A 56,592-nucleotide genomic window follows, 5' to 3' on the forward strand; every position below is an offset into this window, starting at 1 on the left:
GAGGCCTTGCACCTGGCTCGGCGACGTCACACCGGTCAGCACCTGCAGGCCGCCGGAGACGCGCTGGACATGGTCGGTCAGCAGCGCCTCGCCGCTACCCCGGCGGACGCCGGCGCCCAGCGACAGCAGTCCCCGATCCGGGTCGAGCGGCGCGCCGGCCTCGTCGCGATACCGCAGGGCGACATCGCCTCCGGCCGGGTCGAGGTCCGCCAGCACCGGCTCCACCGGCCAAGCGCCGGCCAGGACCACGGACGTCGTGGTAACCCCCGGCGAGCCCTTCGCCGAGGCGATGACGTACAAGCCCATCTACTTGTCTCCCAGTGACGAGCCGCTCTTCAGCAGCGCGACCGCGATCCGGTTGTTGCCTGAGGCATCGGTAATGGCTTTGACGTCGGAGCGGTCGACCAGCATCGTCGCGGTCTGCGCGTCGGCGGTGTCCTTGCCCAGGCCACTGCCCTCGTCGGCGGATTGCGGCGAGTCCAGGACGACGGCATCGCCCAGCTCGGCAGGCGGGGTGTTGCCCTGGCCGATCCTGATCAGCTGGACCTCGTCGCCGGGCAGCAGTCCGGTGGCCGGCACCCGGCCGTCGAGCAGTACGACGCCGACCGCGGCCTTGTCGTCCGCGATCGGGGAGGACTTGGTGGTCTGCAGGCCGTCGAGCAACTGGCCCTTGACCAGGTTGACCTTGGCGTACCGGCCGAGGATCTTGTCGACGTCGTCGGCCGGGATCAGGTTCAGGTTGTCACCGGACACCCGGGTCTGGGCCAGGTCCTCCTTGGTGATCTTCGACCCGACGCTGACGTCGCGCGCCACCTGCACCACCGCGACCCGCTCGTCCATCCGGACCGCGAGGACACCGGCGATCAGCGCGCCGCCGACGATCAGCAGAGCCGCGAGCGCGGCGAGGGTCGGCCGGCGCCGTTTCGACGCGGTCGGCAGTCTTCCGCCCGGAGTACGGTTCGAGGCTCGGTTGGCACGCTGGCGCTGCCGGTCGACCATCTCGGTGCCGGTGGTGGACATCTGCCCTACTTCCTTCTGGATCCTTCACGGGCCGTTCCGGCACCTGATTCGGCGCTTAGCCCTCGTCTGGCAGCCTCTGACCTTACCGTCTGTCCGGGGTCATCTCGCACCAGACCCGGAGTCCGGAAACGGGCACCCTCAGCACCCTTGATCTTACTCTCCGTCATCGGCTTCCGGGGTCACCCAGACGGGGTCATCCAGACGGTGGACCCGCGCGATGGTCGAATGGCCGGTATGGCGGATCGCGTGGACGAACGCATCGCGGCGGGCCGTTCCGCCCGCGCGGAGCTGCAGCCGCTGAGCGAGACGATCCACCGGCTGCAGCGCCGGATGGACGGCCTGTACGCCGAGACCAGGCACTGGGACAAGAAGGTTGCCCACGGCTACGATCAGTTGGACCGGCTGGAGCGGCGGACCGGATCCTGGCTCGGATCGCTGTTCGGCCGCGGCCAGGAACAGCAACTCGACGCCCTCCGTGCGGAGCTCTACGAGGCCGAGGACCGGTACGACGACGCCCGCCGCCGGTTCGAGGAGACCCGCACCGAACTGGACGACGCACGAGACCGGCACGACGACCTGCAGTTGGTCGCCGACGACTACGCGGCCGCGCTGGACGACAAGGAGTCCGGCCTGCTCACGGCCGGGGACGACACCGCCGACCGCCTGCGGGTGATCGCCACCGAGCTCGAGGACCTCGCCGTACGGCTGCGCGAGACCGACGACCTGCTCACCAGCGTCGGCTGGTCGGATCGCGCCCTGGACACCCTCGAGTTCCTGGTGGGCCGGGCGATGCCGGCCGCCGCCGGCGACCTGGCGGGCGGCGGCATCCTGGCCGGCAAGGCGAAGTTCGACGAGTTGCAGGCCGTCGACAGCGCCGCGGCGTACGCCGACCGCTGCCTGTCCAAGCTGAGCGACGAGCTCCGGACGTACGGCGAACGCCGGCCACTGCGATCCGGGCAGCCGCTGGATGCCGGCGCCCGGCTGCTCGACGTCTGGCTGGACCGCCCTGGTCACGACGTGAGGGCGTTCGTCCTCGTACTGCAGACGCGCAAGCAGATCCCCCGCACCCGGGACATGGTCCGCCAGGTGGCTGACGACCTCGCCGTCCGCCGTACCGAGATCCTCGTCGAGACCGAGGCGCTCACCGCCGAACGGACCGCCCTGCTGTCCGGCTGAACCCGCGCCCCCTGCACAGTCCTAGACTGCGGAGGTTCGAGAGGCCGATGAGGGAGCCCTGACAGTGCTGCTGTTCCTGACCGCCGTAGACGCCCGGACCGGTGTGGCCCGGGATCTCACCATCGACGCCGAGGACGACACCACCATCGGCGACCTGGCAGGAGCCCTGGCGGGTAACTACGCCCTGCCTGCGCCTGACAACGGCGACGCAGCCGTCCGGTTGCTGCGGAGCGCTCCCAGCATCACCGGCGAATCGAGCCCTGGGGCACCAGGGTTGTTCCTGCGCGGCGTACGGCTGCCGGACAACACCGTCCTGAAGTCGTCCGCGGTGCGCCACGGCGCGGTGATCGGCGTCGGTGGACCGGTCGCCGACCCCAGCGTCGAGCCGGCCGGCGCGGTCGATCTGCGCTGCACCGGCGGCGCAGGATCCGGGCTCGTCCACCGCCTCAGCGTCGGCTCGTACCAGCTCGGCCTCGAGCATTCGGCACTTCCGCTGGTCCCGGACTCTCCCGAGGTCGCCGTCTACCTCGACGTCGACGTGTACGGCGAGGTCCGGATCAGGCCTGCGGCGACCGACTTCGGCACTATCCCCGCACCGGAACGGCGGGTCCCCCTGGACGGACCGATCATCGTCGGCGACCAGCTCCCCGAGCCGCCCAAGCGGCGCTGGTGGCAGCGCAAGAAGCAGTCGATGGAGAGCCTCAGCACATCGCGGGACACGATCAGCCCGGAGGATCCGCTGCCGTACCTGCGCCTCGACCGCGAGCCGGTGACCGCCGAGGTCGTCTGGGAGCCCGGGATGGTGCTCGGCATCGGCCGGCAGTACTTCGAGCTCACCACGGTCACCGCACCGGACGCGTCCCTGGTGCCGTCGAGCGATGGCGCCACGATGGACTACAACCGGCCGCCGCGGCTGCTGCCCAAGGTCCGCAAGACGGAGTTCTCCCTGCCCGGGGTGCCGCACCGGCCCGACAAGATGCCGATCCCGATCCTGGTGGTCTTCGCCCCACTGCTGATGAGTGGTGCGTCGTACCTGTTCACGCATTCGCCGTACACGCTGCTGTTCGCGGCGATGTCGCCGCTGATGATGATCGCGAACTTCACCAGCTCCCGGCGGATGCAGAAGACGCAGTACATCCGTCAGCTGGCCGAGTACCACGACCGCCTGCGCAAGGTGGAGCAGGACGCGTTCGACAGCCTGGTCGAGGAGCGCGGTGCCCGGCGCCGCGACTGCCCCGACCCGGCATCGCTGCTGCTGTTCGCGAACGGGCCGCGGGCCAGGCTCTGGGAGCGCCGGCCGCAGGACCCCGACTGGCTGGTGGTGCGGATCGGTACGGCGGACGTACCGAGCGCTGTGACCGTCAAGGATCCGTCCCGGATGCAGCACGAGGGACCGATGCACTGGACGGCTCCCGACGTACCGGCCGTCGTGCCGCTGGCCAAGACCGGTGTGGTCGGCATCGCCGGATCGCCCGAGATGCGGCGGGCGGTGGCGCGATCGATCGTGATCCAGCTGGCCACCATGCACAGCCCGGCGAACCTGCGGATGGCGGTGATCACCACGCCGGGCCAGCGCGAGAACTGGACCTGGTCGCCGTGGCTGCCGCACCTGCGCCGCCGCGACAGCACGCTCGGGCTCGCGTCGGTGGCGACCGACGTCGAGACGGCGGGACGCCGGGTGAACGAACTGCTGGCCGAGATCGAGCAGCGCAAGGCCCTGGAGGAGCAGCAGATCCCGTACAGCGACCAGATCGTCGTCGTTCTGGACGGGGCGAACGAGTTGCGCCGCAACGGCGGCGTCGTCACCTTGCTGCGGCAAGGACCCCGCTACGGAATCTTCCTGATCTGTCTCGACGAGGACCAGCGCCAGCTCCCCGAGGAGTGCCGTGCCCTGGTGATCGGCACGACGGACGAGGTCAGCCTGGCCACCACCCAGGAGGCCACTCTGGAGGGCATCCAGCCCGACCTGGTGCCGATCAGCTGGTGCGACCGGCTGGCCCGCGCGCTGGCACCGGTCCGCGACGCCACGGCCGACGGAGCCGCATCGTCGTTGCCGGATTCGTCCCGGTTGCTGGACGTCCTGCGGCTGAACGACCCGACCGGTGACGACATCATCGGCCGCTGGTCGACCGGTGGCCGGACCACCCGTGCCGTGATCGGCGAGGGCATCGAAGGGACCTTCAGCCTCGACATCCGCACCGACGGTCCGCACGGCCTGGTCGCCGGTACCACCGGTTCCGGTAAGTCCGAGCTGCTCCAGACCATCATCGCTTCGCTTGCCGTCGGCAACCGTCCGGACGAGTTCACCTTCGTCCTGGTGGACTACAAGGGTGGTGCGGCGTTCAAGGACTGCAAGCTGCTGCCGCACACCGTCGGTATGGTCACCGACCTCGACGGACACCTGACGACGCGCGCGCTGGAGTCGCTCGGCGCCGAGCTGCGCCGCCGGGAGCATCAGCTCGCGGACGCCGACGCCAAGGACATCGACGACTACCTGGCCGCCAAGGAACCCGGCGACGCCCCGATGCCCCGGCTGCTGCTCGTCATCGACGAGTTCGCGGCCATGGTGTCGGAACTGCCCGACTTCGTCGACGGCCTGGTCGACATCGCCCGCCGGGGCCGATCGCTCGGCGTACACCTGATCCTGGCCACGCAGCGTCCGTCCGGCGTCGTCTCGGCCGAGATCAAGTCGAACACGAACCTGCGGATCGCGCTGCGGGTGACCGACCAGCAGGACTCGTCCGACGTCCTCGACGCGTCCGACGCGGCGCACATCTCCAAGTCGACGCCGGGCCGCGCACTGGTCCGCCTCGGCCACTCGTCCCTGATCCCGTTCCAGTCCGCCCGCGTCGGCGGCCGCCCCCGCGGCGAACAGGTCCGCAGCGACGTCAACGTCCAGGCGTTCGACGTCATGTCGGCCGCCCGGGGCCAGGCGATGGTCGTCGTCGACGACGAGGACGACATGAGTACGCCGACCGACCTGACCTCGCTGGTCCGCGCGATCGACAGTGCGACGAGCAAGCTGGCCATCCCGCCGATCCCGTCGCCCTGGCTGCCGGCTCTGGGCGAGGAGATCACGCTGGACGACCTCGAACTGCCGAAGCGGGTCGAGCGTGAGGTGCCGCCACTGCCGATCGGACTCGCCGACATCCCGCACCAGCAGAGCCAGCGCACCGAGACATGGGACCTGCCGAAGGCGGGTCATCTGGTCATCGCGGGCGCCAACCGGATGGGGCGTTCGACGGCGCTGCGCTGCATCGCCGGTGCGGTCGGCCGGTTCTGCGACCCCCGCGACGTCCACCTGTTCGGCATCGACGCCGGCAACGGCGCGCTGCTGCCGATGCTGTCCCTGCCGCACACCGGAGCCGTTGTCCAGCGCAACCAGGTCGACCGGATGTACCGGCTGCTCGGTCTGCTGAACGCGGAAGTCACGCGACGGCAACAATTGCTCGCCCAGCAAGGGTTCGCGGACATCAACGAGCAACGCAACGCCGTGGAACCCACCGATCGGCTGCCCTACCTGGTCGTGCTGCTCGACCGGCTGGAGGGATATGTGGCCGCCTTCGAGTCCCTGGACGGCGGCGTGCTCATCGACCAGGTCACCTCGCTGCTGCAAGAAGGCGCAGGCGTCGGCATCCGGGTAGTGGTCTCGTCGGACCGCAGCGGCGTGATGGGCCGGGTCTCCACTCTGGTCGAGGACCGGATCATGCTCCGGATGCCGGATTCGGCCGACTTCGCCGTGATCGGCATGCGGAGCAAGGACGTACCCACCTCGATGCCGCCCGGTCGCGGCTTCCGCGCGGCGGAGCGCCCGCGGGAAGTGCAGCTCGCGCTGCTGGCCGAGGACCCGACGGGTGTCGCCCAGGTCGCGGCACTGCAGCAGATCGGCCGCACGGCCACCGACGAGGCCGGTCAGCTGACCGCGGCGGAGCGGCCGATGCGGGTGGACGAACTGCCGCTCAGCATCAGCGTCACGGCTGCGCTCGAGCTGGCCGGGGACGAGCCGCTCGGGCAGAGCCAGGTGGCGGTCGGCGTCGGCGGCGACACGCTGGGGCTGCTGCGCTACGACCCGGCCCTCGACGGACCGGGCTTCATCGTGGCCGGACCGCCGCGGTCCGGGAAGAGCTCGGCGCTGACGTTCATGGTGAAGGAGGCGACCCAGCGCGATTGGCGGGTGATCTTGATCACCCCGCGAATCTCACCGCTGCGGTCGCCCCGGATCAAGCGGGGCGTCAACGCCCGCTTCACGGCCGACACCGATCCGGCCGAGATCGACAAGCTGCTGAAGTCAGTCTCGTCGCGCCACCTGGTGGTCCTGGACGACTTCGACGTACTGGGGCCCGATCACCCGATCTCGGACGTCGTCAACCAGCACTACGCCCGGCTGCGTGACACCGGCAACGCCGTGGTGGTCGCCTGCGGTCTCGACGAGGTCAGTGGCTTCTACCGCGGTCTGACCTCGGAGGTCCGCAAGGGCCGCACGGGGTTGCTGCTGGCACCGCGCTCGTCGAGCGACGGCGACGTCATCAGCGTCCGGCTGCCCCGGTCGGCGACGGCCGCCATGCCCGCCGGCCGAGGCGTCTTCGCCCGTCCCGGCGGCTGGGCCTGGACCCAGGTGCCCTTCGAGGGGTAGATCGATCCCCTGCACCCGGGCCCGGATCCTGCAAGGATCCTGGCCCGGACATGGATCGGTCCCGCTGCCTTGACAGGCAACGGGACCGACAGTCGCGCGACGTCAGCGCGGGGAGGTGACCTTCGGCAACTGCCGGTGCTGGCCCTCTTCCTTGGCGCCGATCTTGAAGTGCTCCTGCTGGAAGGCAACGTCGTTGCCCGCGGCAGCGAACGCCTGGCACATCTTCACCAGGCTCGACTTGAAGTCGACCCACGCGGTGTTGAAGTCCGTGGCGCCCTTCGAGGTCCACTCCTCGTTGGCCCGCGAGAGCGCGGTGTCCACGTCGCCGATGATCTGGTCGGACGAGTTCATGCTCGAGACCAGCTTGTCGTACAGGTTCTCGAGATCCTCGATGTTTGCCTTAGCCATGTCCCAACCTCCAAGTTTCCCGGTCCCCGCCCTGGAGACCTGCGGCCGATGAGCAGCACATTAGGACGACAGCGGGTCACTGGGGCACTCGGGGCCACCCAGGGCCGGATTGGCCCCCTCGGCCAACTATTCTGATCGGCGCTGGTCACCCTGGGAGGCGCGGAAATGGCAGACAAAGAGAACAACTACTACAAAGACACGCTGCACACGTGCTATGTGACGACGATTCCGAATGCTCGCGACGCCGTACACCACGGCACCGGCCAGCCCGGTGACTCGATCTCCTCGGCGATCTCCAGCGGCGGCTGGAAGTGTGCCAAGGCCACGGACTTCGTCACCGACTTCAGCGCGAAGGCCAAGCAGATCATGCCGGCCTTCGACGACGCCGTGACGGCGGCCAAGTCCGCTCACGACAGGGAGCCGGACGAAGTACCCGCCAAGGACCCGCACGGGCTCGCCTGGCCCCGCACGTGGTCGATGCGCCACAAGATGATCTAGCTAGACGCACTCGTCCCGGCTCATGGTCGGGGCACGCACGGTGGACATCGCCACCGCAATCTTGCCTTGACGGAGTCGGGAGGGCTTGGAACATGTCGGAATCGGTCGAGATCGACAGCAAGAAACTGAAGGTGGCCTACGACGGCCTGGACACGCTGGTCAGCAGCGTAAAGGGCCAGGCGAAGTCGGCCGGCGACAACACGCCGATCTCGCTGCCCAGTCTGGAGGGCAGCACGTTCACCGGGCTGATGTCCTGGCTCGAGGACCAGAAACCGGAGCTGAAGACCCGCCTGGACCTGGCCACGCTGCTCGACACCAAGGGCACCGGGCACGTGACCTACTCGGTCGACAAGGACACGCTCGACAACACCAAGACGATGCTGGGCAACGCGCTCGCCGACCGCGGCAAGGAGCTGCGCCCGGGCGACGATGCGAAGTTCATCAAGGCGTACAACGAGATCCTGGCGACGTACACGACCGATGGCAAGGTCATGTCGCCGATGTTCCAGAAGCTCGGCCCCGAGGGCACCCTGACGGTGCTGTCGAACGTCGGCCAGGCCAGCGTGCCGCCGATGTCGGAGGACGTCGAGGCCAAGAAGCGCCTGATAGACCTGTACCGCCAGGGCCTCGGCGCCGCCTCGAAGGAGCCCGGCTTCCCGCACGAGTCCTTCGCCGACGGCCTGGTCAAGGCCGCCACCAAGGACCCCGAGGACTACGTCGGCCGCGGTACGACCGGCTACGGCCTGACCTCGGCGCTCAGCGTCCTGATGTACGGCGCACACTTCAGCGACGACTTCTCCACGGACCTGGCCACCGGCCTGGACAAGTACGAGCGCATCGACCACAAGGGCCAGGACGGGCTGTGGAGCAACCGGCCCGACGCGATGGGCACCGACTTCCTGTGGGACCAGATGGTCCCCTACGAGGCCGGCGACGTCACCAACGACCCGATGATCTCGATGAACTCGATGCTGTCCAACGCTCCGAACGCGGCGCTCGACTTCTACAAGGACGACGAGCGGCAGAAGTACTACATCAAGGACCGGACCTGGCAGGGCGACGGCTACCAGAGCCTGAGCCACGTGCTCGACGTCGCCACCACCGACCCCGACATCGTCAAAGGCCCGCACGCCAAGGATGCCGCCGAACTGGCCGGCGCCACGGTCAACCTGCTGAGCGAGCGGCGCGGCAGCGTCGAGGACATGCGGACGTTCATCGACGACATGCGCGGCGACTCGGCCAAGAACTTCGCCCACATCCTGGGCACCTACATGGTCGGTGCGGACCAGGCGGTGAACGGCGGCACCTACGACTACAAGGACGGGGTCGACCCCAGCCAGAGCACCAGCGTCACGATGGATGCGTTCGGCAACGTCGTCAACATCCCGCTGTTCGACAAGGACGCGCTCGCCAAGTTCGGTGTCGCCGCGATGAGCACCGAGGACGGCATGCTCGAGCTGCGCAACGCGACGAACCGGTACGAATCACAGAAGCTGAGCGGCCTGGCCAACCTGGTCACCCACCCGAAGGACGGTGTCGACGGTGAGATGGCCCTGCAGAAGGGCATCAGCGAGAACGCTCACCTCGAGGGCCTGTTCCTGAAGGCCAACGGCGACGTCGCCATTGCCGAGGGCAAGGACAGGGACGAGGAGGTCGGCAAATGGATCGATCTCGGTGAGCAGGTCGTCGACCTGGTTCCCGTCCCCGGTGTCGACAAGATGGTCGACGGTACGGCGAAGGACGTCGTCAACATGGCCATCGACGAGGGCAAGTCGTCCGGCGTCGACTCGCTCAAGGAGAAGCTCGCACACTACGAGAAGGACGCGACGAAGAAGTCGAACGGCGACGTCGACTCCGCGGTGGAGCAGCAGCAGTACAACACCGCCGCCGCGCTCTACGAGAACGGCCTGGCCAGCCATCCCGAGAAGCTCGAGAACTCGCCGCTGTTCAAGGACGGGCACATGCTGAGCTACACCGAGTACAAGCAACTCAGCGAAGGCGAGCAGACCACGGTGCGCTCGAACCTGTACGGTGGGTTGAATGGAGTCGGCAACCACTGGGATCCGAACGAGTACAAAGAGGACCTCAAGAGTGATTTCCACGACTACTTCGAGTAGGGCGGTCGCGCTCGCGCTGGTGATCGTCAGCGGTCTCGCACTGCTGACGGGATGCAAGGACGACGACACGTCGTCGACGCCGGCGCCGATCGCGGGAATCGTGGAGGGATCGGACCTGCCCGGCTCGCCGAAGCAGGAGTCGCTGGACGAGGACGGCATACCGATCAACGGGTGCCACCTCGACGGCTCGATGAGCCTTCAGGAACGAGCGGATCACAAGCAGTTCGTCAAGTACACCCTTGGCGACACCGTGGTGAGCTCGTATCTCTACACCTACACCAACACCCGGAAGCTGAAGCAGGATTGGGATTTCCTGGTCAACGGCCAGAAGCGGTGCGTCGGCGGGGGCGAGAAGGAGCCCGACGGCTCGTACAGCCTGCTGCCCGACCTGCCCGCCAACACGACCGGGTACGACGCCATCCACCGCAGCGACAACCAGGTCGTGCACGCGCAGCGCGCCTGGGCCCGCAAGGGCGACGGAACTGTGGTCTCCGTCATGGTCACCCGCACGGTCGACAAGGCCGGAGCCGAGCAGAGCCCGAGCCTGCCGGTCGACGCCAAGGCGCTCACGGTGAAGGCCGCCGCCGAATAGTCACGCGCACCACCTGGAGGGCCCGGCAGCACACGCTGCCGGGTCCTTCACTTGTCTGATCAGCTACGAGGACTTCTCGAAGCTGGAGTTGGAGAAGCGGAAGGCCGCGGTGACAATCCTGATGTCGTCCGAACGGGGCGTCGGCCAGTACTTCAACCGGACCGAGTACGAGGGCTACGCCCGCGATGAGTTCGAGCCGTACGTCACAAAGAAAAAATGAATTCTCGCCGTATTTCTGAGCGCGCGTGGGCGCTGGCAGCGGCTGTGATGGTCCTCGCCGGCGCGTCGGCCTGCGACGACAAGCAGGACCCACCGGAGAGGGTGACTCCACCGGCCGGTGTGCTGCAGCCGTCGGACCTGATGGGCAGTCCGGCGCCGAAGGTGCTGGGGCAGGACGAGACGCTCAGCTACGCCTGTGGCTCGACGCCCGAGTCCGATCTCGACGACAACTCCGAGAGCCGCTACATCGTCGAGTACAAGCTCGACGATCAGACCGTCGTCCGGTCCTCCAAGTACACCTACGCCGTGGCCGAGGACCGCGACGAGGACATCGCCGGCCTGCGCAGCGGGATCTCCGGTTGCGTTGCGGCCCACCTCGGAGACGGCACGAAAGACTCCGAGAAGTTCACCGCCGTCCCCGGCCTGCCCGGCACGGCCGCCGGGTACGACGTCTACCGCGCCGACCCCGACGGCGGGTATCGCATCGGCGAACGCATCTGGGCGTCCCAGGGCGCCGAGGGCATCGTCTCCGTCACCGTGCTGTACCAAGGTGACCAGAAGATCGACAAGCTCCCTGCGGATGCCAAGCAGCTCGCCCTGGAGGTCGCCGCTCGCCAGTGAGGCCGGGCCGGTCTTTCTGTATGCTTTCTCGATGGAACTCGCGTTGAAGGCGGCCGTCGGCCAGTGATTCGTGCGTCGCGACGTGTGGTGCTGCCCGCCCTCATCATGGCCGGCGCGACGGTGTTGACCGCTTGTGGGAACGACCAGCCACCGACGCTGGGACCGCCCGCGCCGGTGGCTGGTCTGGTGAAGTCCGGTGATCTGCCAGGCTCGCCGCAGCAGGAGCCGTTGGGCGACGACGGCGTACCGCCGAACGGGTGCACGCTCGGCGGCGCGATGAGTCTGCAGGAGCACGCGGATCAGACGCAGTTCGTCCAGTACGCCCTGGCCGGCGGGACTGTGGTGAAGTCGTTCCTCTACACCTACCGGGACGCGGCGCTGCTGGCCAAGGACTGGAATCTCCTTGTCGCCGGCAACAAGAGCTGCGTCGGCCGGATGACCGGTCCCCCGAACGGCGGCTACGGCCTGCTGGAGGACCTCCCGGCGACCGTGACGGGCTACGAGACGTTTCTCCGCACCAAGACCCAGGTGGCCCACTCCGAGCGCGCCTGGTCCCGCCGAGGCACCGACAGCATCGTCTCCGTCCTCGTCACCCACACCACCACCGACGTCGACGCCGACCCAGTGGCAACCCTCCCGGCCGACGCCCAAGCCCTCACCCAGAAGACCGCCGCCGAATAACAGCAAAGACCCGGCTCGGAGCTACCGAGCCGGGTCCTGTTGCCTGGATCAACGAGCGACGGCCTGAACCTCCAGCACGCCGATGTTGGTCGTGTTGCTCTGCGGAGCCGGCTGCTGCGGGATCGCACCCATCGGGTTGCCGTTGTACGACCAGGTCGCGCCCCACGTGGTGGTGGCAGTGACCGGCGTGGTGCCGCCGAGCGGGCTGGCCTTGGTGAACTGGATGGTGCACGGATTGGCGGCGCCCGCGGCGTACGGCGTACCCATGCCGTTGCAGGTGGTCGATCCCGCACCCGGTGCGGAAACTGTCAGCGTGGACAGCGTGGCGTCGACGTGGGCGGTCTGCGCGCCGGTCACCGAGTTCGCGGTGGCGTCGACGTACAGGTTGTCGACCCGGTCCTTCACCCAGACCCAGGTGTCCATGTTGACCAGCGTGGACCCGTCGCCGGTGCGCTTGGGGTTCCAGTCGAGAACCGGCTCGGGGATGGTCAGTTCGCGCGACGCGACGTCCCGCAGCAGCTGCGGCGGGACCGGCGGGGTCGGCGGATTCTGTCCGGCCGGGACGTACACCGACTTGTGGTTGGCGAACCACTCGTCGGCGAACTTGAAGAACGAGTCCAGATCGTCGCCGAACGTCTCCGACGAGCAGACGCCGCCGTACCAGTGGCCCTTGTCGTCGTCCTTGTACTGCTCGTACCCGGGGTACGGTTCGAACGCCCCGTCCAGGTCACCACCGGTGTGATGCCAGTCGGCGTTGGCCTTCCCGCTGCTGACCCACTCGTAGTACTCCTTGCCGGTCATCCCGGGCTCCATGTAGCACGGCGCGGGCACCGACACGGTCCGCGACGCGCTGTGCCCATCACTGCCGCCCCGCACCCCCGTTCCGGTCACGGTGATGACGATGGTGCCGCCGCTCGTCGTGGGGGTCGTGCCGGGCGGCGGGTCGAAGGCGAGGGCGGGTCCGGCCGACGTCAGCAGCAGGCCGACGCCAAGTCCGGTGGTCACCAGAGCGGTGCGCAGTTTCAGCATCGAGCTTCCTTCAGGGCGTAGTTGGTCACTCGCCAGACCCCTGTCGAGCGCGACAGGGTGGCCTGGATGGTCAGGGTGGGATTCCGTCGAATGCTCGCGTCGACGTACTTCGTGCCGTTCGCGCGATACGTGATCAGTTTGGACTGGTCGAGGCAGCCGTTGACCGCGGCAACTTCCCCGCCGGCCTGCGCCTTGGAGACCCGGACGGTCATCGTGCCGCCCGAGCGTTCCTTGCGCCCCAGTTGCGGTTTCAGCACCGCGTCGAGGTACTTGACCACCACGGGCTCCGCGAACCGCGACATCGGCTGCGGCGACTTCGCACCCGCCGCCAGGGCACCGAAAGCCATATGCAGTTGCTGGAAGGTGACGACGGCCGCAGAGGCGGCGGCAGGCAGTGCCGAGGGTCGCCGCAGATCCACCGTCAGGTTCCCGTACTTCGCGGCCGCGCGCGTCGGCTGCGTCGTCGGGGCCGGGCTCGCGCTCGTGGTCGCGGACGGCGTGCCCGGCGTCGCCGACGTAGGAGCCGACGAGTCCGTGACCGTCGGCAGGCCACCGGTGTCGTCGCCGCCACAGGCTGCCGGGAGTACCGCGAGCGGGGCCAGCAGTAGTACGGCCAGACGCGAGCGGGACACAGATACCTCCGTCGATAGGCACAGAGCCGGGAACACGTTACCCGCTCAACGGTTCACCACGACGTCGGGGTTCAGAGGCCGAACACCGTCAGCGGTTGGGGACCTGGACCTCTACCACTCGGATGTTCGTGGTGCCGGGGGCTGGGTCGAGTTGTTCGGGGGTGTCGCCCTGGGGGCCGCCGGGGTTGGAGGACCAGGTGGTGTGCCAGTTGGTCTTCGCGGTCACGGGGCTGGTGCCACCGCCGGCGCTGGCCTTGTGGAAGGTGATGGCGCACTGGCCGGTGGCGCCGGGGGCATACGGTACGCCGGCGTCCGGGCAGGTGACGGTGTCCGCGTTCGGGGCCGAGACGGTCATGCCGGTCAGGTCCGCGTCCACACGGGCCGAGATCCGGCCGACCATCGAGTTGACCGAGGCCTCGACGTAGTAGTTCGTGGTGCGGTCCGTGAGCCAGACCCAGGTGTCGAGGTTGACGAGGGCCGCGGCATCGCCGTTGTGCTTCGGGTTCCAGTCCAGGCGGGGCGCCGGGACGGTCAGGGCGTCGAAGGCAACGTTGCGCAGGATCTCCGGCGGCACCGGCGGGATCGGAGGCGTGCCACCGGCCGGCACGTAGACGCCCCGGTGCTCGGCGAACCAGGCGTCGGAGTACTTGAAGAACCCGTCCAGGTCGTCACCGAAGGACGCCGACGAGCACATGCCGCCGTACCAGTGTCCCTTGTCGTCGTCCTTGTACTGCTCGTATCCCGGGTACGGATCGATCGTGTCACCGTTGGGTCCGCGGCCCATGGTGCCGCCGCCCTTGACCCATTCGTAGTACTCCTTGCCGGTCAGGCTCTGGATGTACATGCACGGGACCGGCGTCGACACCGTCTGGGTCCCGCCCTGTCCGCCCGAACCGCCACGGACACCGGTGCCGGTGACGGTGATGCTGATGGTGTTGCCGCCGGCACCCGGTGTCGGCGTCGTGCGGTCGGCAAAGGCGGGCTGTGCTGCTGTCACCACGCCCGCCACTCCGAGTGCGGTCAGGATCGCCAGTCGTCGGATCAACATGGTTCCGCCTTGAGGTTGTACTCGGTCACCTTCCAGACACCGGCGATGTTGCCGAGGATGACGCTCGCGCTGAGCTTGGGATCCTTCTTGGCCCCAGGTCCCATGTACGTCGTCCCGTTGGCCCGGACCAGCACCGACTTCGACTGGTCGTAGCACGTGTCCAATGCTGCGGCGGCAGCGCTCGTCCTGACCACCTTGGTGGTGACAGTGATCGCACCACCGGTGCGCACCTTCTGCTTCTTCTGGCTCTGCAGGAGGCTCCGGATGTCCTGCAGAGCAGCAGCCGCGCCCCACGTCGCCAGGGTCGGATCCTCGACGTTCGTCGCCTGGGTCTTGTGCGAGGCACGCTCGAAGGCGTCGTACGCCTGCAGCGCCAGGGCGGCGGTGGCCGGCGGGACCGGCTTGTGGTTGATGACGAGGGTCAGCGCACCGTACTTCTGGGTGCTGGTGGTCGGCACCGCCGTGGGCGTTGCGGCCGAGGCCGGCGTCGTGGCCGGGGTACTGCTCGAGGGACCGCTCGAATCCGAGCCTGCCTCTGGCAGGCCACCTGCGTCGTCCGATCCACCACAGGCTGCGGGCAGCACCATCATCGGCACCAGCAGCAGGGCAGCAAGCCGTGCGCGAACCACAGACACCTCCGACTATCCGGTCGCTGCGGACACCTTACCGTCGGAGAGGGCCAGGTCACGCACCGATGCGGTCGATCACCAGCGGGGTCCGGTCGTACGACGCTGCGACCTCGACGGTGTCCGCCAGGGACTCGAGGGCGCGGTCGAAGCGGGCCGGGTCGTCGGTGTGGAGGGTGAGGAGTGGCTGCCCCTCGGTCACCTGGTCGCCGGGCTTGGCGTGGAGTTCGACGCCGGCGACCGGGGAGACGGGGTCCTCCTTGCGGGCGCGGCCGGCGCCCAGGCGCCAGGCGGCCACGCCGATGCCGAGGGCATCGAGTTTGGACAGTACGCCGGTGGCCGGAGCCGGTACGACGTGTTGCTCGGGGGCGACCGGGAGTTCGGCGGACGGGTCGCCGCCCTGGGCCGCGATCATGGTGCGCCAGACGTCCATCGCCGTACCGTCGCGGAGCTTCTCGGCCGGGTCCACGTCCGTGACGCCGGCCGCGGCCAGCATCTCGGCCGCCAGAGCGATCGTCAGTTCGACCACGTCCGACGGGCCGCCGCCGGCCAGGACCTCGACGGATTCGCGGACCTCGAGCGCGTTGCCCGCGGTCAGGCCGAGCGGGACCGACATGTCGGTGATCAGGGCAACGGTCTTCACACCGGCGTCCGTGCCCAGAGCAACCATGGTCTCGGCCAGCTCGCGGGCGTCAGCGAGATCCTTCATGAAGGCACCGGAGCCGACCTTCACGTCCAGCACCAGCGCACCGGTGCCCTCGGCGATCTTCTTGCTCATGATCGAGCTGGCGATCAGCGGGATCGCCTCCACCGTGCCGGTCACGTCCCGCAGCGCGTACAGCTTCTTGTCCGCGGGCGCGAGGCCGTCGCCGGCGGCGCAGATCACCGCGCCGACCTCGTCCAACTGGCGCATCAGTTCGTCGTTCGAGAGCGCGGCGCGCCAGCCCGGGATGGACTCGAGCTTGTCCAGGGTGCCGCCGGTGTGGCCGAGGCCGCGGCCGGACAGCTGCGGTACCGCGACGCCGCACGCGGCCACGACGGGTGCCAGCGGCAACGTGATCTTGTCGCCGACGCCTCCGGTCGAGTGCTTGTCCGCGGTCGGCCGGGACAGCTTGGCGAAGTCCATCCGCTCGCCGGAGGCGATCATCGCCGCGGTCCAGCGGGCGATCTCGCGGCGGTTCATGCCGTTGAGCAGGATCGCCATCGCCAGCGCCGACATCTGCTCGTCCGCGACGTCGCCCCGGGTGTAGGCGTCGATCACCCAGTCGATCTGACCGTCGCTCAGCTCGCCCTTGTCCCGCTTGGTGCGGATGACATCCACCGCGTCGAAGCTCACTACTTCTCCAGGTCCTCGGGCCCGAACGCGTCGGGCAACAGCTCACGCAGCGGCCGCGGCCCGGTCGGCGTCTCCAGCAGCAGGTCCGGCCCGCCGTTCTCGTGCAGCAACTGGCGGCACCGCCCGCACGGTGTCAGCAGGTCCCCGTGCTGGTCCACGCAGGTGAACGCGACCAGCCGGCCGCCGCCGGTGCGGTGCAGCTCGGACACCAGGCCGCACTCGGCGCACAGGGCCAGCCCGTACGACGCGTTCTCGACGTTGCACCCGGCAACGATGCGCCCGTCGTCGACGTACGCCGCCGCGCCGACCGCGAACCCGGAGTACGGCGCATAGGCGCGACCCATCACCTCGACAGCGATCGCCCGCAGCGCCGGCCAGTCGACATCCCCCGGCACGGCGCTAACCTGCCTGACCACGTCGATATCTGAGTCCGTCGGCGGCCGGCATCCGGAGCCGCTGGGCGGCCAGCCCGAGCACCAGGAGGGTCGTCACGTACGGCGTCATCCGGGTGAAGTCGGCCGGCACCGTGTCGGTGGTGAAGAACCAGACCGCGAAGCCGACCCCGATCACCAGCGAGGTGGCGGCGGCGATCTTGAGCCCACGCCGGAACTGCAGCACCGCCACGCCCAGCAGGATGACCGCGACCAGGATCAGCAACGCGTGCACGGCCTCGCCACCGGCCCGGAGCTGGAGAGCGTCGGTGTAGCCGAACAGCACCGCACCCATCACCAGACCGCCGGGCCGCCAGTTGCCGAAGATCATCGCGGCCAGGCCGATGTAGCCACGTCCACCGGTCTGCCCGTTCTGGTAGATCCCGGACGAGACGAGCGCGATGAACGCACCACCGCACCCGGCGATCGCACCGGACGTCAGGACGGCGATGACCTTGTAGCGGTACACGTTCACGCCCAGGCTCTCCGCCGCCACCGGGCTCTCACCGCAGGACCGCAACCGCAGGCCGAACCCCGTCCGCCACAGCAGCAGCGCGCTGCCGACGATCAGGATCACCGCCAGCACAGTCATGCTCGACAGCTCGGTGGTCACGGCGGCCACGAGCGAGGCCAGATCGGAAATGATGAACCAGTGCTTGCCCTGCAACGTCGTCATCGCATCGGAGATCCCGGGAATCGTGATCGACAGCGGGGCGTCCAGCGGTGGCGACTGGGTCGGGCCACCGCCGCGCAGGCCGGAGAACCAGGTATCGGCGAGGAAGGCGGCCGTGCCGAGCGCGATGATGTTGATCGCGACACCGGAGACGATGTGGTCGACCCCGAAGTACACGGTCGCGAGCGCGTGCAGGGCGGCGCCGATCATGCCGAACACCATCGCGCCGACGATTCCGGCCCACGGGCCGTACCAGTAGCCGAAGTACCCGGCGCCGATGGTGCCCAGGATCATCATGCCCTCGAGGCCGATGTTGACGACTCCGGCGCGTTCCGACCACAGACCGGCCAGCGCCGCGAGGGCGATCGGGACCGAGGCGTTGACCGTCTCGCGCATGGTGCCGGCCGAGTCGACCTCGTTCGCGCCGGTCAGTACGCGGACCGCGGAGATGAGCACCACGCCGGCGAGCAGCCAGACCCAGATGCTGATCTGCCGCCGCCGCACGAACGCCTCGGACGGGGGTCCGGCGGGCCGGAGCTCTTCGGGAGCCATCGTCATCGGGTCGCCTCCGGGGTCGCCCCGGCCGGAGCCGAGCTACTGAGTTCCGCTGCCACCTGCCGCTGTTCCAGCGCGTTCCGGTACCGGCGTACCACCTCGTAGGCGATGACGACGGCGAGCACGATGACGCCCTGGCTGATCGCGACGATGTCCGGCGAGACCTGCGCATTGATCTCGAGCAGGTTGCTCTGCTCGGTCAGGTAGGAGAACAGCAGCGCGCCGAACGCGATGCCGATCGGGTTGTTGCGGCCGAGCAGTGCCACCGCGATCCCGGCGAAACCGATGCCGGCCTGGAAGGTGGTGCCGTAGCTGTGCGAGTTGCCGAACAGCAGCGGCAGCCCGATCAGGCCGGCCACCGCGCCCGAGATCATCAGTGAGACGACGACCATCCGCCGTACGTCGATGCCGCTGGCAACCGCCGCGCTGGCCGACGTACCGGTGGCCCGGAGCGCGAAGCCGAACTTCGACCGGTTCAGCAAGATGGCGTAGCCGACCCCGCCGAGGACGGCCAGCAGGGACAGGCCGAGCAGCTCGTTCGGGGCCCCGGGCAACAACTTGAGCCCGGGCATCCAGCTGTCCTTCGGGATCTCCTCGGTGGCCAGGTTGCTGCCGGTCGACACCCCCACTTTTCGGAGCAGGTACGCCGTCAGCGAGAGCGCGATCGCGTTCAGCATGATCGTCGAGATCACCTCGCTGACGCCCCGGGTGACCTTGAGGACACCGGCGATGGAAGCCCAGATCGCGCCGACCAGCATCGCCAGGACGATGGAGACGATCACGTTGATCGGCCCCGGCAACCAGCCCTGGGCGGCGAACACCGCGGCGGTGAAGACCGCCATCTGGTACTGGCCCTCGACACCGATGTTGAACAGGTTCATCCGGAACCCGATCGCGGCCGCCAGGCCGGACAGATACAGGATCGACGCGTTGTTCAGGATGTTGATGACGTTGCGCTCGGCCGGGACCGAGAAGATCGTGCTCAGGAAACCGGAGACCGAACTGCCGGCCGCCAGCAGGATCAGGCAGGTGATCACCAGCGAGACGACGATGGCAAGCACCGGCGCGGCCAGCGCCAGGACGATCCGCCGTAGGTCGAGCTTGCCCATCACTCCTCTTCTCCGGCACCGGTCATGGCGGAGCCGAGCTGCTCCGGGGTCACCGTGTCAGGGTCGAATTCGCCGACCAGCCGGCCGCGCAGGATGACCTGGATCTGGTCCGACAGGCCGATCAGCTCGTCCAGGTCGGCGGAGATCAGCAGCACGGCCAGACCTTGCCGCCGGGCGTCGCGGATGTGGTCCCAGATCGCGGCCTGGGCGCCGACGTCCACGCCCCGGGTGGGGTGGGACGCGATCAGCAGGACCGGGTCGCCGCTCATCTCCCGGCCGACGATGAACTTCTGCTGGTTACCGCCGGACAGCGCCCGGGCGGTGGTCTCGATCGACGGCGTCCGGACGTCGAACTGGTCGACGATGCGCTGACTGTCCTTGCGGGAGCCGGCCTTGTTGATCCACGGTCCGCGCACGGTCGGCGGGCGGTCCTGGTGGCCGAGGATCCGGTTCTCCCAGAGCGGGAAGTCGAGCAGCAGGCCGTGCCGCTGGCGGTCTTCGGGGATGTACCCGATGCCGGCGTTGCGGCGGGCCGCGGTGGACCAGCCGGTGATGTCCTCGGTCCCGAGCAGGACCCGGCCGGAGGTCGCCGGCCGGATTCCCATCACCAGCTCGACCAGTTCGGTCTGGCCGTTGCCCTCGACACCGGCGATGCCGAGCACCTCGCCGCGGTGGATCTGCAACGACACGTCGTCGAGCAGGTTCCGCTCTGCCACGGCCAGCGTCACGTTCTCGACCGCAAGCTGGACGTCGTCGGTGACGGTCGACTCCTCGGTGCTGGGCGAGGGCAGCTCCGAGCCCACCATGAGCTCTGCCAACTGGCGGGCGGTCACGTCCTTCGGCTGGACGGCGGCGACCGTGGTTCCGCGCCGCATCACTGTGACGTCGTCGGCGACCGCGAGCACCTCGTCCAGCTTGTGCGAGATGAACAGCAGCGTGAACCCCTTGGACTTCAGCTCGCGCAGGTTGCCGAACAGCGCGTCGACCTCCTGCGGTACCAGCACGGCGGTCGGCTCGTCCAGGATGATGATCTTCGCGCCGCGGTAGAGGACCTTGAGGATCTCGATCCGTTGCCGCTGGCCCACACCGAGGTCCTCGACCAGGTGGTCGGGCGACAGGCCGAAGCCGTAGGAATCGGACAGTTCCTTGATCTTGGCCCGGGCCTTGTCGCCGATCCCGTACAGCTTCTCGGCGCCGAGGACAACGTTCTCCAGCACGGTCAGGTTGTCCGCCAGCATGAAGTGCTGGAACACCATGCCGACGCCGTGCTGGATGGCATCGGCCGGCGAGTTCAGGACGATCTCGTCGCCGCCGATCTCGATGGTCCCCTCGTCCGGCTTCTGCACGCCGTACAGGATCTTCATCAACGTCGACTTGCCGGCGCCGTTCTCGCCCACCAGGGCGTGCACCGTGCCGGTCCGGACCTCGATGTCGACGTCGTGATTGGCCACCACACCGGGAAAACTCTTGCCGATTCCCCTCAGCCGGACGGCCATCGTCTGAGTCATGGTGTCGATGTCACACGCTCCCAGATCTGTGGCGACCTCGTTGTCGCCGCGACGAGCCTCGGGCCCGGGCCGCAACGCTACCGCGTCATCGACCCGAGCCCGAGGGTTTCACACGTCAGAGTTTCGACGGTGCAGTGAGCTCGCCGGAGATCAGCTTCGCCTTGTACTCGTCGATCTTGGGGGTCACGTCGTCGAGGAAGCCACCGCTGGTCGCGTACCCGACACCGTCCCGCTTGATGTCGTACAGGTCGTAGCCCGGCTTGGTGGTGCCGTCCTTGAACGCCTTCGCGAAGTCGAAGACGGCCACGTCGACCTTCTTCAGCGACGACGTCAGGATGTGCTTCTGCTGCTCGGGCGTCGCGGTCTGGTACTGGTCGGAGTCGACGCCGATCGCCCAGATGCCGTCGGGCTTCGTGCTGACGACGTCGAACAGGCCGCCACCGGACAGGCCGGAGGCGTGGAAGACGATGTCCGCGCCGGCGTCGTACAGCGCCGTGGCGGCGGTCTTCGCCCCGCCCGGGTTCGCGAACGCCTTGTCGTCACCCTTGTCGGACAGCCACTTCATGTCGACCTTGATGCTCGGGTCGACCGCGGCCACACCGGCCTTGTAACCGGCCGCGAACGGGTCGATGATCGGTCCCCGGGTACCGCCGATGAAGCCGACGTGCTTCGCCTTGGTCTTGAGACCGGCGGCGACACCGACCAGGAACGAGCCCTGCTCGACCGAGAACACCAGGTTGGTGATGTTCGGGCCCTCGGCGAATCCGTCGACGACCGCGAACTTCTTGTCCGGGTACTCCTTGGCGACCTTGTTCACCTCTTCGGTGTAGACGAAGCCCACCGCCACGATCGGGTTGAAGCCCGCCTCGGCCAAGGTGCGCAGCCGCTCTTCCTTCGCGGAGTCAGGCTCCTGTGCGGCAGCCTCGGACTCCTCACAGGTGGCGTCCAACTCGTCCAGGGACTTCTTGACACCGGCCGCTGCCAGGTCGTTGAAGGAATGGTCACCGCGGCCGCCGATGTCGTAGGCCAGGCCGATCTTGGGACCCGCCCCGGACTTGTCGGCGCACAGTTCGTCGCTCCCCCCGGAGGCAGCCGCGTCCTCGTTCTTTTTCGCACAGCCCGCCAAGATCAGCGCCACTGTGATGGCGACCGCCGCCAACTTGCTTGTGTGCCGCAAGATGCCTCCTCGATCCCTGATCGCCCCGTGCAGGCGTTCGCAGCGAAACGATAGACCCGGCGAGACCCCCCAGCCACTGACGATGCGTCACTGAAATGCTCGTTACTCAATCGTAGTTTCGGTCGTGACGCTCAGCCAGAACGCCGACGCGGCGGGTGAGGTGGCGCTGACCGGATCGGTCCGGTGCCTGAGCCCGGGCCGTTGTTCCGCCGCTGCGATGCGAGAATTCCCCAATGACCATTTCGCAGCAGCTGCTGCTCAGCGACCTGCAGAGCCGTGTCGCCGCAGTCCGGGACGAGATCGTGACCGTACGTCGCGACCTGCACGCGCATCCGGAGCTCGGCTGGCACGAGGTGCGGACGACCGAGCTGATCCGGCAGCGGCTGGTGGCGGCGGGACTGTCCCCGCAGGTGCTGCCGACGGGCACCGGTCTGATCTGCGACATCGGCTCCGGCGACACTTGCGTCGCGCTTCGCGCCGACATCGACGCCCTGCCGGTGACGGAGGGTGTCGATTCCCCTTTTCGGTCGACGTACGAAGGCGTGGCGCACGTCTGCGGTCATGACGTCCACACGGCGATCCTGATCGGCGCCGCCGAGGTGCTCGCGCGGATGGCCGCCGACGGGCTGCTGCCCCACCGCGTCCGGCTGATCTTCCAGCCGGCTGAGGAGGTCATGCCCGGCGGCGCGCTCGGTGTGATCGCGGCCGGCGGTCTGGAAGGGGTACGACGGATCTACGGCCTGCACTGTGATCCCCGGCTGCAGGTCGGGCAGGTCGGGCTCCGGGTCGGTGCGCTGACTGCGGCGTCGGACCGCGTCCTGGTCCGGCTGACCGGCGAAGGCGGTCACACCTCCCGGCCCCATCTCACCGGCGATCTGGTCTACGCCCTGTCCACCCTGGTGACCGAGCTGCCGGCCGCGTTGTCGCGCCGCGTCGACCCGCGGGCCGGGCTGTCACTGGTCTGGGGCCGGATCACCGCCGGCTCGGCCGCGAACGCCATACCGTCCCGTGGTGAGGCCGAAGGCACCGTGCGGTGCCTGGACGTCAGCGCCTGGAAGCTGGCCGCCGACCTGATCCCCCTACTGGCGGAGCAGTTGATCGCTCCGTACGGCGTCGAGGTCAGCACCGAGGTCACACACGGCGTACCCCCGGTCATGAACGATGCGGAGGCGATCGCGGTGTTCCAGCGCGCGGTCAGCGAGGCGATCACGCCCGACGCGGTGGCCGCGACCGATCAGAGCCTGGGCGGCGAGGACTTCGCCTGGTACCTCGAGCACGTTCCGGGAGCGATGGCCCGGCTGGGGGTTCGTCCCCTCGGTGTGGACGCGGCCGCCGACCTGCACACACCCGGCTTCTGCCCGGACGAGGACGCCATCACCGTCGGGATGACGGTTCTGGCGTCCTGCGCCCTCTTGGACTGAAGGCTCAGCGGTTCGGAACCTGAACCTCGACGACCGGCACGTTGACGGTGGTCGAGCGGACCAGCGAGTCCGTCCCGGACTGTGGCCCGGTGCCGTCGTTGCCGGTCCAGTTCGCCGTCCAGGTGACGGTCGCGGTGACCGGCCAGCCGGCGTTGGACCGGTCGAAGGTCACCGTGCAGGCGTTGCCCTCGACCTTGCCGGCGCCGTACGCGTACTGCGCCTTGTCGACCGGGCAGCTGGTCGAGCCGGCCGGCGAGTTGATCGACACGTCGCTGGACGTCGCGACCAGCCGCATGTTGACCGGCGTACCCGGAACCGAGGCGGTCAGGGTCAGCGTGCCGTCGTCGGCGAGCGAGTTGCCCGGGTTCGTGACCCAGAACCAGGTCGGCAGGTTCACCACGGTCGCGCCGTTCGTGCCGGACACCTTCGGATTGTGCTCCAGGGTCGGCGCCAGGATCTGCTGCTGCGCCTCGTCCCACAACTCCTCGGCGAGGTCCTCGACCGCTACCAGCGGCTCCGGGACCTGACCAGGCAGGAAAGCGCGGTACGCGATGCCGATCCGGGTCCCCATGAACTCACCGCCGAGGGACGTGTAGCCCGCGTCCAGCGCGTTCTGCCCCTCCCGGCATTCCACCTGGTACCACCGGTACGCCTGGCCGGCCTTCGCCGCCGCGCTGACCCGGGCCATCTCCTCGCCCGACGGCCGGGCCAGCATGCCGGCCGCGGCGTGCCCCTGCAGCGGGTTCTCGTTCATGTACTTCTCGAACGTCGCCGGGTCGGCGACGTCGCTGCCGTCGATCGTGAACGCGGCCGGCTCCCACCAGCACTTGGCCGGCACGCTGTACGTCCGCGTGCCGCCCTGGACGATCTTGCCGGAGTCGCTTGTGACGGTGACCCGCACCGACACACTGAACCCACTGCCGCCGTTCGTCGTGTCGTCGCCCATCCCGGCATGCGCCGTCGGAGCCACCGCGACGGCAGCCGCGACAGCCAACGTGGTGATCGAGATCGCTCGCAACATCAGTTGCCTCCCCAGCCAGCGGTCAACAGGGTCATGGTAACGAGACGGGCGGACAGCCGCGTCATGACGCGGGTCGCATCATCGCCTGCTCGGACGGATCGGGCCCCCGCCCGGTTCCGCCGGGTCTCAACGGCAGCGCTGCTTGACGAACGCGACATTGTCGACCAGCCAGATCTCTCCGCCGGCCTTCTGCAGCGTGGCGGTCGCGGTGTAGTACGGATCGAGCATCTGCACCGGCTTGCCGGCCTTGTCGACGTCGATCGACGTGTTGTCCATGCAGGATTTGACCGTGGCCGTCGCACCCTTGACCGCGACGGCCGGGATGTCGACCCACACCTCACCGATCGTGTGCTGCTTTCGGCCCTGCAGTTCGGTGACGTAGCCCTTCACCACCGCGATCGCCTTGCCGGTCGCGACGCGGCCGAGCGCGTCGGAATCCACCGAGGCGAAGTGGTACGCCCGGAGGCGGACGACCAGGTACTGCAGGAACGCGTCGGCGGCCGCCTTCTGCTCGGCCGTGGTGGCGGTGACGTTGCGGCGGTGGACGACGACCGTCTTCGCCGGCGGGCCGACCGGGGGTGACGTCGGGCCGTCCGTGACCGGGGTGGACGGAGCCGTGGCCGGGGCCGTCGGTGTGGCCGAACTGGTCGTGGTCGGCGTACCGGTGCTCTGGGACGGACTACTGGAGTCGGATCCGAGCGTCGGCAGGCCCCCACTGTCGTCGCCTCCGTCGCACCCGGCCAGCAGCGCGGTCAGCACCAGGCCGATTCCCGCGACAACACGCCCCATCGACATCCCCTCTCAACCCCGGAACCACTCGAGCTAGTGCCCGAGCGGACCATATCGGGTCGGGGTCAGAAGGTGTCGGCAGGGACGTAGACGCCCCACACATCCCTGAGGGTGTCGCAGACTTCGCCCACGGTCGCGCGGGCCTTGAGGGCCTGTTTCATCGGGTAGAGGCAGTTGGCGTTGCCTTCGGCTGCCTTCTTCAGGGCAGCCAGGGCCTCGTCGACGGCCGGCTGGTCGCGTCCGGCACGGAGCTTGGCCAGGCGTTCGACCTGCTGGGCCTCGATCGCGGGGTCGACCCGGAGCGGTTCGTATGGCTCTTCCTCGGCGATCCTGAACTTGTTCATCCCGACGACGACACGCTCGGCCGAGTCGATCTCCAGCGCGATCGCGTACGCGGACCGCTCGATCTCCTGCTTCTGGAAGCCCTTCTCGATCGCCGCGACCGCACCGCCGTACTCCTCGACCTGATCCATCAACTCGACCGCGGCCGCCTCCACCTCGTCGGTGAGCGACTCGACGACGTACGAGCCGGCGAACGGATCGACGGTGGCAGTCACATCGGTCTCGTAGGCGAGCACCTGCTGGGTGCGCAGCGCGAGCCGGGCCGCCTTCTCGGTCGGCAGCGCGATCGCCTCGTCGTACGAGTTGGTGTGCAGCGACTGCGTCCCACCGAGTACGGCGGCCAGCCCCTGAACGGCGACCCGGACCAGGTTGACCTCGGGCTGCTGCGCGGTGAGCTGGACGCCCGCGGTCTGGGTGTGGAACCGCAGCATCATCGACTTCGGGTTCTTGGCGCCGAACTCGTCCCGCATCACCCGGGCCCAGATCCGCCGGGCGGCACGGAACTTCGCCACCTCCTCGAGCAGGGTGGTCCGGGCGACGAAGAAGAACGACAGCCGTGGCGCGAACTCGTCCACGTCGAGGCCGGACGCGACCGCGGCCCGGACGTACTCGATCCCGTCCGCGAGCGTGAAGCCGATCTCCTGCGCGGGCGTCGCGCCGGCCTCGGCCATGTGGTAGCCGGAGATCGAGATCGTGTTCCAGCGCGGCAGTTCCGCCTTGCAGTAGGCGAAGATGTCGCTGATCAGCCGCAGCGACTCCTTCGGCGGATAGATGTAGGTGCCGCGGGCGATGTACTCCTTCAGTACGTCGTTCTGGATCGTTCCGGTGAGCTTGTCACCGGCGACGCCCTGCTCCTCGGCGACGAGTTGGTACAGCAGCAGGAGCACCGACCCGGGGGCGTTGATGGTCATCGAGGTGGACACCTGGTCCAACGGGATCCGGTCGAACAGCACCCGCATGTCGTCGATCGAGTCGATCGCCACGCCGACCTTGCCGACCTCGCCGTGCGCGATCGGGGCGTCGGAGTCGTAGCCCATCTGGGTGGGCAGGTCGAACGCGACCGACAGGCCCATGGTGCCGTGGTCGATCAGCTGGTGGTACCGCTGGTTCGACTCCGCCGCCGTACCGAACCCGGCGTACTGGCGCATGGTCCACGGCCGCTCGGTGTACATCGTCGGGTACACACCCCGGGTGAACGGGAACTTCCCCGGCTCCCCCAGCTTGCCGCCCGGCTCGAACCCGTCCAGCACCTCCGGCCCGTACACCGGCGCGAACTCGAACCCCGACTCACTCCGATGACTCATCTCCCCACGGTAGGCCGAACCACGCTCCCACTGGTATGCACCAGCGCACGCCACGGATGTGGGCTGAAGCACAGAGGTGCGCTACAGTCGCGCGGCCTCCCCCGGAAGGATCCACAGATGTCGCTGCACCGTCCTGCACCGGCTCCCCCACCCACGATCCACCGGCCGGCCCGGCGGCGACGCCGGCCTGCCGTCATCTCCGGCGTCCTTGCCGCAGTGCTCGTGGTCGCTGCCGTCGCGGTGATCCTGGTACGGCGCAGCGGCGACACAGCAACCACCGACGCGGCCGGCTCCCAGCTCCTGCTGGCCGACGGGGTGACCGCGGGGGGCTCGATCACCGGCCAGGCGCGCACCCTTGCGGACGCGCTGACCGAGCGCGGCCTCGAGTGCAGCGCGCGCTTCACCAGCGCGGAAGGCGGACACTCCGGCTGCTTCGCGTATCGATCGGCAAGCCGGACGACGTCCTCGGTCGCCTTCCAGTACCGGCCGGACGGCACCGTCACAGCGTTCGCCATCAAGGTCAGGGCGACCGGCGACACTGCGCCGGCGCTGCGGTCTCTGGCCGCCGCCGTTGGAGACGTCGTCTTCCCCGCGGATCTGACGAATGTGGGCGTCGTACTGCAGAACTGGGGCGGCGCGACCGAAGGGACATGGGGCAAGTACGAGATCATCAGCCGGGGTCCGAAGACGGTGGTCGACGGGGCGAAGCTCGGCAGCAGCCAGCTCGAGGTTCCGGTCCTGCACCTCGCCACCACCGAGCCCGATCTCGCGAAGGCCCTCACCGCCGATGGGTACACCTGCACCGCCGACAACGAGACCTGTCAGGGCAAGTACGCCGGACGGCCCGGCCTCGCGCTCGAGTTCTCCGGACCGGACACCGGCATCACGTATCTCGTCGCTACCGCCGCGACCGGTGCGACAACCGGCAAGGCCTTCGAGCAACTACGGACCACCGCCTTCGGGCACCTCCGCGGTGACGCCGTCGCACCCGTGCAGGACTGGGTTTCCCGGCACCTCGACGGACGCTCGCACATCGCCTACGTGGCCGGCTGGCGGGTCGACCTCGAAGTAACCCGCGGCCGGCAGATCCGCCTGACCCTCTTCAATGAGGAGATCTGGCTCATCATGTCCTGAGCAACGACGAGACTGGCGCTCGATCAGCACCGGAGACCGTTTGCCGCGTGGCGGGGATTGGTTCTAGGCTGTGGCGGCTTCGGGGGAAGAGGTTTCCGCCTACCAACCCGGAGTTTTGATGCGCGTGCGTGGACTGGCCCTCGGGGGCCTGGCTCTGATCATCTCGACGTCGGTCGGCGTGGTCGTCGCCGGACCGAGCTCGGCGGACGAGCCGGTTCTGGTGAAGAGTGTCGGGACCCAGCTGCCGGTGCAGGACCTCCGCGCGATGGAGCTCGACGAAGCGCGTGGCCGGCTGTACATCGCGCAAGGCGCCGGCAGCACCCTCCCACTCGTGGTCACCGACCTGGACGGCGCGCTGCAGAAGAAACTGACCGCGGTGACCGGTGCCTCCGACGTGGTTCTCAGCAACGACCACCAGCAGGTCCTCGTGACCCAGGACTACGACCGCGTGACCGCGCTGAACGCCGACACATTGGAGCCTTCGGCAACGTACGACGCACCGAAGGGCGCCTGCGTCTACAGCGCCGAACCGGCCGGGGACAAGATCGTCGCCGCCTTTCTGGACTGCGGTCTCGGCACGTCCGGCCTGCTGATCTGGTCCGCGCCCGGGACCGCCGCGACGGTGTACACCGACGGCCCGAACTACCACCCGATCATCTCCGGGGCGGCCAACGGACTGCTCGTCGCCGGCGACACCGGGTACTCACCGGTCACGACGTACGTCATCGACGTCTCCGGCGCCACACCGACCATCGTCAGCCGGCGCGAGAACACCGGCGAGAACCTCGTCGACTATGCCGTCAGCCCCGACGGCACCGAGGTCGTCGAGACCGTCGGCTACCCGTACGAGCACCACTCGTACAAGCTCCCCGACCTGTCCGACGCGACGGTGTACCCGAGCGGCGTCTACCCAGCCGACGCTGCCTGGTCCGGCGACAGCTCGACGGTCGCCGTCGGCCGCTCGAGCACCGCCTCCAACGACGCCGACGTGCTGTTCTACGCCAAGGGCAGCACAACTCCGACGTACGCCGTCGATTTCCGCAGCAGCGACGAACTCTGGAAGGGCACCCTGCTGCTCAACTCCACCGGCACCCGGGCCTGGGCGGTCACGTACGACGACACGTATCAGAACGTGCAGCTCCTGCACTCCTTCGGCCCGGCTCACGCGCCGAAGGCGCCGATCACCGACATCCATGTCACGGCACGCACCGGCTCCGGCAAGGACAAGTCCACCGCGTACGTCACCGTCACGTGGACGTCGCCGTACTCGCGTCCCGGAAGCTCCACCAACCAGCAGTTCCTGCAGCTCTACGCCACCCCGGCCGGCTCGACCGCCCGCCTCATCGGCAACCCCGAGCTGACGTCGGCAGGCAGCTTCACCGCCACCTACGCCCTTCCGCGCGGAACCACCACGTTCACCGCCCACTACAAGGACTTCGAGAACTGGTACCCGGAGGCCACTGTCACCACGACGATCACCCGCTGACGGCGGTGGTGCCCCGTTGTTCACGGGGCACTCACCAAATGCAGCCCCGTGGTCACGTACCCGTCACCCGGCGGCCCTGCAGCCGTCGACAGGGCATCCACACGGTGTTACGAGAGTGTCGCCGAGGGTTCATGCTCGGTAGGGAACCTCACAGCTGTGAGGATCGTGATGGTGGCTGAGACCTTCCTGCCGCAGATCAATGGCGTGGCGAACACGGCTCGCCACGTCGCCGATCGGCTGCGTGCCCGCGGGCACGAACTGCTGATCATTGCCCCCGGACCCGGTCCGGACAGCTACACCGACGTGCCCGTGATCCGGGCCCGCAGCTTCCGGACGCCGGGGTACAAGGAGTTCCCGGTCGGCCTGCCTGATCCGTCGATCGAGCGGGCGATGGCCGACTTCACCCCCGATCTGGTCCACGTCGCGTCGCCGTTCATCATCGGCGCCTACGGGCTGCGCGCGGCGCGCCGGCTGGGGCTGCCGACGGTGGCGATCTTCCAGACCGACATCGCCGGGTTCGCCCGCCAGTACCCGTGGTTCGCCGCCGCGGACCGCGGGATCTGGCGTTGGGTACGGCGTACCCACTCGCGGGCCGATCGCACCCTCGCACCGTCCACCGCGTCGGTGGAGGCGCTGGTGCAGGGCGGCGTACCGCGGGTCCATCTGTGGGGCCGCGGCGTGAACCTGGACCTCTTCGACCCCGGTCACCGCGACGAGAACTGGCGCCGGGAGATCTCCCCGGACGGCAAGCCGATCGTCGGGTACGTCGGCCGGCTGGCCGCGGAGAAGAAGGTCCGCCGGCTCGCCGAACTGACCGGCCTGGGCTGCCGGATCGTCGTCGTCGGCGACGGGCCGGACCGCGCGTCGCTGGAACACTCCTTGCCCAGCGCAACCTTCTTGGGGATGCGCCGGGGGGCCGACCTGGCCTCGATCTTCGCGGGGCTGGACGTCTTCGTGCACACGGGCGAACACGAGACGTTCTGCCAGACGATCCAGGAGGCGCAGGCCTCCGGGGTGGCCACCGTCGGCCCGGCTGCGGGTGGCCCGCTCGACCTGATCCACCCGGGCGAGAACGGACTGCTCTTCGAGCCCGGCCGGCCCGGATCGCTGCGCCAGGCGGTCAAGACCCTGCTCGATCACCCGACGGCTCGCGGCCGGATGGCCGCCAGTGGCCTCGAACGCGTGCAGTCCCGGACCTGGCCGGCGGTGGTCGACGATCTGGTCGACCGGCACTACGCCGAGGTCCTGCGCGAGGCGGCGGCCGTACGGCGGGTCGCATGAGCGAGCGGAGCGAGCTCATCAGAAAGCACAGTCGGATTCGCGCCTCATCGGCGCCCGGAGCGAAGCGAGGACGCCGATGAGCTCGCTGAGGATCGCCCAGCTGGCCAACTTCGTCGGGCCGACGTCCGGTGGGATGCGGACCGCGATCGAGCACCTCGGTCAGGGGTACGTCGAGGCCGGCGCCGAGCGGATCGTGATCACCCCGGGCGAACGGGACGTCGCGATCGACACCGAGTTCGGCACGGTGGTCCGGACGAAGGCTCTGAAGATCGCCGGCGGGTACCGCCTCATCACCGATCCCTGGAAGGTGATCGAGACGCTCGAGCGGTTCCGGCCGACCACCGTGGAGATCTCGGACAAGTCCACGTTGCTGCCGGTCGCGCGCTGGGCCCGCAAGAACGACATCGGCTCGGTGTTGTTCAGCCACGAACGCCTGGACGCGATGCTGTCGTTGTACACCGCCCGGCCGCGACGGCTCGGCGGAGAAGGAGCGCAGTACCGCCAGGGCGTCATCGCCGGCGTGGGCGCGCTGTACAAGATCCTCAGCCGCACGTACGACGCGGTCGTGGTGACGTCGCGGTACGCCGCCGCCGAGTTCGACGAGGTGACGACGCCGCTGGTCCGGATCCCGCTCGGGGTCGACCTGGATACGTTCCACCCGTCACTGGCCGAGCCGGTGGACGACGGAGTACTCAAGCTGGTCCACGCCGGGCGGCTGTCCCGCGAGAAGAGCCCGCACCTGGCGGTCGCCACCGCGGCCGAGCTGCATCGCCGCGGGGTGAACCTGCGCATGGACGTCTACGGCTCGGGCCCTCACCTGGACGAGCTGGTCGCGATCGCCGGTGACGCCCCGGTCATCTTCCACGGGTACGTCGACGGCCGCCGGCGGCTGGCGACCCATCTGGCCGAGGCGGATGTCGCGCTGTCCGTCTGCCCCGGCGAGACCTTCGGCCTGGCCGTCCTGGAGGCGCTCGCCGCCGGTACGCCGGTCGTCACGGCGAACACCGGCGGTGCGCGCGAACTGGTCGACGAGACCTGCGGCCGCTGGGCCTCGGCGAACCCGGTCGCGCTGGCAGACGCCGTACTCGAACTGGCGAAGCTGCCCGGCCGCAGAGCAGCGGCCCGTCGCCGGGCCGAGCTCTACGACTGGGACTCCTGCATCCGCCACATGCTCGCCCTCCACACCCGGCTGGGCCAGGCGCGCCTGGCCGCTTAGGTCAGGTGGTCGTAGTCACCTCGGACCCAGGCTGCGTGGCGATCGGCCGACCGGCGTACGACGGCCTTCGCGTCGACCGGGATCGACGCACCGAAGTTGTTGTAGAGCCGGTCGTACTCGAACGGGTCGAGTGCACGGGCGACCCGGTCCACGACCGCGCCCGACAGCGGAATCCGGTTCGGATAGCTGCGCATGAAGCTGACCGACGTACGGTCCGGATTGGCGAAGATCGTGTCTCCGGACAGGATCACACCCTTGCCCTCGGCACCTTCCGCCCAGTGCACCACCGCACTGCCCGGGAAATGCCCGCCCGGCTGGATCACCGTCACTCCGGGCAACGGGTTCAGCTTGCCCGACCAGGTCCGGATCACCGGGTCCTGCCGGGCCACCCACTCCGCGTCCGGCTCGGACACGTACACCGGCACGTCACCGAGCCGGTGGCTCCACTCGACCTGGACGCCGTACATGTGCGGGTGGCTCGCGATGATCCCGGCCACCTCGCCCCGTTCGCGGATCCGCCGGACCGCGTCGTCGTCGACGTACCCGATCGGGTCCCAGAGCAGGCTGCCGTCCGCGGTCACCACCAGCATCGACTGCTGGCCGATCCCGGCCGGCGGCTTCGACCGGACGCCGTACAGGTTCGGCTCGACCTCGTCGATGGTCACCTCGGTGCCGGCCGCGGCCAGCTCCTCCAGCGTGGTCCAGTGCTGGCCGTCGGCCGGCACCCACTGCCGCTCGTCGGCGCAGATCGCGCAGACCTCCACTTGTTCGGAGTGCTCCACCGCACAGGTCGCGCAGATCCAGAAACTCACCGTGTTCTCCCCTCAGTCGGCCGACGCGACCGATCTCACACGCATCGCGATCGATGTCACATCTGTCAGTACATTTCACCGCAAGGAGCGGGTCTAGCATCAAGACGACCTGGTCAACGCGGTAGAGGAGGATCTGGTGCCCAGCAAACCAGCCGGCACGCTGTATCGCGGCCGGGAGGGCATGTGGTCATGGGTCGCGCACCGGATCACCGGCGTGGGGATCTTCTTCTTCCTGCTGGTGCACGTGCTCGACACCGCGCTGGTGCGGGTGTCCCCGGAGGCCTACAACGAGGTCATCGGCACCTACAAGAACCCGATCGTCGGCCTGCTCGAGGTCGGTCTGGTGGCGGCGATCCTGTTCCACGCCTTCAACGGCATCCGGCTCATCCTGGTGGACTTCTGGGCCAAGGGCCCGCGCTACCAGCGGCAGCTGATGATCGGCGTCGGGGTGATCTGGGTGGTGCTGTTCGTGCCGTTCGTGATCCGGCACCTGACCCACGTGTTCGGGGGCTGAGATGGCGGAAACCCCAGGGATCGCGGCTCCTCGCTCGAGCTCCCGCTCCCGCTCGCTGAAGGGCGGAGGCCGGAACCGCTCCGGACAGACCAACTTCGAGCTCTACAGCTGGCTGTTCATGCGGCTGTCCGGCCTGGCCCTGGTCGTCCTCGTGCTCGGCCACCTGTTCGTGAACCTGATGCTCGGCGGCGGCATCACCGCGCTGGACTTCGGTTTCGTGGCCGGCAAGTGGGCCAACCCGCTGTGGCAGGTCTGGGACCTGCTGATGCTGTGGCTGGCCATGCTGCACGGCACCAACGGGCTGCGCACGATCATCAACGACTACGCCGAGAGGGACCAGACCCGGTTCTGGCTCAAGGCCTTGCTGATCATGGCGGCGATCGTCATCGTCGTACTGGGCACCCTGGTGATCTTCACGTTCGACCCCTGCCTCGACCCCAGCAGCACGCTGTCGGTCTGTACGTAAGGACGTTATGCAACAGCATCAGTACGACGTGATCATCGTCGGCGCGGGTGGAGCGGGGATGCGCGCCGCCCTGGAGTCCAGCAAGCGGACCCGGACCGCGGTGCTCACCAAGCTCTACCCGACCCGGTCGCACACCGGCGCGGCCCAGGGCGGCATGTGCGCCGCGCTGGCCAACGTCGAGGAGGACAACTGGGAGTGGCACACCTTCGACACGGTCAAGGGCGGCGACTTCCTGGTCGACCAGGACGCGGCCGAGGTGATGTGCCGCGAGGCGGTCGACGCCGTACTCGACCTGGAGAAGATGGGCCTGCCGTTCAACCGGACCGCCGAGGGCAAGATCGACCAGCGGTTCTTCGGCGGGCACACCCGCAACCACGGTGAGGCCGTCGTCCGGCGGTCCTGCTTCGCGGCCGACCGCACCGGCCACATGATCCTGCAGACGCTGTACCAGCAGTGCATCAAGCAGAACGTCGAGTTCTTCAACGAGTACTACGTTCTCGACCTGCTGATGACCGACGGCAAGGCCAGCGGCGTGGTCGCCTACGAGCTGGCCACCGGGGAACTGCATGTGTTCTCGGCCAAGTCGGTGATCTTCGCCTCCGGCGGGTTCGGCAAGGTGTTCCGGACCACGTCGAACGCGCACACGTTGACCGGCGACGGGATGGGCATCGTCTGGCGCAAGGGCCTGCCGCTGGAGGACATGGAGTTCTTCCAGTTCCACCCGACCGGCCTGGCCGGTCTCGGCGTCCTGCTGTCCGAGGCGGCCCGCGGCGAGGGCGGGATCCTGCGGAACAAGGACAACGAGCGGTTCATGGAGCGGTACGCCCCGACCGTGAAGGACCTGGCGCCGCGGGACATGGTCGCCCGGGCGATGGCCAACGAGGTCCGCGAGGGCCGCGGCTGCGGCCCGGACGGCGCGTACGTGATGCTCGACCTGACCCACCTGGAGCCCGCGCACATCGACGCGAAGCTGCCGGACATCACGGAGTTCGCCCGGACGTACCTGGGCGTCGAGCCGTACACCGAGCAGATCCCGGTGTTCCCGACCGCGCACTACGCGATGGGCGGCATCCCGACCAACATCAAGGGTGAGGCGCTGGCCACCAACGACGGCGTGATCCCGGGCCTGTACGCCGCGGGCGAGGTCGCCTGCGTGTCCGTCCACGGCGCGAACCGCCTGGGCACGAACTCGCTGCTCGACATCAACGTGTTCGGCCGGCGCGCGGGCATCGCTGCCGCGGAGTACGCCGCCACGGCCGTCTTCGAGGAGTTGCCGGACGACCCCTCGGCGTACGTCGTCGAACTGGTCGAAGGGCTGCGCAACTCCACCGGCGAGGAGCGGATCGCGGCGATCCGGTCCGACCTCCAGGCGACGATGGACCTGAACGCGCAGGTGTACCGGACCGAGGGCTCGCTGAAGCAGGCGCTGGCCGACATCGAGGCGCTCAAACGGCGGTTCGCATCCGTCGGCGTGCAGGACAAGGGCAAGCGGTTCAACACCGACCTGCTCGAGGCCGTCGAGCTCGGCTTCCTGCTCGACCTGGCCGAGGTGCTGGTGGTGTCCGCGCTGGCCCGCACGGAGTCCCGCGGCGGTCACTTCCGGGAGGACTACGCCACCCGCGACGACGTCAACTTCATGCGGCACACGATGGCCTACCGCGAGCTCGATGCCGAAGGCAACATCAACATCAGGCTCGACTACAAACCGGTCATCCAGACCCGGTACAAGCCGATGGAGCGCAAGTACTGATGGACGTCAAGGTCAAGATCCTCCGGTACAACCCCGAGGTCCTCGACGAGGCGGAGTGGAAGACGTACTCCGTCAGCCTGCAGCCCACCGACCGGGTGCTGGACGCGCTGCACAAGATCAAGTGGGAGCAGGACGGCACGCTGACGTTCCGGCGGTCCTGCGCGCACGGTGTCTGCGGCTCGGACGCGATGCGGATCAACGGCCGCAACCGGCTGGCCTGCAAGACGCTGATCAAGGACCTGAACCCGGAGAAGGAGATCACCGTCGAGCCGATCAAGGGCCTGCCGGTACTCAAGGACCTGGTCGTCGACATGGAGCCGTTCTTCGACGCGTACCGCGCGGTGATGCCGTTCCTGGTCACCAGCGGCCACGAGCCGACCCGGGAGCGGATCCAGTCGCAGGCCGACCGGGACCGCTTCGACGACACCACCAAGTGCATCCTCTGCGCCGCCTGTACGACGTCCTGCCCGGTGTTCTGGTCCGACGGCCAGTACTTCGGCCCGCAGGCGATCGTCGGCGCGCACCGGTTCATCTTCGACAGCCGCGACGAGGGCACCGAGCAGCGGCTGGAGATCCTGAACGACAAGGAAGGCGTCTGGCGTTGCCGGACCACGTTCAACTGCACCGACGCCTGCCCGCGCGGCATCGAGGTCACCAAGGCGATCCAGGAGGTCAAGCGCGCCCTGATCTTCCGCCGAGTGTGAACTAGCTCACATCCGACAACCAGCCTCTGTTCCCCATCAGTCGTGGGAGCAGAGGTTGGTCGCTGTCTGGGGGAGGTTGTGGGCGGACCGCGGCGCGCACTGGACCACCAGGCCCGCGCCGGTGCATGCCTCCTCGCCGATCGCCTTCGACGACGGTACCGCCGTACTGCTCGGACAGCCGCTCAACGACGTCACTCCATCGCTGTACGGCGTGAGCGGCGGCCGGATCACCTTCCTCAACGGCCTTCCGGATCGCCTGCAGGAACGCACCGGGGACGGCGGCCCCGTGTACGGCGTACAGATCGAGTACCCCGGCGCCACCCAACTTGCCTACAGCACCGACCACGGCCACACGTGGACCCGCTTCACTCCCCGCTAGGCGAGACCAGACTCCAGCAGACCCAGTAGTCAGTCCCGTCAGCCCGGTAACGGTCGCCGGCGTCGAATCGCCAGTCGGCGACGAGGTGCCGCGCGCCCGGCGGCGGCTGGCGGTATTGCGCGAGCAATCCGGCGAGTTCGTCGAACCGGGCGTCGATCCCTCCATGCGCCGGATGGCTCTCAATCCCAGCGGACCCAGCCTCGTAACGCTGGTTCCAGCGCACGAAGATCGCCCACTGCTCCCGCTCCAGCGCAACCACGGCCTCGCTCGCCGGCCAGACGACGTACTCGTCCAGATCACCGTCGACGTCGTAGCACTGGAAATAGTGCGTCGTACCTTCGACGTCGACGAGCCCGGCGCGGGGACCGTCAACCCAGTCCAGCTCGACGTCAACACGTGCGTATCCGTCGGCGACCAACTGTTGTACGTCCCAGGTCTCAGCCACACGGGCATGCTACTGGCGCCGTGCGAGCGGCCACCCAGCCGCGGGCTGCGGAGCTGCAGGCCATCACAATGGGCGCATACCGGGTCTCAGCAGTCGCCGGATGCCCTCGGCTCGGCCGTTGTGATGGCCTGGCCGTCCGCTGATGCTCACGGGTGCATGTGGGCGCCCTTGAGGGTCTTGTCGACGGCGTTCTTCGGGCCGTAGAGGGCGATCCCGACCAGGTCCAGTTCCTCGGTGGCGACCGCCTTCACGGCCGCCCGGTTGTCGCGGTCGTTGCCAGTGGCAAACAGTTCCTGGATGAACACCGAATGCTCGATCCCACGCTGCAACGCCCGCTGGTGCGCGATCGCCATGAACTCCTTCGACCCCTCGAACACCAACACCGGCTGCCGGAACATCGGCAGATAGGTCACCCCATCCGCATCCTCATAAGGCTCCCCCACCACCTCGGACCGAGTCCCGGCGATCCCACTCACCAAGAACGCCGTCACGTTCAACCGCTGCCAAACCGCCAAATCCTCCCGCAGCACCACAGCAATCTTCGTCTCGAACCTGATCGGCTCATTCGCACTGTCCACACCCCCAGAGTCCCGCCCCACCCGGACCCCGGTCTTGTACGTTCTTCACCTCTCAGCAGTACGGAGGGTTGGTGGTCACTGCGGTCGCTACGCGGAGGAAGAGGTTGAACAGGCGGTAGAGGGTGAGCATGTCGGCCTCTACGGTGACGGTGCGGTCGTCCTGGCGGGTGACGCCGGGGATCGCGGTGAGGTGGGAGACGACGGAGGCGGACTGCCAGCGGACGGTCAGGCGGCGGGTGGTGGACGGCGTGGTGCTGGTGGGGAGGGAGCGCAGGGCCTCGGTGGTGGTGGATTCGATGGCGGCGCGGGCCTCGAGGACCGGGACGAGTTGGGCGGCGAAGCGGTCCTTGGCCTGCTTGACGGCGACCGTGCGTACGCCGGCGTCCCACGCGCTCATCTCGGCACAGGCCGTGTCGTCGCCGGTGAGCACCGCGACCGGTACGCCGTACGCCGCGGCCCCGGCGTGGAAGAGGCCGATCTCACCGGTGACCTGATCGTCCAGCCAGATGTCCTCGATCTCGTGGCCCATGAAGCTGTGGCTGAGTACGCCGAGCACCCCGGCCCGCGCGTGGTAACCGACGCAGAGGACAGCGTCGTACTCGCTGGTGAGGCCCTCCATCATGCCCATCGGCTTCGGGCGTCCCTTGATCAGCGTGGCGCGTGGGTCGAGCAGGTCCGGCAGCAGGTTGCGCATCGGGCCGTGGGCGTCGTTGACCAGTACGGCGGTCGCACCGGCGGCGTACGCACCGCGGACGGCGGCGTTCACGTCCTCGGTCATCATCACCCGGCCACGCTCGTAGTCCCGGCCCGGCGGCTGGACGTCCTCCGCGTCGACCAATCCGGTGATGCCCTCCATGTCCGCGCTGATGTAAGCCTTCACGGGACGCAAGCGTATGTTCTTGACTGTGAGCGGTGGCGCCGAGGTCAAGGCGTGGCGGCCCGAGCTGAGCGGGGTCGTCGAGGTCCTGCACGCGCACTTTCCCTCCCACGCGTACCCGAGCCACACGCACGACGCGTGGACCGTACTGATCGTGGACGAGGGCGTCGTGCGGTACGACCTGGACCACCGCGAGCACGGACTGGCCCAGGCACAGGTCTCGCTACTGCCGCCGAACGTCCCGCACGACGGGCGGTCGGTCCGGCCCGAGGGCTTCCGCAAGCGCGTGCTGTACCTGAAGCCCGAGCGGCTCGGGCTCGACCTGATCGGTGCGGCCGTGGACCAGCCCGAGTACGTCGACCCGCTGCTGCGGCACCGTCTGCACCAGTTGCACGGCGTACTGCTGGACGGGCGGGAGGACCTGGAGGCGCAGAGCCGGCTGACGCTGATCGAGGAGCGGCTGCGGCAACATCTGCGGCGGAACGTGCTCGACCCGCCCGATCGCAGCGATCCCGGGATCGCTGCGCGGCTCCGCGACGTACTGGACGCGAACGTGCCGGCCGGGATCACGCTGGACGCCGCGTCGAAGCTGGTGCCTGCGCATCCGGCGCATCTGGTGCGGGCGTTCAGCCGCGAGTTCGGGATGCCGCCGCATCGGTATCTGACCGGGCGCCGGGTCGACCTGGCCAGGCGCTACCTGCTCGACGGGCATCCGCCCGCGGACGTGGCGACGCTGGCCGGGTTCTACGACCAGTCCCACCTGAACCGGCACTTCCGCAAGATGCTCGGGGTGACGCCGGCGAGCTTCGTCAGGCGTTGACCTTCTGCGCGGCCTTGTAGGCGCGGACGCCCCAAGTGCCGAGCAGGACCGCGATCAGCAGGTTGACCACGATCAGGATGGTGTGGGCGACGTAGTACCCGGTCGGTCGGCCCTCGGTGGCGGCCAGGTTCTTGATGAACGTCACGTAGGTGACGACGTTCCAGACCGCGATGCCGAGCAGCACCAGCGCGTGCTTGCGTTCGAGTTTCACCCGGCCATTGTCCCTGGCGTTGATAACGGGGCGGCCGCGCCTCACTCGGCCGCCCCGCCCGAGGGGCGAGCTCCTGTCATCGACCTTGGTTCATGCCCGGCGCGGCGGCAAGCGATCCAACTTACCCACGGGCCACCTCAAGGGTTTCCCTGCGGGAGGCGGACCCGTGCCACTCATCAATCCACTCAGAAGGGTGCGGAGCGCACCGCGCTGAGCGTGGAGCGATCGACGCCGCGGGCGTTGGTGAGTGCGGGGCGTCCGGTTCACCCGTGGGGGCGGTCGACCATCCGGAGGAGCTGGGTGCGATTGGCGACGCCGAAGCGGCGGTAGAGCCGGGTCAGTTGGGATTCCACGGCCTTGACCGAGAGATAGAGGGCGGCGGCGATCTCGCGGTTGGTGGAGCCGTCGCGGACCATCGCGACGATCTGCTGCTCGTTGTCGGTGAGCTCCGAGGGCTGGCGGCTGCGGCTCGGGACGTCGAGGCGGGCCAGTTCGGTCTCGGCGACCTCGCGCCACGCGGGGGCACCGTACGCCTCGAACTGCTCGATCGCGTCCAGGAACGCCGTCCGCGCCACCGACCGCCGGCGCGCCTGCCGGGCCACCCTGCCGCGGGTGAGCTCACACCGGGCCAGGTCCAGCGGGTACACGCGGTTCCCCGCCGTGGCGATCGTCTCCTCCAGCAGATCCAGTGCCGCGGCCGGATCGCCCTGCTTGGCGATCAGCAACGCCTCCGACCGGGCCAACCCGACCCGCACGACCGCACGGTCCAGCGTCTCCGCCCGGCCCCGGATCTCCGCGATCAGCTCCGCGGCGTCCTGCAGTCGCCCGGCCGCGACCAGCGCCTCGGCGTAGTCCGCATGCCACGGGATCACCGCCGGGTCGAACGGCATCGCCGCCTCACCTGAGTCCGCGATCGCGTCGAACGCCTCCACCGCCCGCTGCGGATCACCTGTCAGTACGCCGATCAGCCCGAGACTGGCCAGCGCCGGACCGGTCCACTCGTCGTTGCCGACCAGGCGGACCCCCTCCAGCGCCGCCTCCGCGAGCTGCCGGCCCATCGCCGCCGTACCGCCGGCCCACTCGGCCCGGCTGGCGATGACCATGCCGACCTCGGCCTCCTCGCCGATGTCCTGCATCAGCTGGTAGCACTCGTGCCCGGCCGCGAGCGCATCCGCTCCGCGCCCGCTGCGCTCGTAGATCGCGGTCGCCGAGATCAGCACCGACGCCAGCCACCGCATCGCACCGCCGTCGCGCACCTCGTCGACCAGCGAGCTGATCGCCGCGATCGCCGCGTCGGTCCGGCCGCAGAACAGCTCCCGCATGGCCGCCATCTGCCGGGCGTTCACCACTGCCTTGGTCAGCGGCAGACCGAGGGACAGCTCGGCCGCCTGCTGCAGCAGAGCGTCCGCGGTCTCCTCCGCGTCCCGTGACATCAGCACCGAGCTGGCCGCGCTCAGCGCGTCCACCAGAGCCTCGGTGTCACCGCTCTTCCGCGCCAGTGCCTCTGCGACCCGCGCGTCCTCCTGCGCGGCGTCGAACCGGCGATCGAAGTACTCGCTGTGGCTGCGCATGATCCGCACCCGCGCCTCGAGCAGCTGGTCACCGGCGGCGGCCTCGAACGCCTCGGACAGGATCTCGACCCGGCGGTCGTGGTCCGGCCAGGCAGCGTCCACCAGGAGCAACAGCGCGGGCACCCTGGTCTGCGGCTCGGTCGCGGCGCGTACGGCGAGGCGCGCCATGTCGGCGGACTCCGCGAGATGACCGGCGGCCGCGGCATCGTCGGCGGCTCGCGTCAGGCGCCGGGCCCGTTCGTCCGGCAGGCTGGACGGCGTACGCTCGGCGGCCAGTCGCCACAGCGTGGCAGCGGCACCCGGCGCACCCCGGCCGGCCGCGACGGCGGCGGCCTCCTCGATCGCGCAGGCCAGCTCGGCGTCGGCCTCCTGGGTGGCCAGGGCACGATGGGTCGCGTTCTCGACCGGTTCGCCGACCACGGCCGCCAACTGTGCGTGCGCCTGGCGACGGGCCGCCGAGGTGGCTTCGGCGTACACGAACTCCCGCAGCAGCGGGTGCGCGAACCGGAGCCGCTCGGAGGACACGTCGATCAGCCCGAGCGACTCGGCCTCGGCCAGCTCAGTGTCGATCGGCCGCCCGAGGGACTGCGCCAGCTGGGCCGTGGTCGGCCGCGGCGACGAGGCTGCGTGCAGCAGAAGCTCGTGCGCAGAGGAAGTCAGGTCCGACAGCCTGTCGCCGAGCAGTGTCTTGAGCCGGCTCGACACCGGGAGCGGATCGTTCGGCGAGACGCCTTGCGGATGCCGTAGGACTGCCCGGCCGAGCTCCAGCGCCATGAACGGGTTGCCGGCGCTGGCAGTGAAGATGCGGCGGGCCGTACGCACGGGCAGCGGGCTGGAGAGCCGCTGACGCAGCAGACCGAGCACGTCCGGCTCTGTAAGCGGCGGGACCTCCAGCTGAAGCACCGGCTCCGGGCACGCCTCGGCCATGACCGGCAGATCGCCGTCAGCAACCTGCTCGGTCGCCAGCATGTGCACGCCTTCGGACAGCCGGCGGGCGCAGAACGTCAGCACCTCCAGGCTGGATGGGTCCACCCACTGGATGTCGTCCACGACCAGCAGCACGGGCCCGTTGGCCGCGAGCCGACGCAGCACATGCAGTACGGCGAGGCGCACGGCCAGCTCGTCCCGAACCGTGTCAGGCGCGCTGGCCTTCAGCAGGGCGACCTCGAGCGGCTGGCGGAGGTGATCGGGCAGCACCGTCCAGGCGAGCTCGAGCTGATTGGACAGCAGGTCGAGGAGGGTGACATACGGGAGACCGGCTTCGCTCTGGGACGGGGCGGCGCTGAGGACGCGGCACCCGGCGCGGGTGCGGTCGGCGACCAGCGCGCGGCCCATGGCCGACTTGCCGATCCCGGTCGGGCCATAGAGCAGCACGCTGCCGCTGGTCTCGAGCTGCTTCTTCGCACGCTCGACCAGTCCGGCGCGCCCGACCAGCTCGTCGTCAGTCATCGATCCCACATACTCCTCGAAGGATTACCCTCGTCGATTATCACAGTCAATGACCGGACGACACGGCGAGTGTCACATGAGGAAACCATCCCGTCACCATCCTGTCACCCGACGCTGCCCAGATCCGAGCAGTCAGGCGGCACGATGGTGCCGGGGCACGGATCGCCCACCCCTACGTTGTAGACAAAGGACACACCTGGCCCGGTACCCCGCCAGAGGTGTGTCCAGCCGGTGATCAGCCGAATTAGCGGTCATCGGCTCGCCGGGTCAGGCGAGAAACGCGCGCAGCAGGGTGGCGGTGCCGGACAGGTGCTCCTGCATGGCCTGCCGGGCGGCCGGCGCGTCGCCGGCCAGGATGGCCTCGACGATCGCCTCGTGCTGTTCGTTGGAGTGCCGCAGATTGCGTTCCAGCAAGGGGATCGCGTCAAGCAACTCGTTCAGCCGCATCCTGACGTCCGCGGTCGCCGACGTCAGCGACGGTGACCCGGAGACCTCGGCGATCGCGAGATGCAGCCGCGAGTCGAAGCGGCGGTAGTCGGACAACCTGGCGGCCGACGTCTCCGCGAGACAACGCCGGAGATGCTCCTGCTCGGCGTCGCTCAACGCGCGGGACGCCGACGCTTCCGCTGCCCCGGTCTCCAAGGCAGAGCGCAGTACCAGGGCGTCCTCCAGCCCGTCGCCCAGCTCGCGGGCGAGCCGTTTGGCCGGCGTACGACGGGGTCTCGGCAGCTGGGCGTTGACGAACGTACCGCCGTACCGCCCGCGCCGGGACTCGACGTACCCGGCCTCGGTCAGCGCATGGATCGCCTCCCGCAGGGTGACCCGGCTGACGTTCAGCCGCGCCGCCAGGTCGCGTTCGGACGGGAGCCGGTCGCCAGGGACGACGACGCCGAGCTTGATTGCCTGCAGCAACCTCTCGACCGTCTCCTCGAACGGGTTGCCCGTCCGGACCGGCCGGAACACCGCGTCGTCTGCCTGGGCGACCATGAGCACACACTAGATCGGGGTGACGTAGGCGCCCGAGATCCCGCCGTCGACGAGGAAGGTGTTGGCGGTGATGAACGACGAGTCGTCGCTGGCCAGGAAGGCGACCGCGGCCGCGATCTCCTCCGGCTCACCGAACCGGCCCATCGGCACGTGCACCAGCCGCCGCTGCGCCCGCTCCGGATCCTTCGCGAACAACTCGGTCAGCAGCGGCGTGTTCACCGGACCCGGGCAGAGCGCGTTGACCCGGATCCCCTGCCGCGCGAACTCGACGCCGAGCTCGCGGCTCATCGCGAGTACGCCGCCCTTCGACGCGGAGTACGAGATCTGCGAGGTGGCCGCGCCCATCACGGCGACGAACGACGCGGTGTTGATGATCGAGCCGCGGCCCTGCCGTTGCATGTAAGGGATCGCGGCCTTGCAGCACAGGTACACCGAGGTCAGGTTGACCTCCTGCACCTTCCGCCACGCCTCCAGTCCGGTGTCCAGGATCGACGCGTCGTCGGGCGGCGAGACGCCCGCGTTGTTGAACGCGATGTCCACGCTTCCGTAGGTGTCGTACGCCTGGCGGAAGAGGTTCTCGACCGCGGCCTGGTCGGTCACGTCGGTCGCCACGAACAGCCCGCCCGCCTCGTCCGCGGCGGCCTTCCCGGCGGCCGGGTCGATGTCCCCGATCACGACCTTGGCCCCTTCGGCGGCAAGGCGTCGTACCGTGGCCAGGCCGATCCCACTCGCACCGCCGGTGACCACCGCGACCCGGCCCTCAAGCCGGTGTGCCTTGACGTCCATTCAGTCCTCCGTGCTGATGAAGATGTTCTTGGTCTCGGTGAACGCGTCGAGCGCATCCGGGCCGAGCTCACGGCCGAGCCCGGACTGCTTGTAGCCGCCGAACGGCGTGGAGTACCGCACCGACGAGTTCGAGTTGATCGACAGGTTGCCCGCCTCGACACCACGGCCGACCCGCAGCGCGCGGCCGGTGTCGCGCGTCCAGATCGAGCCGGACAGGCCGTATTCCGAATCGTTCGCGATCCGCACCGCGTCCGCCTCGTCCTCGAACGGGATCACCGCCACCACCGGCCCGAAGATCTCCTCCCGCACCGCCCGATCACTCGCGGGCGCAAGGACAGTCGGCGGGAACCAGAATCCCGGACCTTGTGGCGCTGTGCCCTGAAAGGCCGGATTCTCGACGTACGACGCAACCCGCTCCAGCTGAGCCCTGGAGATCAACGGACCCATCTCGGTCGCCGGATCCGACGGATCCCCGACCTTGAACCTCTTCACCGCCGGCTCCAGCAACTCCAGGAACCGGTCGTACGCCGACCGCTCGACCAGGATCCGCGATCGCGCGCAGCAGTCCTGGCCGGCGTTGTCGAACACGCCGTACGGCGCCTGAGCCGCGGCCTTGTCCAGATCCGCGTCCGCGAAGACGATGTTGGCCGACTTCCCGCCGAGCTCCAGCGTCACGCGCTTCACCTGGTCGGCACAGCCGGCCATGATCTGCTTGCCGACCACGGTCGACCCGGTGAAGACGACCTTGCGGACGGCCGGATGCGTGACGAACCGTTGCCCGACGACCGTTCCCTTGCCCGGCACGACCTCGAACACACCCGGCGGCAGTCCGGCCTCGAGCGCCAACTCGCCGAGCCTCAGAGCGGTCAGCGGCGTCAGCTCGGCCGGCTTCAGTACGACGGTGTTGCCGGCCGCCAGCGCGGGAGCGAAACCCCAGCCGGCGATCGGCATCGGGAAGTTCCACGGCACAATCACGCCGACCACGCCGAGCGGTTCCTGGAAGGTGATGTCGATGCCTCCGGCCACCGGAATCTGCTTGCCGAACAGGCGTTCCGGGGCCGCCGAGTAATAGGTCAGCACATCGCGGACGTTGCCGGCCTCCCAGCGGGCGTTGCCGATGGTGTGGCCCGCGTTCTCGACCTCCAGCGCGGCAAGGTTCTCCAGGTCCGCGTCCACCGCGTCGGCGAAGCGGCGCAGCAACCGGCCGCGATCCGCTGGAGCGACGTTTCGCCAGGTGTGGAAGGCCTCCGCGGCTCTGGCGATCGCCGCGTCCGCCTCCCGCTCGGTGGCCAGGGCGATCGTGCGGACCACCTTCTCGGTGGCCGGGTTGATCACGTCGTACGTCATGAACGGCTCCTCGCGGCTGCGATCAGGGCGGCGAACAGCCGCAGGTCGTCGAGGTTCTCCTCCGGGTGCGACTGCACGCCGAGAACGAAGCCGTGGTCCGGCGCCTCGGCCGCTTCGACCGTTCCGTCGCCAGCGCGGGCGGTGACCGTCAGGCCCGGCGCCAGTACGTCGATGGCCTGGTGGTGGTAGCAGCGGACCCCCGTGCGCTCGCCCAGGATGCGGGCGGTGAGAGTGCCCGGCTCGACCTTGACCTCGGTGGTGCCGAACACGGCCGCCTCCGGTCGATGCGCCTCGTGGGCAACGACGTCCGGGAGATGCTGATGCAGCTTCCCACCCAGCGTGACATTGAGCATCTGCAGACCGCGGCAGATCGCCAGCAGCGGCAGATCGCGGTCGAGCGCGCCCTGGATCAGGACACGCTCGTGCTCATCCCGGCCCGGCCTGGTGTCGATCGTTTCCGGATGCGGCGTGGCGCCGTACGAGACAGGGTCGACGTCGCAGCCGCCGGAGACGATCAGGCCGTCGAGAACGTCGAGGACGCTCGGGTCGGTGCCGACCGGCGGCAACAGCAGCGGTACGCCCCCGGCCGCGACGACGCCGTCGAGGTAGGCGCGCGGGAGGAGGGCGGCTTCACGCTGCCAGATCCCCCAAGCGGCCGGCTCGAGGTACGTCGTGATGCCGATCCGCGGTCTAGAGCCGTTCGAAGCCACGGATGCGCTCCCAGTCGGTGACGGCGGCGTCGTACGCGTCGAGCTCGACGCGGGCCGCGTTGGCGTAGTGATCGACCATCTCCTCGCCGAACGCGTCGCGGGCGATCTTGGAGCCGGTGAACAGCGCGGCCGCCTCGCGCAACGTGACCGGTACGTGTTGCCTGTCGGAGTCGTACGCGTTGCCCTCCAGCAGGGGCTCGAGCTCCAGTTCGTTCTCGATGCCGTGCAGGCCGGCGGCGACGATCGCGGCGACGGCCAGGTACGGGTTCACGTCGCCACCGGGGAGGCGGTTCTCGACCCGGAGCGAGTCGCCGTGGCCGACCACGCGGAGCGAGCAGGTCCGGTTGTCCAGTCCCCAGGCGACCGCCGTCGGCGCGAAGCTGCCGCGGACGAACCGCTTGTAGGAGTTGATGTTCGGCGCGAGCAGGTAGGTGAATTCGGACAGGCAGGCGAGCTGACCGGCGATGAACCGCTCCATCAGCTCGGAGAACCCGTGCTCGCGATCACCGGCCAGTACGGCGTCTCCCGCGGTCGACCGGAAGCTCAGGTGGATGTGGCACGAGTTGCCCTCGCGTTCGTCGTACTTCGCCATGAACGTGAGGCTCTTGCCGTGTTGCGCGGCGATCTCCTTCGCACCCGTCTTGTAGATCGAGTGGTTGTCGCAGGTGACCAGGGCCTCGTCGTACCGGAAGGCGATCTCGTGCTGGCCGAAGTTGCATTCGCCCTTGGCGGACTCGACGTACAGGCCGGCGCCGGTCATGCCGTTGCGGATGTCGCGCAGGAGCGGCTCGACCCGGGAGGTGCCGAGGAGGGAGTAGTCGACGTTGTACTGGTTGCCCGGGACCAGGTCGCGGTAGCGCTTGTCCCAGGCCGACTCGAAGGTGTCGTCGAAGACCATGAACTCGAGCTCGGTGCCGACGTACGCCCTGAGGCCCCTGGCGGCGAGGCGATCGAGTTGCGCGCGGAGGACCTGGCGTGGTGACGCGACCACGGGGGTGCCGTCGAGCCATTGCACGTCGCAGAGGACCATCGCGGTCGCTTCCAGCCACGGGACGAGCCTCAGGGTGTTCAGATCGGGCGCCATCACCAGGTCGCCGTACCCACGCTCCCAGGACGACATCGCGTACCCGTCCACAGTGTTCATGTCGACGTCGACCGCCAGCAGGTAGTTGCACCCCTCGGTCCCGTGCCTCAGCACCTCCTCCAGGAAGTACCGCGCGCCACAGCGCTTCCCCTGCAGCCGTCCCTGCATGTCAGTGATCGCCACCAGCACCGTGTCGACCCGCCCGGACCCGACCAGATCCCGCAACTCCTGCACCCGAATCCTGCCAGCAGCCACGTCCACTCCTCGGATCTATTGGTCTGCCCCCAGTCCATTGACTCAAGCCCAGCCGGTCCTGTCAATGCGGCGGCGTGGTGGTGCCGTGACACTGCGGGGTCTGGGCAGGGACCGGGGTGGCGCGGAAAATCGGGGGATTCGGCCGCACCGCCCAAGCGGCCCGATTCTGGAGGACCGCTATGCGATCTTTCGTCACCCGCCCCCGCGCCCTGGCCGTCCTGCTGGCCGGTACGGCGCTCGCGTTCAGCCCACTCGGAGGTCAGGCGACCGCCAAGCTGCCGGTCGACCAGGTCGGCAACCCGTGTCTCACCCCGGCCGACGGTCCCGCCGCCCGTGGCGGGTTCGGCGCCGACCACCGCGACCTGTCCGCGGCCGAGCAGCAGTCGATCGAGGCCAGGACGGCGCAGATCCTGAAGGCCAAGGCGGCGCGTGGACTGGCGCCCCAGGCCGGGAAACTCGCCGCGGCGAGCGTTCCGGTCTACATCCATGTGATGCGCAGCAGCAGCGGCGCCGGCGATGTCACCTCGACCCAGATCAACCAGCAGATCGCCGAGCTGAACCAGGACTTCGCCGGTGGCGAGTCGTCCCAGGCCGCGAACACCGGCTTCACGTTCTACCTGGCCGGCACCGACCGGTTCAACAACAACACCTGGCACCGTGACGGCCAGAGCACGACGTACCGGTCACAAACGCGCAAGGGTGGCAAGAACGCCCTGAACATCTGGCTGGTCGACTTCTCCTACCTCGGGATCGCGACGTTCCCGTGGGACTACGCGAGCAGCCCGTCGATCGACGGCATCCGGGTGCAGTACAGCTCCTTGCCCGGCGGCTCGGCGACGAACTTCAACCTCGGCAAGACCGCCTCGCACGAGGCCGGCCACTGGTTCGGGCTGTACCACACGTTCCAGGGCGGCTGCACGAGCACGAACGACTCCGTCTCCGACACGCCCGCCCAGGGCAGCGCCAGCAGCGGCTGCCCGACCGGCCGGGACTCCTGCTCACTGTCCGGACTGGACCCCATCCACAACTACATGGATTACTCCTACGACTCCTGCTACAACCAGTTCACTCCCGGCCAGAGCACCCGCATCAGCAACATGTGGACGGCCTACCGGGCGTGACGCAGGCACCCCAAGCCGTCTAGAGTGCCGCCGATGCGTTTGCTTCTGACGGCCTGCGCAACCACCGCACTGGTGGTCGCCGGACCTCTGACAGCGACCGCCGCCGGCCAGGGCCCACAAGGCCCGGTCGGCGGCGACCTGCTGACCGCGAAGCCGACGGTCGTCGCCGACGGGGCGGCACCGCCGGCTGTCCAGGCGTCGGCGTACGTGGTGGCCGACATCGACACCGGCGACGTACTGGTCGCGAAGGCGCCGCACGCGAAGCTGCGGCCCGCCAGCACGCTCAAGACGCTCACCGCGCTGGTCCTGCTGCCGCGGCTGAAGAAGTCCGATCCGGTCGTCGGCACGGATGCCGACGCGGGCATCATCGGCAGCAAGGTCGGCGTCTACCCCGGACTCCGCTACACGGTCGATCTGCTCTTCCAGGGCATGTTCCTGGCCTCCGGGAACGACGCCGTGCACGCGCTCGCCGCCCACGACCAGGGCGGCATCCCGGCGACGATCCAACGGATGAACGAGAAGGCCAAGGAGATCGGTGCACACGACACCCACGTGACCGACCCGACCGGTCTGGACGCGGACGGGCAGTTCTCCAGCGCCTACGACCTGGCCCTGTTCGCGCAGGCCGGCCTGGCCCGGCCGGACTTCGCCAAGTACGCGGCAACGAAGTACACGGCCTTCCCGAACGCCGGCAAGGCCGGCACGTACCAGGTCGCGAACCAGAACAAACTGCTGTTCGGCTACGACGGCGCTCTAGGCGTCAAGACCGGTTACACGACGCTGGCCCGCAACACGTTCATCGGCGCGGCGCGCCGCAACGGCCACACGCTGGTGGTGACGCTGATGAACGCACCGCACGGCGTGACCGAGGACGCCAGCAACCTGCTCACCTGGACCTTCAAGAACTACACCAAGCTCAACCCGGTCGGCACGCTGGTCAAACCGGCCGCAGCGGTGCCTCCGAAGGCCGAGACCGGCACCACCGAGGGCAAGATCACCACTCGGACCAGTACGGCGCACCCGCCGCGCAGCCGGACCGTGCTCAACCCCGGCCAGGCGGTCCAGTCGCTCGCCTTCCGCATCCCGGCGTGGGTGTACGCCGGTCCACCTGTTCTACTGCTCGGTCTGTTCCTCAGACGCCCCAAAGCACTCCGCCGACGCCGCCACTAGCGGCGAAGCGTACGGGCCGCCTTGGCGAGCTGACTCACCAGAGTCATCGCGGTAATACCCAGCACGGCGCCCGCGGCGACAGCGACCGTGTCCGCCTTGCGCTGAGGCACTGGCACCACCTTGTAGCGCTTCCCAGGCGGTCCGGGCAGGAGAGGCTCCTGCACGGACAGCTCCGGCGGCAGCGGCTCCTCCGCAATCCTGAGGCGGCCCTCCTCGGACACCTCGCTGACACCGGCGTCGAGGGTCGCTTCCTTCGTCCAGGCCGCGACGACCATCAGGGCCCGGGTCATCAGGTAGATCCACACCAGCAGCGCCAGCGGCAGCGCCAGAGCGCCGTACGCCGCGTTGGTGCCGATGACATGGGTGACGTAGAGGCCGCCGAGCTTCTGGGCGAGGTAGTACAGGATGCCGCCGGCGAGCGCCGCGATCAGGGCGACCTTGCGCGGCAGGAGGATCCGCGGCAGCGCGGTCTGCAGGTAGAGGAACAGGATCGCACCGGCCCCGATGCCGACCACGATGCTGACCCCGTCGATGCCCCAGCTCGCCAGCCAGGTGTCCTCCAGGTCGGCGGCGTCCACGATCCGCGTCGACAGCCCGGTCAGGACCGAGGACGCGCCGGTGCTGATCAGTCCGATCAGGCCGAGGCCGACGAGCGCGCCGAAGTCCGCGAGCTTCAGCTTGACGAAGTTGCCGGGCCGGTCGTCCAGCTCGTGCATCGAGCGGATCGAGGCGCGCAGCGAGTCGATCCAGCCGAGCCCGGTGAACAGCAGGCCGACGGCGGAGATGAGGCCGATGGTGCCGGCGTGCGAGATGAGGGCGTCGACGTCGATCCGGTCGGCGATCCCGGGCAGGCTGTGCTCGAGGGTGTTCTTCAGCGTCTCGATCGCCTTCGGGCCGAGGAACGAGCCGACGATCGCCCCGGCCAGCACGATCAGTGGGAACAGCGACAGGAACGCGAAGAAACTCGTTGCCCCCGCCAACCGGTTGCCCCGGCGGTCGCCGTACCGCTGCCAGGCCCGCCAGACCTGCGTCCGGCTGAACCAGCGCCAGGCCCTCTTGATCCCCATGCTTCTCCTGTACCCCGGTAACGGAGTCTCAGCCTGCCAGGGGGAACGACCGTTGCGGGCGCCACACGCCGTCCGCACCGTGTTCGTACCGGCTGAAGGCGTCGACGTCGAAGGCACAGTCGTACTCCGCCAGGGCGTCGTACGCGCGGTCCAGGGCACCCTTGTCCAGGTCGTGCGCGATCGTGACGTGCGGGTGGTACGGGAACCGCAGGTCCACCTGCAGCGGCCCGGACCGGACCTGCGACTGCAGCACCTCGCAGGACGAGATGCCCTCAGCCAGCGGGACGAACACGACCGGGGAGATCGGCCGGAACGTCGCCGTACCGCGGAGCCGGATCCGGAAGCTCGGGAACCGGGCCGCGACCTCGAGCAGATGGTCGTCGATCACGGCGAGATCGGCCGCTTCCACCTCGGTCGGCGGCAGCAGGGTCACGTGGGTGGGGATGGACGCGGCCATCGGATCACCGAACTCGGCACGGAACTTCTGCAGCTCCGAGCCGTACGGCTCCGCGATCGGGATCGCGACACCGATCGTCGCCATCCTCGGCCCTACCGGCCCGACTCGCGGAGTGCCGGTCCGGGCACGAAGCCCAGCCGGTCGTACACCCGCTGCAGGGTCGGCTCGGTGACGGCGCGCGCCCGCTCCGCCCCGGCGGCCAGGATCGCGTCCAGCTGCGCCTTGTCGTCGAGGTAGCCGAGCGTCTTCTCCCGGAACGGGGTGACGAACTCGACCACCACTTCGGCCAGGTCCTTCTTGAAGTCGCCGTACCCGCGGCCCGCGTACTCGTCCTCGAGCTCGCTGATCTTGCGGCCGGTGAGTGCGGAGTAGATGGTCAGCAGGTTGGCCACGCCGGCCTTGTTCTCCGGGTCGAAGACCACGTCCCGGCCGGAGTCGGTGACCGCGGAGCGGATCTTCTTCGCGCTCACCTTCGGGTCGTCCAGGAGGTCGATGATGCCGGCCGCCGACGAGCTCGACTTGCTCATCTTCGCGGTCGGGTCCTGCAGGTCCGCGATCTTCGCGGTCTCCTTGACGATGTGCGGCTCGGGCAGCCGGAAGGTCTTGCCGAACCGGTGGTTGAACCGCTGCGCCAGGTCGCGGGTCAGCTCCAGGTGCTGGCGCTGGTCCTCGCCGACCGGGACCCGGTCGGCCTGGTAGATCAGGATGTCCGCGGCCTGCAGGATCGGGTACGTGAACAGGCCGACGGTCGCGCGGTCGGCGCCGCCCTTGGCGGACTTGTCCTTGAACTGCGTCATCCGGCTGGCCTCACCGAATCCGGTGATGCAGCCCAGCACCCAGCTCAGCTGGGAGTGCTCGGGCACGTGCGACTGGACGAACAGCGTCGACCGCTCCGGGTCGATCCCGGCCGCGAGCAGCTGGGCGACCGAGCGGCGGGTCCGCTCCCGCAGTTGCTTCGGGTCGTACTCCACCGTGATCGCGTGCAGGTCCACCACGCAGTAGAACGCGTCGTGGTCGTCCTGCAGGGCCACCCACTGCCGCAACGCCCCGAGGTAGTTGCCGAAATGGAAGGAGTCCGCCGTCGGCTGGATCCCGGACAGCACCCGAGGGCGACGCTGGGAACCGGCTGCGGAGGGGTCAGACGCAGCAACAGACATACACCCGATTCTGCCAGCGCCCTCAGGCCACCCGGCACCGGGGCGGGTCTGCCGACTCATAGACTCGCGACTATGACTTCGCGCACAGTGGTCGTCCTGCCTGGTGGCCAGTTCGGTCCCGCCTCACCCCTTCCCATGTACGCCGGCGATGCCGCCGAGCAGCGGGGAGCGGAGGTGATCCGCGTGTGGTGGGACCAGGCGGATCGGCCGTTGACGCTGACCGAAGACGAGCGGGGGCCGTGGGTCCTGCCGCAGGCGACACGAGCGCTGGACGGCACCGAGGGTGAGGTCCTGCTGATCGGGAAGTCACTCGGCAGTTATGCCTGCCATCTCGCCGCCGAGCGCGCTCTTCCGGCGGTCTGGCTGACTCCGAACCTGGCCAGCCCCTGGGTGGTCGACGGGCTGCGCCGGTCGACCGCGCCGTTCCTGCTGGTCGGCGGTACGGCGGACAAGTTGTGGGATCCCGTTCTCGCTCGCGAACTCACGCCGTACCTGCTGGAGGTGCCGGACGCGGACCACGGGATGTACGTCCCAGGCCGCCTCGCCGCATCGGCCGCCGTCCTCGGCCAGGTGGCGACGGCGGTGGAGGACTTCCTGGACCAGGTCGTCTGGCCCTAGCGCGTCACCAGGACCAGCCGCGCGAGGCCAGCTCCCGCTCCTCGAGCCAGCGCTTCTCCTCACTGCGCTCCAGGTCGGCCTCACTTGGTACGCCGGCGAGCCGGCAGGCTTCGTCGAGCAGGTCGTCGTACGCCGCCTCGACGGCCTTCAACCGGTGTGCTCGCGCATAGATCCGGGGCGTGGTCTCGATCCGCCTGATCTCGCCGGCCAGATGCCCGAGCCGGGTCTGCACCCACAATGTGGCGAACGGGTCGGCCTCAACACACCGGCGACGGCGACGACGTCGGATCAGACGATCGATCGACGGCTGCAGCCACCGGCGCAGGTGCGACGGCTTCGAGTGCGGCAGCACGGCGTCGAGCAGCGCACACAGAAACAAGAACAAGAACAGAACAGCCAACCACTCCATCACCCTCACTCCCACTTCGAGGCTACGGCGAGCCACCGACAAGGGCGAGAGCTTTTCCCTCTTGTGTCCCTTCCGTAGCGCCCGACCCTCGCGCCGTCCCGGGCCGCTCTACCCCGATCGTTGCTCGCGTGGACCTGAGGCACTCACCAACCCCACCGTCCAGGCATCACCGGCACAGGTCTGAGCCTCACCACCAGCGGCAAGGCCCGCTTGCCGAGTAGCACAGCTCCGCCCCCCGCCCCCCACCCCCCACCCGCTAGTCACGCCCCGTCGCCAGGCCCCCACTTCGTGCACCAGATCCGTACGCCGAGACGGTCGCCATACGGATCTCATGCACAAGGTGACCAATCCCTTAGAGCCGGGCCGCTTGCTGGTCGAGGACGATCGGCAGGCTCAGCACCGAGACGACGCTGGTGGCGCCGTACAGCTGATCGTCGTAGTTCTCCTCGACGAAGACATCGCGGCCCTCGGTCCGGACCCTGAGGTTCCTGTACAGCGGGTCAACCTTCAGCTTCGCGGTACCGCCCTTGGCAGGGAACCAAACCAGCGCCTCCTGGTACAAGTCTTAGGTTATACAAGTGAAAGCTTGTATTGTGGCTGCGCATGGAGGAGTATGCGATCTATGTCCTCGACGGCTGCCTGGAGTGGATGAAGTCGCTTCCTGACAAGGATTTCGAGAGTCTGAGCGCACGCATCGACCTGCTCGCCGAGCAAGGGCCCGCGCTGGCGCGACCCACCGTCGAGACGATCAAGGGCTCTCGGCATCCCAACATGAAGGAGTTGCGCTACAGCAAGCTGAGGGTGCTGTTCGCATTCGACCCTGAAACGCGCGCAGTACTTCTCCTGGGCGGCAGCAAGCAGGACCGCTGGGTCGAGTGGTACGAGGAGCACATTCCGCTCGCCGACGAACTGTTCGACGAGTGGCTCGACAGGGTGAAGCGGAACCCGAACTGGGCTGATGATCCGGACAGTTGAGCAGTCGGACCCGACCGATGAATGTGGTGAAGGAGGCATGACGACGATGGCACACAAGAACTGGAAAGAGATCCGTGCCGAGCGGATCACGACACCTGAGGCTGAAGCGCGAGTCGCCGCCCTCAAGAACGAGGTTCGTGCGGAACAGCGCGCCTATCGTCTCGCCGAGGTTCGCCGGCAGCACGGCCTGACGCAGGTCCAGCTGGCTGCGACCCTGAATATCAGCCAGGCGGCGGTCTCCTCGATCGAGCGCGGCGTGCTGGGCCGGTCCGAGCTCGGCACCATCCGCAAGTACGTCGAAGCTCTGGGCGGCAGGATCGAGATCGTCGCCGACTTCGGTGACGAGCGGCTGGTCCTGGGGTGACACGAGAAGCCGCCATCCCCGGTGGCTCCGGGGATGGCGATTCGCAGGCTAGGGCGACTACTTGAGGGTGGCTCCGGTCTGGCCGGGCTGGACCTGGCGGTAGAAGACCTTGCCAACTCGGTCGGGCGGGTGCTCGTCGTACCGAGGAGCACCCGCTCGGGACCGCGCCGGCGGGCGCTGGTTGCACCGACGTCCGCCGGGTCGGGGCTCGCGGCTGGCTCTTGCTACTTGACGCCTCCGGCGGTTACGGAGACCTGGAGTTGGCGCTGGAAGATGATGTAGACGACGAGAACTGGCGCGACCGTGATGACCACGGCCGCGAACAATGCGCCGAAGTCCACCGCGTAACCGGCTTGCGATGCGAACGAGGCCATGCCCTGCGAGAGCACGTAGTGGCTCGAGTCGGTGTTCAGGGCGACGGGGAGCAGGAACTGGTTCCACAACCCCAGGAAGTTGAAGATGGCGACCGACGCCATGCCCGGCCGCGCCATCGGCAACATCACCGAGAAGAAGGTGCGCCACTCACCGGCCCCGTCGATCTGCGCCGCCTCGTAGATCTCACCCGGCAGCGCTTTGAAGAAGCTGTGCAGGAAGAAGACGGTGAACGGCAGCGCGAACGCCACGTAGGTGATGATCAACCCAGGCAGGGTGTTGAGCAGCGCGAGATTCTTCAGCACGAAGAACAGCGGCACGATCGCCAGGAAGACCGGGAAGGTCAGTCCGGCCAGCATGGAGTAGTAGATCAGCCGGTTGCCGGGGAACGAGAACCTGGCCAGCACGTACGCACACATGGCGCCGAGGATCATCACCAGCACCAGCGCGCAGCCGACGACGACCACCGTGTTCAGGAAGTAGCGACCGATACCGGCGGTCGTCCAGGCGTTGGCGTAGTTGCCGACTCGCAGCTTGCTCGGCAGCGCCAGTGGGTTACCCAGCACCTCCTGCGTCGTCTTGAACGAGGACAGCAGCGTCCAGACCAGCGGCAGGATCACCAGCAGCGACCACAGGATCAGCGCGATGTGCGCGGTCGTGGCCACGCCCTTGCCTTCTCGCGATCCCTTGCTGGGTACGCGGGAATCGGCGACGAATTCGGCCCGATCGGCCGTCGTGGTTGTCATCGGCGTACCTTCCGCTCACGTCCGCCGGTCAGAGTGTTCACCAGGAAGACCAGGAACGCGAACAGCATCGTCACGGCGGCCAGGATCACGCCCATCGCCGTCGAGTAACCGAACTGCCCCTTGGTGAAGGCCGTGGTGAACAGTTGCTGGGGCATGACCAGTGTCGAGTTCTGCGGGCCGCCGCCGGGGTTCAGCGCCTGCATGTAGACGAAGGCGTCGAGGGCGGCGATCCCGAGATAGATGTACGCCGTCTGCACGTTGTCCCGGATCAGTGGCAGGATCAGGGACACTGCCGTACGGAACCGGCC

At 68.7% G+C, this 56,592-nt stretch carries 57 protein-coding genes (2 of these 57 cut by a window edge); 23 read left to right on the forward strand and 34 right to left on the reverse strand.

Going from position 1 to position 56,592, the window contains the following annotated elements; genetic code table 11:
- Window positions 1–306 carry the 5' end (the start) of a hypothetical protein gene (locus AB0I34_RS03640; protein WP_360438760.1) on the reverse strand. The gene continues 495 nt to the left of window position 1, outside the view, so the window shows 306 of its 801 coding nt (coding positions 1–306); its start codon is at window positions 304–306; its stop codon lies beyond the left edge, outside the window.
- Entirely contained in the window at window positions 307–1,020 is a 714-nt protein-coding gene (locus AB0I34_RS03645; RefSeq protein ID WP_360438763.1) for an SAF domain-containing protein, read from the reverse strand.
- A 234-nt stretch (window positions 1,021–1,254) separates the two neighbouring features.
- On the opposite strand from AB0I34_RS03645, the gene AB0I34_RS03650 reads away from it, so the two are divergent.
- Window positions 1,255–2,196 (forward strand): hypothetical protein, encoded by a 942-nt coding sequence (locus AB0I34_RS03650; protein WP_360438766.1) that lies wholly within the window; start codon window positions 1,255–1,257, stop codon window positions 2,194–2,196.
- Window positions 2,197–2,260: 64 nt separating this feature from the next.
- Window positions 2,261–6,829 (forward strand): FtsK/SpoIIIE domain-containing protein, encoded by a 4,569-nt coding sequence (locus AB0I34_RS03655; RefSeq protein WP_360438769.1) that lies wholly within the window; start codon window positions 2,261–2,263, stop codon window positions 6,827–6,829.
- Between the two features lie 102 nt (window positions 6,830–6,931).
- Here the strand turns inward: AB0I34_RS03655 and AB0I34_RS03660 are convergent, their stop codons facing one another.
- A complete protein-coding gene (locus tag AB0I34_RS03660) occupies window positions 6,932–7,237 on the reverse strand; it encodes a hypothetical protein (RefSeq protein WP_131516966.1) in 306 nt (101 codons plus the stop codon).
- 165 nt (window positions 7,238–7,402) lie between these two features.
- Between AB0I34_RS03660 and AB0I34_RS03665 the strand changes: the two genes are divergently transcribed.
- The 5 genes from AB0I34_RS03665 to AB0I34_RS03685 all read left to right on the forward strand — a co-directional run bounded on the left by AB0I34_RS03665 (window position 7,403) and on the right by AB0I34_RS03685 (window position 11,965).
- Window positions 7,403–7,735: a hypothetical protein gene (locus AB0I34_RS03665; RefSeq protein ID WP_360438773.1), complete on the forward strand. Its 333-nt coding sequence runs from the start codon at window positions 7,403–7,405 to the stop codon at window positions 7,733–7,735.
- Window positions 7,736–7,827: 92 nt separating this feature from the next.
- Window positions 7,828–9,852 (forward strand): hypothetical protein, encoded by a 2,025-nt coding sequence (locus tag AB0I34_RS03670; RefSeq protein WP_360438776.1) that lies wholly within the window; start codon window positions 7,828–7,830, stop codon window positions 9,850–9,852.
- Window positions 9,827–10,444: a hypothetical protein gene (locus AB0I34_RS03675; RefSeq protein ID WP_360438779.1), complete on the forward strand. Its 618-nt coding sequence runs from the start codon at window positions 9,827–9,829 to the stop codon at window positions 10,442–10,444. The genes AB0I34_RS03670 and AB0I34_RS03675 overlap by 26 nt, the downstream gene beginning before the upstream one ends.
- 216 nt (window positions 10,445–10,660) lie before the next feature.
- Complete coding sequence (locus AB0I34_RS03680; protein WP_360438782.1) at window positions 10,661–11,284, forward strand: hypothetical protein; 624 nt, start codon at window positions 10,661–10,663, stop codon at window positions 11,282–11,284.
- 87 nt (window positions 11,285–11,371) lie between these two features.
- A complete protein-coding gene (locus AB0I34_RS03685) occupies window positions 11,372–11,965 on the forward strand; it encodes a hypothetical protein (protein ID WP_360438785.1) in 594 nt (197 codons plus the stop codon).
- 48 nt (window positions 11,966–12,013) lie between these two features.
- Here AB0I34_RS03685 and AB0I34_RS03690 read toward each other — a convergent pair whose 3' ends face one another.
- The 10 genes from AB0I34_RS03690 to AB0I34_RS03735 all read right to left on the reverse strand — a co-directional run bounded on the left by AB0I34_RS03690 (window position 12,014) and on the right by AB0I34_RS03735 (window position 22,089).
- Window positions 12,014–12,994 carry a hypothetical protein gene (locus tag AB0I34_RS03690; protein ID WP_360438788.1) on the reverse strand — a complete coding sequence of 327 codons (981 nt, stop codon included), beginning with the start codon at window positions 12,992–12,994 and terminating at the stop codon, window positions 12,014–12,016.
- The gene (locus tag AB0I34_RS03695) at window positions 12,988–13,626 is read right to left on the reverse strand and encodes a hypothetical protein (protein ID WP_360438790.1); all 639 of its coding nucleotides are present in this window, start codon (window positions 13,624–13,626) and stop codon (window positions 12,988–12,990) included. Before AB0I34_RS03695 ends, AB0I34_RS03690 begins: the two co-directional genes overlap by 7 nt.
- Window positions 13,627–13,714: 88 nt before the next feature.
- The gene (locus AB0I34_RS03700) at window positions 13,715–14,674 is read right to left on the reverse strand and encodes a hypothetical protein (RefSeq protein ID WP_360438793.1); all 960 of its coding nucleotides are present in this window, start codon (window positions 14,672–14,674) and stop codon (window positions 13,715–13,717) included.
- The gene (locus AB0I34_RS03705) at window positions 14,668–15,303 is read right to left on the reverse strand and encodes a hypothetical protein (RefSeq protein ID WP_360438796.1); all 636 of its coding nucleotides are present in this window, start codon (window positions 15,301–15,303) and stop codon (window positions 14,668–14,670) included. The genes AB0I34_RS03700 and AB0I34_RS03705 overlap by 7 nt, the downstream gene beginning before the upstream one ends.
- 55 nt (window positions 15,304–15,358) lie before the next feature.
- Complete coding sequence (locus AB0I34_RS03710; RefSeq protein WP_360438799.1) at window positions 15,359–16,636, reverse strand: thymidine phosphorylase; 1,278 nt, start codon at window positions 16,634–16,636, stop codon at window positions 15,359–15,361.
- Window positions 16,636–17,052: a cytidine deaminase gene (locus tag AB0I34_RS03715; protein WP_360438802.1), complete on the reverse strand. Its 417-nt coding sequence runs from the start codon at window positions 17,050–17,052 to the stop codon at window positions 16,636–16,638. The genes AB0I34_RS03710 and AB0I34_RS03715 overlap by 1 nt, the downstream gene beginning before the upstream one ends.
- Window positions 17,036–18,298 (reverse strand): ABC transporter permease, encoded by a 1,263-nt coding sequence (locus tag AB0I34_RS03720; RefSeq protein WP_360438805.1) that lies wholly within the window; start codon window positions 18,296–18,298, stop codon window positions 17,036–17,038. The genes AB0I34_RS03715 and AB0I34_RS03720 overlap by 17 nt, the downstream gene beginning before the upstream one ends.
- Window positions 18,295–19,404, reverse strand: coding sequence for an ABC transporter permease (locus AB0I34_RS03725; protein ID WP_360438808.1), 1,110 nt, complete (start codon window positions 19,402–19,404; stop codon window positions 18,295–18,297). Before AB0I34_RS03725 ends, AB0I34_RS03720 begins: the two co-directional genes overlap by 4 nt.
- Window positions 19,404–20,912: an ABC transporter ATP-binding protein gene (locus tag AB0I34_RS03730; protein ID WP_360438811.1), complete on the reverse strand. Its 1,509-nt coding sequence runs from the start codon at window positions 20,910–20,912 to the stop codon at window positions 19,404–19,406. The genes AB0I34_RS03725 and AB0I34_RS03730 overlap by 1 nt, the downstream gene beginning before the upstream one ends.
- 115 nt (window positions 20,913–21,027) lie before the next feature.
- Window positions 21,028–22,089, reverse strand: coding sequence for a BMP family ABC transporter substrate-binding protein (locus AB0I34_RS03735; RefSeq protein ID WP_360438814.1), 1,062 nt, complete (start codon window positions 22,087–22,089; stop codon window positions 21,028–21,030).
- A gap of 233 nt (window positions 22,090–22,322) precedes the next feature.
- Between AB0I34_RS03735 and AB0I34_RS03740 the strand changes: the two genes are divergently transcribed.
- Entirely contained in the window at window positions 22,323–23,510 is a 1,188-nt protein-coding gene (locus AB0I34_RS03740; protein WP_360438817.1) for an amidohydrolase, read from the forward strand.
- Window positions 23,511–23,514: 4 nt separating this feature from the next.
- Here AB0I34_RS03740 and AB0I34_RS03745 read toward each other — a convergent pair whose 3' ends face one another.
- From AB0I34_RS03745 to AB0I34_RS03755, 3 genes are all read right to left on the reverse strand, one after another.
- Window positions 23,515–24,531 carry a hypothetical protein gene (locus tag AB0I34_RS03745; RefSeq protein WP_360438820.1) on the reverse strand — a complete coding sequence of 339 codons (1,017 nt, stop codon included), beginning with the start codon at window positions 24,529–24,531 and terminating at the stop codon, window positions 23,515–23,517.
- Between the two features lie 126 nt (window positions 24,532–24,657).
- On the reverse strand, window positions 24,658–25,320 hold the full coding sequence (locus AB0I34_RS03750; RefSeq protein ID WP_360438823.1) for a hypothetical protein: 663 nt from the start codon (window positions 25,318–25,320) through the stop codon (window positions 24,658–24,660).
- Between the two features lie 65 nt (window positions 25,321–25,385).
- The gene (locus AB0I34_RS03755; protein WP_360438826.1) at window positions 25,386–26,966 is read right to left on the reverse strand and encodes a methylmalonyl-CoA mutase family protein; all 1,581 of its coding nucleotides are present in this window, start codon (window positions 26,964–26,966) and stop codon (window positions 25,386–25,388) included.
- 117 nt (window positions 26,967–27,083) lie between these two features.
- On the opposite strand from AB0I34_RS03755, the gene AB0I34_RS03760 reads away from it, so the two are divergent.
- The 4 genes from AB0I34_RS03760 to AB0I34_RS03775 all read left to right on the forward strand — a co-directional run bounded on the left by AB0I34_RS03760 (window position 27,084) and on the right by AB0I34_RS03775 (window position 32,083).
- On the forward strand, window positions 27,084–28,100 hold the full coding sequence (locus AB0I34_RS03760) for a hypothetical protein (protein ID WP_360438829.1): 1,017 nt from the start codon (window positions 27,084–27,086) through the stop codon (window positions 28,098–28,100).
- Window positions 28,101–28,218: 118 nt separating this feature from the next.
- The gene (locus AB0I34_RS03765; protein ID WP_360438832.1) at window positions 28,219–29,586 is read left to right on the forward strand and encodes a hypothetical protein; all 1,368 of its coding nucleotides are present in this window, start codon (window positions 28,219–28,221) and stop codon (window positions 29,584–29,586) included.
- A gap of 171 nt (window positions 29,587–29,757) precedes the next feature.
- Window positions 29,758–30,867, forward strand: a complete 1,110-nt coding sequence (locus AB0I34_RS03770) for a glycosyltransferase family 1 protein (protein WP_360438835.1) — start codon at window positions 29,758–29,760, stop codon at window positions 30,865–30,867.
- 76 nt (window positions 30,868–30,943) lie between these two features.
- Window positions 30,944–32,083, forward strand: coding sequence for a glycosyltransferase (locus AB0I34_RS03775; protein WP_360438838.1), 1,140 nt, complete (start codon window positions 30,944–30,946; stop codon window positions 32,081–32,083).
- On the opposite strand, the gene AB0I34_RS03780 is transcribed toward AB0I34_RS03775, so the two are convergent.
- The gene (locus AB0I34_RS03780) at window positions 32,080–32,895 is read right to left on the reverse strand and encodes an MBL fold metallo-hydrolase (RefSeq protein WP_360438841.1); all 816 of its coding nucleotides are present in this window, start codon (window positions 32,893–32,895) and stop codon (window positions 32,080–32,082) included. The genes AB0I34_RS03775 and AB0I34_RS03780 overlap by 4 nt on opposite strands.
- 136 nt (window positions 32,896–33,031) lie before the next feature.
- On the opposite strand from AB0I34_RS03780, the gene sdhC reads away from it, so the two are divergent.
- From sdhC to AB0I34_RS03805, 5 genes are read left to right on the forward strand one after another with little or no spacing between them, the layout of a single operon-like run.
- Window positions 33,032–33,409, forward strand: coding sequence for a succinate dehydrogenase, cytochrome b556 subunit (gene sdhC, locus AB0I34_RS03785; RefSeq protein ID WP_131352855.1), 378 nt, complete (start codon window positions 33,032–33,034; stop codon window positions 33,407–33,409).
- A gap of 1 nt (window position 33,410) precedes the next feature.
- Entirely contained in the window at window positions 33,411–33,875 is a 465-nt protein-coding gene (locus AB0I34_RS03790) for a succinate dehydrogenase hydrophobic membrane anchor subunit (protein ID WP_360438844.1), read from the forward strand.
- Between the two features lie 7 nt (window positions 33,876–33,882).
- Window positions 33,883–35,625, forward strand: coding sequence for a succinate dehydrogenase flavoprotein subunit (gene sdhA / locus AB0I34_RS03795; RefSeq protein WP_360438847.1), 1,743 nt, complete (start codon window positions 33,883–33,885; stop codon window positions 35,623–35,625).
- Window positions 35,625–36,329: a succinate dehydrogenase iron-sulfur subunit gene (locus AB0I34_RS03800; protein WP_360438850.1), complete on the forward strand. Its 705-nt coding sequence runs from the start codon at window positions 35,625–35,627 to the stop codon at window positions 36,327–36,329. Before sdhA ends, AB0I34_RS03800 begins: the two co-directional genes overlap by 1 nt.
- A 55-nt stretch (window positions 36,330–36,384) precedes the next feature.
- Window positions 36,385–36,708, forward strand: coding sequence for a hypothetical protein (locus tag AB0I34_RS03805; protein WP_360438853.1), 324 nt, complete (start codon window positions 36,385–36,387; stop codon window positions 36,706–36,708).
- Here the strand turns inward: AB0I34_RS03805 and AB0I34_RS03810 are convergent.
- The 3 genes from AB0I34_RS03810 to AB0I34_RS03820 form a co-directional block, all read right to left on the reverse strand.
- The gene (locus tag AB0I34_RS03810; RefSeq protein WP_360438856.1) at window positions 36,695–37,153 is read right to left on the reverse strand and encodes a hypothetical protein; all 459 of its coding nucleotides are present in this window, start codon (window positions 37,151–37,153) and stop codon (window positions 36,695–36,697) included. The two genes, AB0I34_RS03805 and AB0I34_RS03810, sit on opposite strands and share 14 nt — an antisense overlap.
- Before the next feature lie 146 nt (window positions 37,154–37,299).
- Window positions 37,300–37,731 carry a DUF2000 domain-containing protein gene (locus AB0I34_RS03815; RefSeq protein WP_360438859.1) on the reverse strand — a complete coding sequence of 144 codons (432 nt, stop codon included), beginning with the start codon at window positions 37,729–37,731 and terminating at the stop codon, window positions 37,300–37,302.
- A 52-nt stretch (window positions 37,732–37,783) separates the two neighbouring features.
- Complete coding sequence (locus AB0I34_RS03820) at window positions 37,784–38,611, reverse strand: M55 family metallopeptidase (protein WP_360438862.1); 828 nt, start codon at window positions 38,609–38,611, stop codon at window positions 37,784–37,786.
- 13 nt (window positions 38,612–38,624) lie between these two features.
- Between AB0I34_RS03820 and AB0I34_RS03825 the strand changes: the two genes are divergently transcribed.
- A complete protein-coding gene (locus tag AB0I34_RS03825; RefSeq protein WP_360438865.1) occupies window positions 38,625–39,428 on the forward strand; it encodes an AraC family transcriptional regulator in 804 nt (267 codons plus the stop codon).
- Here AB0I34_RS03825 and AB0I34_RS03830 read toward each other — a convergent pair.
- The 7 genes from AB0I34_RS03830 to AB0I34_RS03860 form a co-directional block, all read right to left on the reverse strand.
- Entirely contained in the window at window positions 39,418–39,639 is a 222-nt protein-coding gene (locus tag AB0I34_RS03830) for a hypothetical protein (RefSeq protein WP_360438868.1), read from the reverse strand. The genes AB0I34_RS03825 and AB0I34_RS03830 overlap by 11 nt on opposite strands.
- 263 nt (window positions 39,640–39,902) lie before the next feature.
- Entirely contained in the window at window positions 39,903–42,659 is a 2,757-nt protein-coding gene (locus AB0I34_RS03835) for an AAA family ATPase (protein WP_360438871.1), read from the reverse strand.
- A 267-nt stretch (window positions 42,660–42,926) separates the two neighbouring features.
- Window positions 42,927–43,646 carry an FCD domain-containing protein gene (locus AB0I34_RS03840; RefSeq protein ID WP_360438874.1) on the reverse strand — a complete coding sequence of 240 codons (720 nt, stop codon included), beginning with the start codon at window positions 43,644–43,646 and terminating at the stop codon, window positions 42,927–42,929.
- 9 nt (window positions 43,647–43,655) lie between these two features.
- Entirely contained in the window at window positions 43,656–44,432 is a 777-nt protein-coding gene (locus tag AB0I34_RS03845; RefSeq protein ID WP_360438877.1) for a 3-oxoacyl-ACP reductase, read from the reverse strand.
- Window positions 44,433–45,779 carry an aldehyde dehydrogenase family protein gene (locus tag AB0I34_RS03850; protein ID WP_360438880.1) on the reverse strand — a complete coding sequence of 449 codons (1,347 nt, stop codon included), beginning with the start codon at window positions 45,777–45,779 and terminating at the stop codon, window positions 44,433–44,435.
- Window positions 45,776–46,489: a gamma-glutamyl-gamma-aminobutyrate hydrolase family protein gene (locus AB0I34_RS03855; protein ID WP_360438883.1), complete on the reverse strand. Its 714-nt coding sequence runs from the start codon at window positions 46,487–46,489 to the stop codon at window positions 45,776–45,778. The genes AB0I34_RS03850 and AB0I34_RS03855 overlap by 4 nt, the downstream gene beginning before the upstream one ends.
- Entirely contained in the window at window positions 46,470–47,828 is a 1,359-nt protein-coding gene (locus AB0I34_RS03860; RefSeq protein ID WP_360438886.1) for a glutamine synthetase family protein, read from the reverse strand. Before AB0I34_RS03860 ends, AB0I34_RS03855 begins: the two co-directional genes overlap by 20 nt.
- Window positions 47,829–48,007: 179 nt before the next feature.
- Between AB0I34_RS03860 and AB0I34_RS03865 the strand changes: the two genes are divergently transcribed.
- Both AB0I34_RS03865 and AB0I34_RS03870 read left to right on the forward strand, forming a co-directional pair.
- Window positions 48,008–48,949, forward strand: coding sequence for a zinc metalloprotease (locus AB0I34_RS03865; protein WP_360438889.1), 942 nt, complete (start codon window positions 48,008–48,010; stop codon window positions 48,947–48,949).
- 33 nt (window positions 48,950–48,982) lie between these two features.
- On the forward strand, window positions 48,983–50,119 hold the full coding sequence (locus AB0I34_RS03870; protein WP_360438892.1) for a D-alanyl-D-alanine carboxypeptidase: 1,137 nt from the start codon (window positions 48,983–48,985) through the stop codon (window positions 50,117–50,119).
- On the opposite strand, the gene AB0I34_RS03875 is transcribed toward AB0I34_RS03870, so the two are convergent.
- Genes AB0I34_RS03875 through trpS form a run of 3 tightly spaced genes read right to left on the reverse strand, consistent with a single transcriptional unit; the run spans window position 50,116 to window position 52,800 of the window.
- Entirely contained in the window at window positions 50,116–51,186 is a 1,071-nt protein-coding gene (locus AB0I34_RS03875; RefSeq protein WP_360438895.1) for a YihY/virulence factor BrkB family protein, read from the reverse strand. The genes AB0I34_RS03870 and AB0I34_RS03875 overlap by 4 nt on opposite strands.
- A 28-nt stretch (window positions 51,187–51,214) precedes the next feature.
- Window positions 51,215–51,727 carry a 2'-5' RNA ligase family protein gene (locus AB0I34_RS03880; protein WP_360438898.1) on the reverse strand — a complete coding sequence of 171 codons (513 nt, stop codon included), beginning with the start codon at window positions 51,725–51,727 and terminating at the stop codon, window positions 51,215–51,217.
- 8 nt (window positions 51,728–51,735) lie between these two features.
- Window positions 51,736–52,800, reverse strand: a complete 1,065-nt coding sequence (trpS, locus tag AB0I34_RS03885) for a tryptophan--tRNA ligase (protein WP_360438901.1) — start codon at window positions 52,798–52,800, stop codon at window positions 51,736–51,738.
- A gap of 72 nt (window positions 52,801–52,872) precedes the next feature.
- On the opposite strand from trpS, the gene AB0I34_RS03890 reads away from it, so the two are divergent.
- A complete protein-coding gene (locus tag AB0I34_RS03890) occupies window positions 52,873–53,418 on the forward strand; it encodes an alpha/beta hydrolase (RefSeq protein WP_360438904.1) in 546 nt (181 codons plus the stop codon).
- 4 nt (window positions 53,419–53,422) lie between these two features.
- On the opposite strand, the gene AB0I34_RS03895 is transcribed toward AB0I34_RS03890, so the two are convergent.
- Complete coding sequence (locus AB0I34_RS03895; protein ID WP_360438907.1) at window positions 53,423–53,827, reverse strand: hypothetical protein; 405 nt, start codon at window positions 53,825–53,827, stop codon at window positions 53,423–53,425.
- 352 nt (window positions 53,828–54,179) lie between these two features.
- Window positions 54,180–54,389, reverse strand: coding sequence for a hypothetical protein (locus AB0I34_RS03900; RefSeq protein WP_360438909.1), 210 nt, complete (start codon window positions 54,387–54,389; stop codon window positions 54,180–54,182).
- Window positions 54,390–54,430: 41 nt separating this feature from the next.
- Here AB0I34_RS03900 and AB0I34_RS03905 point away from each other — a divergent pair, with 41 nt between their 5' ends.
- Both AB0I34_RS03905 and AB0I34_RS03910 read left to right on the forward strand, forming a co-directional pair.
- Complete coding sequence (locus AB0I34_RS03905) at window positions 54,431–54,802, forward strand: type II toxin-antitoxin system RelE/ParE family toxin (RefSeq protein ID WP_360438911.1); 372 nt, start codon at window positions 54,431–54,433, stop codon at window positions 54,800–54,802.
- 37 nt (window positions 54,803–54,839) lie between these two features.
- Window positions 54,840–55,166: an XRE family transcriptional regulator gene (locus AB0I34_RS03910; RefSeq protein ID WP_360438913.1), complete on the forward strand. Its 327-nt coding sequence runs from the start codon at window positions 54,840–54,842 to the stop codon at window positions 55,164–55,166.
- Window positions 55,167–55,390: 224 nt separating this feature from the next.
- Here AB0I34_RS03910 and AB0I34_RS03915 read toward each other — a convergent pair whose 3' ends face one another.
- On the reverse strand, window positions 55,391–56,284 hold the full coding sequence (locus AB0I34_RS03915) for a carbohydrate ABC transporter permease (protein ID WP_360438915.1): 894 nt from the start codon (window positions 56,282–56,284) through the stop codon (window positions 55,391–55,393).
- Window positions 56,281–56,592, reverse strand: partial view of a sugar ABC transporter permease gene (locus AB0I34_RS03920; RefSeq protein ID WP_360438918.1) — the final stretch only. Its footprint extends 615 nt past the window's final position; the window shows 312 of its 927 coding nt (coding positions 616–927); its start codon lies beyond the right edge, outside the window; it ends in the stop codon at window positions 56,281–56,283. Before AB0I34_RS03920 ends, AB0I34_RS03915 begins: the two co-directional genes overlap by 4 nt.

It is taken from the genome of Kribbella sp. NPDC050281, from assembly GCF_040655855.1.
Taxonomy (GTDB): Bacteria; Actinomycetota; Actinomycetes; order Propionibacteriales; family Kribbellaceae; genus Kribbella.

Coding starts and splice junctions, on each gene's coding strand:
- AB0I34_RS03645 (WP_360438763.1), bottom strand. CDS start 1,020: ATGTCCACCACCGGCACCGAGATGGTCGACCGGCAGCGCCAGCGTGCC.
- AB0I34_RS03650 (WP_360438766.1), top strand. CDS start 1,255: ATGGCGGATCGCGTGGACGAACGCATCGCGGCGGGCCGTTCCGCCCGC.
- AB0I34_RS03660 (WP_131516966.1), bottom strand. CDS start 7,237: ATGGCTAAGGCAAACATCGAGGATCTCGAGAACCTGTACGACAAGCTG.
- AB0I34_RS03665 (WP_360438773.1), top strand. CDS start 7,403: ATGGCAGACAAAGAGAACAACTACTACAAAGACACGCTGCACACGTGC.
- AB0I34_RS03670 (WP_360438776.1), top strand. CDS start 7,828: ATGTCGGAATCGGTCGAGATCGACAGCAAGAAACTGAAGGTGGCCTAC.
- AB0I34_RS03680 (WP_360438782.1), top strand. CDS start 10,661: ATGAATTCTCGCCGTATTTCTGAGCGCGCGTGGGCGCTGGCAGCGGCT.
- AB0I34_RS03690 (WP_360438788.1), bottom strand. CDS start 12,994: ATGCTGAAACTGCGCACCGCTCTGGTGACCACCGGACTTGGCGTCGGC.
- AB0I34_RS03700 (WP_360438793.1), bottom strand. CDS start 14,674: ATGTTGATCCGACGACTGGCGATCCTGACCGCACTCGGAGTGGCGGGC.
- AB0I34_RS03720 (WP_360438805.1), bottom strand. CDS start 18,298: ATGACGATGGCTCCCGAAGAGCTCCGGCCCGCCGGACCCCCGTCCGAG.
- AB0I34_RS03725 (WP_360438808.1), bottom strand. CDS start 19,404: ATGGGCAAGCTCGACCTACGGCGGATCGTCCTGGCGCTGGCCGCGCCG.
- AB0I34_RS03730 (WP_360438811.1), bottom strand. CDS start 20,912: ATGACTCAGACGATGGCCGTCCGGCTGAGGGGAATCGGCAAGAGTTTT.
- AB0I34_RS03740 (WP_360438817.1), top strand. CDS start 22,323: ATGACCATTTCGCAGCAGCTGCTGCTCAGCGACCTGCAGAGCCGTGTC.
- AB0I34_RS03745 (WP_360438820.1), bottom strand. CDS start 24,531: ATGTTGCGAGCGATCTCGATCACCACGTTGGCTGTCGCGGCTGCCGTC.
- AB0I34_RS03750 (WP_360438823.1), bottom strand. CDS start 25,320: ATGGGGCGTGTTGTCGCGGGAATCGGCCTGGTGCTGACCGCGCTGCTG.
- AB0I34_RS03755 (WP_360438826.1), bottom strand. CDS start 26,966: ATGAGTCATCGGAGTGAGTCGGGGTTCGAGTTCGCGCCGGTGTACGGG.
- AB0I34_RS03760 (WP_360438829.1), top strand. CDS start 27,084: ATGTCGCTGCACCGTCCTGCACCGGCTCCCCCACCCACGATCCACCGG.
- AB0I34_RS03765 (WP_360438832.1), top strand. CDS start 28,219: ATGCGCGTGCGTGGACTGGCCCTCGGGGGCCTGGCTCTGATCATCTCG.
- AB0I34_RS03775 (WP_360438838.1), top strand. CDS start 30,944: ATGAGCTCGCTGAGGATCGCCCAGCTGGCCAACTTCGTCGGGCCGACG.
- AB0I34_RS03790 (WP_360438844.1), top strand. CDS start 33,411: ATGGCGGAAACCCCAGGGATCGCGGCTCCTCGCTCGAGCTCCCGCTCC.
- sdhA (WP_360438847.1), top strand. CDS start 33,883: ATGCAACAGCATCAGTACGACGTGATCATCGTCGGCGCGGGTGGAGCG.
- AB0I34_RS03800 (WP_360438850.1), top strand. CDS start 35,625: ATGGACGTCAAGGTCAAGATCCTCCGGTACAACCCCGAGGTCCTCGAC.
- AB0I34_RS03825 (WP_360438865.1), top strand. CDS start 38,625: ATGTTCTTGACTGTGAGCGGTGGCGCCGAGGTCAAGGCGTGGCGGCCC.
- AB0I34_RS03835 (WP_360438871.1), bottom strand. CDS start 42,659: ATGACTGACGACGAGCTGGTCGGGCGCGCCGGACTGGTCGAGCGTGCG.
- AB0I34_RS03840 (WP_360438874.1), bottom strand. CDS start 43,646: ATGGTCGCCCAGGCAGACGACGCGGTGTTCCGGCCGGTCCGGACGGGC.
- AB0I34_RS03845 (WP_360438877.1), bottom strand. CDS start 44,432: ATGGACGTCAAGGCACACCGGCTTGAGGGCCGGGTCGCGGTGGTCACC.
- AB0I34_RS03850 (WP_360438880.1), bottom strand. CDS start 45,779: ATGACGTACGACGTGATCAACCCGGCCACCGAGAAGGTGGTCCGCACG.
- AB0I34_RS03865 (WP_360438889.1), top strand. CDS start 48,008: ATGCGATCTTTCGTCACCCGCCCCCGCGCCCTGGCCGTCCTGCTGGCC.
- AB0I34_RS03870 (WP_360438892.1), top strand. CDS start 48,983: ATGCGTTTGCTTCTGACGGCCTGCGCAACCACCGCACTGGTGGTCGCC.
- AB0I34_RS03875 (WP_360438895.1), bottom strand. CDS start 51,186: ATGGGGATCAAGAGGGCCTGGCGCTGGTTCAGCCGGACGCAGGTCTGG.
- AB0I34_RS03880 (WP_360438898.1), bottom strand. CDS start 51,727: ATGGCGACGATCGGTGTCGCGATCCCGATCGCGGAGCCGTACGGCTCG.
- trpS (WP_360438901.1), bottom strand. CDS start 52,800: ATGTCTGTTGCTGCGTCTGACCCCTCCGCAGCCGGTTCCCAGCGTCGC.
- AB0I34_RS03890 (WP_360438904.1), top strand. CDS start 52,873: ATGACTTCGCGCACAGTGGTCGTCCTGCCTGGTGGCCAGTTCGGTCCC.
- AB0I34_RS03895 (WP_360438907.1), bottom strand. CDS start 53,827: ATGGAGTGGTTGGCTGTTCTGTTCTTGTTCTTGTTTCTGTGTGCGCTG.
- AB0I34_RS03905 (WP_360438911.1), top strand. CDS start 54,431: ATGGAGGAGTATGCGATCTATGTCCTCGACGGCTGCCTGGAGTGGATG.
- AB0I34_RS03910 (WP_360438913.1), top strand. CDS start 54,840: ATGACGACGATGGCACACAAGAACTGGAAAGAGATCCGTGCCGAGCGG.
- AB0I34_RS03915 (WP_360438915.1), bottom strand. CDS start 56,284: ATGACAACCACGACGGCCGATCGGGCCGAATTCGTCGCCGATTCCCGC.